The sequence below is a fragment of the Deinococcus apachensis DSM 19763 genome (genome assembly GCF_000381345.1).
Lineage (GTDB): Bacteria > Deinococcota > Deinococci > Deinococcales > Deinococcaceae > Deinococcus > Deinococcus apachensis.
Genome location: NZ_KB906404.1, coordinates 54047 through 110165 on the forward strand (window position 1 = coordinate 54047; position 56119 = coordinate 110165).

Sequence of the window (56119 nt, forward strand, 5' to 3'; positions counted from 1 at the left end):
GTGGCCCTGGGACGGACCTGCGCGTCGGGCTCGCCGAAGGGCACCAGTGGCTGGCGGTCGGTCAGACGGCCCCGAACGGGCGGCGACCGCTGGTGAACATGCCATCCGAGGAGGTGTTCACGGCACCTCACCGCGACCGGGTCGATGGAGTCGTGAGCGCCGCCCGGTCCCTGAACCTCCAGGGGACGTTGGTTGAGGGCTTGCAGGTGCGCTTTGAGGGTGGCCGCGCAGTGGAAGTGACGGCGAACAGTGGCGAGGACGCCGTGCGCCGCCTGATCCAAACTGACGAGGGGGCCGCGAGACTGGGGGAGGTGGCGCTGGTCCCGAACTCCTCCCCGCTGTCCAGAACGGGCGTGCTGTTCCACAACATTCTGTTCGACGAAAATGCCGCGTCCCACCTGGCGTTCGGGATGGCCTACCCTGTGAGTGCGAACCCGGACCCGGCTGCCCTCGACTCGTCTGGTGGGAACCGCAGTAGTATTCACGTGGACTGGATGGTCGGGTCAGGTGAGGTGGATGTCGACGGAGTGTACGCGGATGGTCAGGTCGAACCCGTCATGCGGGCGGGGGAGTGGGTGGACACCCCCACATCCTGACGCCCACGCAATCTTCCTCCCGTAACCCCATCCGTGATTAGACTGCCCGTCCGTTCAACCTCGCCATCACCCGCCGCGCACAGTCCTCAGGAGTGCTCATGGAGGGGTCCAGTTCCAGCTTGAACTCCGGGTGGGCGTAGATCGCCTCGTACCCGACACGAGCGAGACCGGTGGGGCGTCCAGCTTGCGTCGCTGCCCGCTCTGCCTCCCAGCGCTCGCAAACCTCCAGGGGCGGCTTTAAGGAGACCAGCACCGGTTGAAACGGGGCCCAGAGTCGCATCGCTTCCTCGAACCACGCGCGCTCCTCGAATATGACATCCACGATGACGTTGGTTCCTGAGGCGACCAGCGCTGCGGCCGTGTGGTGCAGGGCTGACATGGCCTGCCGCCCCACCGGACCAAACCCAATACCGCGGGCGATGTTGCCCTCCCCGGGGGCGAGGTCGTACCACACGCCCTCGTGCTGCTGGGCCTGAAAGGGGAAGTAGCGTTGCGGCATGGTCGACCACAGGAGGTCGTACCCCAGGAGCAGGTACGGCTCGGGCAACGCGTTCTGAAGGGCGGTGCAGAAGGTCGTCTTCCCCGCGCTGGAGGTGCCGTTCACGACGATTAGACGGCCCAGGGGCACGCGCAGGTCCTCTTTAGGTGGAGTCATGCCTGAGCGTACTGAATATGAACCGGCAGGTACGGCGTCATCGTTCTCCGGGCGTTACGAATGAAGCAGAAGGACGCCTCCGTTCAGCCGGGATGGTTCTCAGCATTCAAGGCTCAGTCGCGTTGAACGCATCAAATGGGCTGCTGCCCCTACTCCTGCTCACGCCTCATGACTCGGCCTGCGCGCAGCCACTGCACGCGCCCGTCCGTGCCGCGCAGCACCTCGAGGCGTGCCCCTTTCATGACACCCCCGGTCACCACCATCCGGTCTGGGGCATAGAAGCGGACCGGGGCAGGGGGCAGGAGGTCCTGCTCAGTCTCAGCGATGGCACTGGTGTCCTCTGGCATCTGTTCCAGTTCCAGTTCCTGCCCGCGTCGTGAGACCACCATCCCGCCGCCGAAGGTGCCAAAGGCCAGGTATCGGCCCACCACCTCGTCGAGCATGTCGCCCTCCACGTCCAGGTACGCGGGTTCCTCCGGGGGCAGGTTCAACAGGTGCTCCCACACCCAGCCCTCCAGTTGCTGATTCAGGAAGTGACCGTGGTCCGCGTTGGTCAGGGACGTGAACGCAAACCCCAGCTCCGGGGCGAGCACGAAGGCCGACATCTGCCCGTTCGTGGCGCCTCCATGCTGAACGAACCGGATGCCCCCCTGGTCCCGCACAAACCATGACACCCCCATCTCCCTTCCCCCAGAAGCAGATACGGTCGGGGTCTGCATCAACTGCATGGACTCCGGGGTCAGAAGGCGCTCGCCGGACGCGGTGGTGCCGTCTCCCAGATGGAAACGCGCGTACGTGAGCTGGTCACGCACGCTGCTGGCGAGCCCTCCGGCAGGGCTGGTGTTCCTCCCCAACCCCCAGGGCCGCGCCACCATCGGCTGGCCGTCCTTGACGATATGCCCCACGACGAAGGAGCGGGTCATCACGTCGTCCTGAAAGAAGAACGATTCTTGCATTCCCAAGGGGTCGAGCACCAGGCGCCGTGCGGCAGCCTCGTAGGTCTCCCCGGTCATGACCTCGATGACCCGGCCCGCGATGTAGAAGGCGGCGTTGTTGTACGACCACACTTCCCCCAGGGGCGTCACCTGCTCCTGGTGGACAAGGTTGGCGACGATGCGGGCCAGGGCGTCGTCCCCGTTGCCGGTGTTCTCGAAGTAATCGCCGACCCAGCCGCCGGTATGGTTGAGGAGCTGGCGCACGGTCACTCTCGCCGCCGCGTCCTCGTCCATCAGTCGCAGGTCGGGCAGGTACGTTCGGACGGGCGCGTCCAGGTCCACCCGGCCCTCCTCGACCAAGCGCATCAGGGCGGTGGCCGTGACCGTCTTGGTGGTGCTGCCGATCTGGAAGAGGGTGTCGGGCGTGACGGGAAGGGAGTTTTCCACGTTCGTCACTCCCAGACAGAGCTCATGCGGCCCTTCGGGGGTGAGGAGACCGACGGCGACGCCGGGCACGTGGTGCTCCGCCATGAGTTCCTGGAGCCGCTGGGTGAGGGCGTCGAGCAACGAGGGCGTGAGCGCCAGGGGCGCCCGGGTGGGTGTCGTCATGGGTGGGACCTCCAGAACCAGCATACCCAGCCTGGAGAGGGCTGTACTCGCTGTGGACGAAGCAGCCGCCTCTCGCACGGGGTACCCCAGCGTGCCCGGAGGAGCGGGAGCACACCCGGGCCACGTGAGGGTGGGCGGTGGCCGTCACTTCTGCGCCGTCAAGCGCTCATGCCGACGGTGGACGGAAGACTGTCCAGGCGTCAACGCCCCCCAGTTTTCGGGGATACCTGGGTCAAGCGTGGAGACTGCCCACTCCGACAGCTAATCCGTTACCCATAACAGGTGTTCCTCCGGTGTTTCTGCTGGTGTGGACGCTTTTCGCCGCGCCCTCAAGGCAACCGAGCAAGTATACCGGAGGAACTCTGATGCAGGAGCTGTTCGGTTTCGCCCCCAGCGCCGGGCCACCCGGCGGGCCCAGGCACGGGGATCAGCGGCTGCTCTCCAGAAGTGCCCAGACCAGGTGCGCATACTCTTCCCGGGAGCGGCCGGGGGCGTACGTGAAGCTGCCCCCCGTGAGTTGCGCGAGCACGGCGTAGAGGCGCAGGTCGAGCGGTGGGTCGCCGAACCAAGGACGGGCGGGCAGGCAACCCGGCCCGGTGGCGATCACGTCCACCCGGGCGCCGGTCGCGGCCAGCCCGCGCAGCAGGTCGGGCAGGGCGCCCAGCCCCTGCGGCAGGGGGGCCACCCCTGTAACCAGCAGCAGGCGTGGCGTTCCCTCCCCGGGCTCGGCCGTTCGCAGGGCCTGGAGCAGCGCGCCGACGCTGTCCTGCGGGCAGGCGCTGAGGTCGTCGGCGTGGACCCCCGCGAGCAGTCCGCGCACCTCGTCGTGCGCGTAGGCGGAAGCGATCTCCCGGGGCGTGTCGGCGTAGGCCGTGACGCCCCAGGTCGTCACCTCGTCGTCGGGCGCGGCGGTCAGGAGGGCCCCCACAGCGTCGGCCACCCCTACGACGGCCGCGGCGTTCGTCCGGGCCGTGTCGAGCACCAGGGCCACACGCCGGGGCGGGACGCACTCGAGGCTGAGCGGCACGTCCACCGTGCGGAACAGGAGGTCGCCCGGTTGGGCTTCCGGCCCGGCGCTGGGCACCGTCCCGTCGTACGTTTCCCCGATGGCGTGGACGAACGGGAAGGAGCGGTCCCCGGTCCCCGCCTCCGCGCCGCAGGTGGCGCCGACGGGCACCCGGGCCGACTCGCCGATGGGCACAGCCCCCCGGGCGGGCGACGCCTCTCCGGGCGGCGTGAAGTTGTAGCGCACGAGGCTGCCCTCCTGGCCGGTGTTGCCGACCGCCAGGGAGCGGTGGATGGGTCGGTTCAGTGCGGTCCGCAGCGTGAAACGGTCCGGGCTGAGCTGCAATCGGGCGGGTCGCCGCAGCCGGATGCTCGCGGCGAACTCCGGCAGGGCTTCCACCGGAGTGGTGCTCACCACGTCGGCGGGCGCGAGGCAGGCGCCGCCGTAGAGCAGGTCGGCGGTGAGGGGTGGCCCAGAAGTGACGCCTGCCTCGTCCAGCATCCCCACGCGCAGGTCACTCCATCGCGAACCGCTGAACACGTAGTCGCCACTGAGCAGGGCGAAGTTCCCCTTGCCGGGAAAGGCGACGGTCGTCATGACCTTGATCACCTGATCGGCGCCGTCCCGGGTCCAACCAGTCGCCCCCGGGTGCTCAATGGTGCGGGTTTCCTCGCCCACGTCCGCCACGAAGGTGAGCTTGCCCCCATGAGCTGATACTTCAGCCAACGCGCGGTCACGTCCAGCGAGAGCACGCCGTCGGCCGGAACACGCATCCGCAGGCCTACGGGCTGGCCCCCCGCCACCCGGTAGACGAAGACGTTCCCCGCCGCGTCGGTCTCGCGCGGCAGGTTGCGCTGCACGCCCTCCACGTTCACGACGGGAATCCACACGCCGCTCCCATCGGCGTACATGCCCGCGTCGGCGGCCCGGCCCGCCCGCGGCTGTCCACCGAAGTACAGGTAGGGAAACGCGAGGTTGGTCGCGGCCTGTCCCGGAGGCAACTGCGCGGTCCCCGCCACGAAATTCACGTGGCCCGTCCGCAGCGGGTCGGTCTGCAAGCGCTCGTACGGGCCGGAGCGCTCGTTGCGGCACACCAGGTAGGTGGTCTGGGTGCGCAGGCCGAACACGCCGGGGTCGATGGGGATCAGGGGCAGGGGGGCCTGTCCCTCCGAGAGGTCGAGCATGGGGGATGCGGGAACCGCTGGGGGCGGGCCGGACACGGACGGGGAACCGCAGGCGCCCAGCAGCAGCGCGGGCACGAGCAGGAGGGGGGCGGGATGACGCATGGGACTCCTCTCGGAGGGAGGCGACTAGAGAGGCGCGAAGAGGCAAGCCCAGACCGGGAGGAACTCGCTACACCCTGGAAGGAGGGGATGGTGAGACTGGACGGACACCGCCTGCTTCCGGAACCGCTGTGAGCTTCAGCCGCCGCCACTCACCTCCAGCCGCCCGATCTTGCCCGCGTCCATCAGGGTGAACCACAGCGCCCGGTCCGGCCCGAGGACGAGGTGGTACGGCCGGCCCTGCGGAGTCAGGATGGGGTAGCGGGTGAGCCTGCCGTCCGGCGTCATGCGCCCGATCTCGTGGGAGTTGTACCCCGTGAACCACACCGCGCCGTCGGGACCGACCGCCACGCTGATGGGGTTCATGCCGGGGGCTGGGAAGAAGCTGATCTGGCCGTCCGCCGTCACCCGCCCGATCACCGAGGCGTTCGAGCCCGCGAACCACATCGTCCCGTCCGCGGCGGCCGTCATCCGCAGCGGGACGATGGGCTTGTCCTCCGGGCCCAGGCCCACCGGGAACAGGGTGTACTTCCCGTCGGCCGTCATCCGCAGCAGGGCCCACGCCCCCGCCTTCAGGTCTCGCACCCGGAACCACAGCGCACCGTCTGTCGCCACGGCGGGTCCCACCGGACGTGCCAGGTACTCGGGGAGCGCGATCTCGCTGACCGCCCCGTCGGGCGCCACCCGGCCGACCTTGCCGCTGGCCCACTGGGAGAACCACATCGCCCCGTCCGGCCCGGCGGCGACCCCCAGCGGAGAGCTGTTGTACGTGGGGACGCGAACCTCGCTCACCCGGCCGTCCATGCTGATGCGGCCCAGGCGGTCGGCGGCGGACTCGGTAAACCAGACCGCACCGTCGGGGGCCACGCCCACGAAGCCCTGCCGGGGCTCGGTGCTCTCGGGGGTGGGGATGGGGTACTCGGTGACCTGCCCCCCGGCCGTGATCCGCCCGATCCGGTTCGCCCCCGTCTCGTGAAACCAGATCGCTCCGTCGCCCCCGACCACGAGGCCGCCGGGCAGGGCGTTCGGGGTGGGTAGGTCGTACTCGGTCATGACAACCTGCGGGCCGGGCTGGCTGCCCCGCGCGGCGTAGACGGGTGAGGCGCGCGAGGAGACGGCGACCGGGGGGCTCGACAGGGTGGGCGCGCAAGCGGCGAGGGCCAATGTCAGGGCGAGGGCGTGCAGGAAGAAGGGGGTGCGCATGGGCGTTCCTCCATGACTTCGGGGATGGCGGGTGTGTTTTCCAGGGGTCAACCGGCGGAGCGCAGGCGTGTGAGTAGCCACCCCCACACCCGCGACAGGGCCAGCGTCTCGGGATGACGTGGGGGCCGGGGTTCGGCGGTGCGCGAGGCGAGCAGGCGTGCCGTCCGCGCCTCTTCCATCAGGTGCTGGTGATGCTCCAGGGCGCGCTCGTGGCGCTGCTGGTCGGCCCAACTGACCCCCTGGTAGTTCATGACGTCTCCTTCTGGGCACCGGGCACTTCGGCGGCGGTGAGAGGGCCAACGTCGAGCTTGATCTTCATGGGCAGGCGGCGGAGAGTGCGCAGGCTGTTCATGATGTTCCCCTCCTTGGGGTGCCGGAAGGGTAAGCGGGAAGGCGCGTGGAAACGCACCTCCCAGGTCGTGGAAGGTGGGAGGTGCGCGACCTCCCAGGGGCCCGGCCACCTTCAACACGCCGTGCAAAAGTGCTTACACTGGGGACCACCCACCCCTTCCCCCCTCCCGGGGAGATCAGGATGACGGCGCCCCCCCGGTACGTCCGCCAATACGAGTTGCTCGAACGCGTCGGCGCGGGCGCGTACGGCGAGGTGTACCGCGCCTACCAGGCCGAGGTGGGCCGCGAGGTCGCCGTCAAGGTCATTCGCCCGGAACTCGCCGCCCAGCCCGAGTTCGTGCGCCGCTTCGAGGTGGAGGCCCAGCTCGTCGCGCGGCTGGAACACCCCCACATCGTTCCGCTGTACGACTACTGGCGCGAGCCGGGCGGGGCCTACCTCGTCATGCGCTGGCTGCCGACCACGCTCGCGCGGCGGCTGGACGCGGGCCCGCTGACGCTTCCCGAGGGCCTGCGGCTGGTCCGGCAGGTCGGGGCGGCCCTGGCGGCGGCGCACCGTCAGGGGGTGGTGCATCACGACGTGAAGCCGGACAACCTCCTGCTTGACGAGGACGGCAACGCGTACCTGGCTGATTTCGGGATCGCGCGCCCGGTGGGGCGGGGTGGGGGGGCGGGCTCCCCCTACCTCCCGCCCGAGCAGGGGCGGGGGGAGCCGCCGGGCCCCCTGGGGGACCTGTACAGCCTGGGCCAGGTGCTGCGCGCTGCGCTGGGGGCGGACGGCCGGGGCGCCGGGATGCCTGGGGACGTGCTCGCCGTGCTGGCGACCGCGACTGCCCCTGAGCCCAGCCACCGCTACGCGGACGTGGCCCGCTTCGTCGCCGCTTTCGAGGCTGCCGCCGGGCCCCGGCCGAGTCGTGACCCCCAGCCCCTCCCCGATCCCCTGACCGAGCGGGAGCGGGACGTGCTGCGGCTGATGGTGGCGGGGCTGAGCAACAGGCAGATTACGCAGCACCTCCCCCTCACCCTGGAGACGGCCCGCTGGTACGTGAAGCAGGTGTACGCCAAGCTCGACGTGCACAGCCGGGAGGAGGCGGTGCGGCGGGCGGGGGAGTTGGGCCTCTTCGCCCAGGGGGGCACGGCCCCGCCCACCCCCGCGCCCCTCAGCCCGCGGGAGGAGGTCGGCGCTCCCCCCAACCCCTACAAGGGCCTGCGCCCCTTCGGGGAGGCGGACGCGCCGGACTTCTTCGGGCGAGAGCGGGAGGTCGCGGCGCTGCTGGAGCACCTGAAGGGGTCGCGCTTCGTCGCGCTCGTCGGGCCCAGCGGGAGCGGCAAGTCCTCGGTGGTCCGCGCGGGGCTGCTGCCCGCCCTATGGTCCGGGGCGCTGCCGGGCTCGGGCAAGTGGTTCGTGGCGACCCTGCTGCCCGGCCCGCACCCGCTCGCGGCGCTGGGAGCGGCCCTCACCGGAGTCGCTCTGCGCTCCCCGCCCCCGGACCTGCTGGGTGCTGGGGACCTAACGGCCCTCGCACCAGCCATCCTGCCCTCGGACCCGGAAACCGAACTCCTCGTGGTGATCGACCAGTTCGAGGAAGTCTTCACCCTGACCAGGGACGTGCGCGAGCGGGACGCGCTGCTGGCGGGAATCGCCGAAGCTGTGGGCGCGGAGGACAGCCGGGTGCGGGTGGTCGTCACCCTGCGCGCCGACTTCTACGACCGGCCGCTGCTGCACCCGGCGACCGCCGGGCTGATGCGCGAGCACACCCTGGCCCTCACCCCGCTGAGCCCGGAGGACCTCGCCCGGGCGGTGACCGGACCTGCCCGCCGCGCGGGGCTGAACCCGGAGCCCGCGCTCACTGTCGCCCTCGTCCGCGACGCAGGGGGCAGCCCGGCCCGCTGCCGCTGCTGCAATACGCGCTGACCGAACTCTACGAGCGCCGCGAGGGCCGCACCCTGACCCTCGCCGCCTACGAGGCGCTGGGCGGCCTGCGCGGCACGCTGGCCCGGCGGGCGGAAGGACTGCTCGCGTCGCTGGGCAAGGCCGAGCGGCCCCTGGTGCGCGAGGTCTTCCTGCGCCTGGTGACCCTGGGCGAGGCGGGCGAGGAGACCCGGCGCCGCGCCCCCCTGGCCGAACTGCACGCCCTGGACGAGGAGCGGGTGCCCGAGGTGCTGGACCTCTACACCGGGCGCCGCCTGCTCACCGCCGACCACGACCCCCTGACCCGTGAGCCCACCGTCGAGGTCGCCCACGAGGCGCTGCTGACCGGGTGGCCCACCCTGCGCGCCTGGCTGGACTCGGCCCGGGAGGACCTGCGGCGCCAGAGGTTGCTCGCCCGGCGAGCCCACGAGTGGCGGGGGGCGGACCGGGACCCCGGCGCCCTGCTGCGCGGCGCCCCGCTCGCCGAGGCGGAGGCCTGGGCCCGGGGGGCGTCCCTGCGCCTCACCCCGGAGGAGACCGAGTACCTGGCGGCCAGCGCGGCGCAGCGGGACCGGGAGACGGCGGAGGAGGGCGCGCGGCAGGCCCGCGAGCGGCATCTCGAAGGCCGGGCGCGGCGCTTTCTTACAGCGCTGTCGGCGGTGCTGCTGGTCTCCACCGTGCTGGCGGGCGGGCTGAGCTTGTGGGCGCTGCGCAGCCGCCAGGAGGCCCACGCCAGCCTCGCCCGCAGCGAGAGCCAGCGGCTGGCCGCCGAGGCGACGGCCCTGCTGAACGGTCGGGGTGACCCGGAACTCGCTGCGCTGCTCGCCGTCCACGCGACCCGCCTCTCGCCCACCCGCGAGGCCGACCTTGCCCTGCAACGCGCCGCGCAGCACGACTTCGGGCGCAAGCTCTTCCAGATTGGGGGCTATCCCGAGACACTGGCGGCCTCCCCGGACGGGCGCTCTGTCGCGGTGGGTACCTACGCGGGCAGTTCGGGGACGGCGGCGGTGCGGTTGTGGGACGCTCGCTCAGGAACCGCCAGCGTCCTGTGGCAGGACGTGGCAGGTAATCCGGGGCCGCTTTCCTTTTCCCCCGATGGCCGCCTCCTGAGCTTCACCACCTTCGACCGGGACTACACGCGCTCCACCGTGCGGCTGTACGACGTGGACAGCCGCACCGTGCGGTGGACGCGCAAGCTGACGGGAAACGGGAGACTCTTCCTCTCGGCCTCCGGGGTAGGTCTGCTGGGGCTGGACGGCGCCCCCTCCGAGGTCGTTTCCCTCGCGGACGGTCGGAGGCGGCGGGTGCTGCCCCCAGACCTCGACGGGTGGATAGGAGCGGTGTCCCCCGACGGGCGGCGGCTGGCCCTGGCGGCCGGGAACGACCTGCGGGTGCTGGACGCCCGCACGGGCGAGGGGGAGTTCACCCTGCGCGGCCACACTCGCCCGGTGCTCGACGTGACCTTCGCCCCGGACAGCCGGACGCTCCTCAGCGGCAGCGCCGACACGACCGCGCGGGTCTGGGACGCAGCGCGGGGCCTGCTGCGGCACACTCTGGGCGCGCACACCGAGTCGGTGGGGCGGGTAGCGTTTTCCCCTGATGGGCGCTTCCTCCTCACCGGGGGTCGCGACCGGGTGGTGCGGGTCTGGGAGGTGGGGGCGCTCTCAGGGGGGCGTGAGGCGTGGCTGCTCCCCACCCCCGCCCTGGGCACGGATAACGCCGGGTTCCTGGGGGGGCAGGTGGTCACGGCCAACTTCGACGGGAATGTGCGGGCCTGGCCCCAGGGTGGCCCCAACCCGCCCGACGCCTACTCGTTCGGTGGGGACTCCGTGCGCGGCCTGTCGTTCTCACCGGACGGCACGACCCTCTGGGCGGGCAACGTGACCCGGGGGCTGCGCGGCTGGAATGTGGTCAGCGGCCGCCTGGTCGGCAACCAGCCTCAATTCTCGGCCCTGCGCGTCATCGTGGCGCCGGACGGCCAGCTCTACGCCTCCTCGGAGCGCTTCGTTCAGGAGTGGGATTCGCGGGGGGCGCAGCGCTTGCGAATGTACAAGAGCCCGGGAGGAAGGGCCCTCGCCGTGAGCCCCGGGGGTGAGCGCCTCGCGTTGGGGGGTGACGGCCTGTGGGTGTTCGACCGAGCAGCCGGGCGCGCCGGACAGCCTGTCTTTCACCTGAAAAGTGCCGACCAGGCGGCCCGCCAGGACCTGAACGGGGTCGCCTACGGCCGCCGCTTCCTCGTCACGGCCTCTGACACGACCTCCGGCGCGCACGTCTGGGACGCAAACACCGGCGAACACCTGCGCGCCCTGAAACCCACCCTCGCCCTAGAGGGGCCAAGCAGCCCCTTCGCGGGGGACGTGGCCCTCTCGCCCGACGAGTCGCTGGTGGCCGTGGGCGCCCGGAACGGCGAGGTGCACCTGTTCAACCCGGCGAGCGGCCGACAGATACGCTTCCTGGGACCGCTGACCGGACGTGGCGCCGTGCAGGCCGTGCGCTTCTCGCCGGACGGCCGCCTGCTGCTCACTGCCACCTTGAACGGTACGGTCCTGCTGTGGGACACGACGACGTGGATGCAGGTGCGCGCCCTGGCCTCCTACGGTGGGGCGCGGGTGATGAGCGCCACCTTCAGCCCGGATGGGGGGTGGGTTGCGCTGAGCACCTCGGGCGGCTGGGTCCACCGCACGCCCACCACCCTGCCGGACCTGCGGCGCCGCGTCTGCGCGCGGGTGGTCCGCGATTTCCTCGATGAGGAGCCGCAGGTGTACGGCCTCGCCCCGGGTACGCTGGCCTGCCCCGACGATCGGGAACGGACCCGGCTGGAGTGAGGGGTGGTGGCAGCAGGATGCCATCTGCCGCCGTGAAATCGCCGTGTCAGCCCCGAGCGGGAACCGTTCCCAGCGTCATCTCGTGGTTCGGGGAGACTCCGGCCGGGTGTGGGGGCTGCCCATTCCGATTGAAAGTCCCATGTCTGTGTCCTCCGGCGTTCCTGTGGGTGTGAACGCTTCCTCGCCGCCTTCGGCGGGCAACCGGGCAAGTATACCGGAGGCGCCCTCCTGCCCGGTTGCCTCGCTCAGAGGCCGGACGAGACACCCTCCCGAATCCGTCCCCTCATGAAGTCACCGGATAGACAATTCATCCTTCATGGCCCGTTAACATGGCCGCGATGCCCGAGTTGCTCTCCGTGGGTGCCTTCGACCTGCTCGACGACCTGCCCCTCCCGGCCTATGTCAGCACCCTAGATGCCGCCGTCGTCTTCACCAACCGTGCCCTCGCCGATCTGAGCGGGCTTCCCGTCCAGGCGCTGCTGGGAGACGGCCTGGCGGCCCTCATTCACCCCGGGGACCGGTTGGCGGCCCTGAAGGCCTGGACGCGTGCCTGGGCCAGGGGGGAAGCCACCGAACACGAGGTTCGGCTGCGGACGGCGGGCGGGGAGGACCGCTGGTACTGCGTTCAGAGCCGCCCCCGAAACCGGGAAGGACAGCGCACGGTCATCAGCACCTGCCAGGATATCCACGCCCTGAAGTGCGTCGAGGACCGCGCGGGGAAGCTTCAGCGCATCACCGCCGCCCTCGCGGGGGCGCGGGACGTGGCGGACGTCCTCGCGGTGCTCCCGGAGGTCGCCCGCGCCCTCGCGGCTCCCCGGGCAAGCGTGTCCGTCCTGCGCGCCGGGGGAACTGAGCTGCACCTGATCGGCTCGGTCGGCTACCCGGGGGGGAGCCTGGAGGGCTTCCGGGTGCTTCCCAGCGACCTCTCTCTCCCCGCGACGGACGTGATTCGCACCGGGGCGCCCCTCTCCCTACCCTTCGAGGTCCTCGCGGCGCGTTACCCGCATCTGGCGGGCAGGCTCGGTGAGCACACCCGCGACCTGATCCTGCTTCCGCTGATCGCAAAGGGCCACCCGGTGGGCGTCCTCACGCTGGGCTTTCTGGAACCGCACGATTCCGGGGACGCCGAGCGCACCTTCATGCTCACGCTCGCCGGGCTGCTCGCGCAGGCCCTGGAACGCGCCCGCCTGCACGAGGAGGAACGCGCCGCGCAGGCGAGGGAGCGCGCCCTGCTGGACGCCGCGCCCGTCCTGATGTGGACCTCGCGCCCCGGGGAGGACACCACGCGCTTCAACCGCACCTGGGCCGAGTACACCGGGCTGGACGTGGCCCTGACGGGGGAGGCCTGGCAGGGGACCATCCACCCGGACGATCTCGCGGCCGTGCAGGAGGCGCGCGAACGGGGCTTGGCCGCCGGGGAAACCTACGCCTGCGACGTGCGGCTGCGCCGCCGGGACGGCGCGTACCGCTGGCACCACGTCACCGTCCGGCCCTTCCAGGGGGACGAGTGGCTGGGGCTCGCCACCGAGGTCCACGAGTGGTACGAGGCGGAGAAGCGGCTGCACCTGACCCTGGAGGCGAGCGGGCTGGGCGTGTGGACCCTGGACGTGGCAACCGGGATCGTCACCCGCACCCCCGAGACCCAGCGCCTCCTGGGCCTCGGGGAGGCGGTCGCGCCCATCTCGACCTTCTTCGCCCGGGTGCATGAGGAGGACCTCCCGGCCGTCGAGGCGGCGTTCGCGCGGGCCGTGGAGCTGGGTGGGCCGGAGAGCTTCCGCATAGAGCACCGCTTCTTCCGGGGGGACGGCATCAAGATCTGGGTGGAGCAGCTCACCCGGGTCGAGCGGGGTGAGGATGGCGAGGCCCGTCGTCTGCTGGGGGTCACGGCGGACATCACCGCGCGCAAGCAGGCCGAAACCCGGCTCACCCTGCTCGCTGGCGCGGGCGAGACGCTCGCACAGGACCTCGACATGCGCGAGACCCTGACGCGCCTCACCACGCTCGCCGTGCCCCGCCTCGCCGACTGGTGCGCCGTGTACCTCCCGCAGCCGGACGGCAGCCTGCGTCCCCAGGCCTACGCGCACCGCTCCCCGGACAAGGCGCGGCTGGCCGAGAAGTACCTCGCCGCCTTCCCGCAGCGGGTGGACGACCCCGGCGCAGTGTCCAAGGTGTTCCGCGAGAACGTGCCCGTGCTGCTGCCCCAGGTCACCGACGAGATGCTGGGTGCCCTGCCCATCCCGGACGAGCAGCGCGCGCTCCTGAGGGCCTTCGGCTTTGGCTCGTCGCTGCTGGTGCCGCTGGCGGTTCGCGGGCGGGTGCTGGGCACCCTGAGCCTCGCCCTCCACGGCTCGGGCCGCACCTTTACCGCGGACGACGTGCCCTTCGCGCAGGAACTCGCCCGCCGCGCGGCCCTCGCGCTGGAAAACGCCCGGCTCTACGCCCAGGCCCGCGACCTGAACGCCGACCTGGAGGGCCGGGTGGCCGAGCGCACCGCCGAGCTGGAGGCGCGCAACCGGGCGCTGGAGGCCTTTGCGGAGCTGTCGCGCGACCTCGCCGCCGAGCCCGATCCCGCCACGCTGGTGGGCCGCGCGCAGGAAATCCTGGTGTCCCTGCTCCCCAGCGGGGCGAGCACCTACTACGAGCCGGGGAGGGACCGTTGGGGGCTGCGCTCCTACCGGGGCGAATTCCGCAACCCGGCGCTGCTCCCCGCCCTGCGGCGCGGCCTGCCCCGCGGCACGACGCCCAACATCGACCGGCCCTTCGACACTGGGGCGCCCTACTACCAGGGCCGCTACGACCCCGCGACGGTGCCTGCGGCGACCGAGATGGTGCGCGAGATCGGCGCGACGGCCAGCCTGCCCGTCTTGGTGGGGGGAAGGCCGCGCGGGGTGCTCGTCGTGGGCACGTACGAGGCGCGGCCCTGGACCCCCGAGGAGCGCGCGCTGCTGGAGACGGTGGCCCGGTCCCTGGGGCTCGCGCTGGAGCGGGCGGACGCTCTGCGGGAGTTGCAGCGCGAGCGGACCTTTCTCTCGGCGCTCCTCGACAGCCTCTCCGAGGGGATCGTCGCGTGCGACGCCTCGGGGCACCTCACCCTGTTCAACCGCGCGACGCGCGAGCTCCACGGCCTGCCCGAGACCCCGCTGCCGCCAGAGGGGTGGGCGGAGCATTACGACCTGTACCGCGCGGACGGCGAGACACGGCTGCCGACCGCTGAGACCCCGCTGTACCGGGCCTTTCAGGGCGAGCATATCCGGGACGCGGAGATGGTGATCAGGCCCCGGCAGGGCGAGGCCCGCACCGTGCTGAGTGTCGGCTCCCCCATCATCGCAGCCGGGGGCGAGAGGCTGGGGGCGGTGGCCGCCATGCGTGACGTGACAGAGCGTTACCGGGCCGAGGCGGCGCTGCGCGAGGCGAACGAGAACCTGCGCCGCTCCAACCGGGAGCTGGAGCAGTTCGCCTACATCGCCAGCCACGACCTCCAGACCCCCGCCCGCGCGGTGACGAGCTTCGCCGAACTCTTGGAGCTGCGCTACGGGGATCGGCTCGACGAGCGCGGGCACGCCTATCTGCGCCAGATCGTGCGCGGCGGGCAGCGCATGAAGCGCCTGGTGGACGATCTGCTCGCCTTTTCCCGCCTGAACACCCAGCAGCGGCCCCTGGAGCCGGTGGACGGCGCTGCCGTGCTGGCCGAGGTGCTGGACCTGCTCGCCCCCGACCTGGAGGCGACGGGTGGGGAGGTGGCCTCCGGGCCGCTGCCCACCGTGCGGGCCGATGAGGGTCAGCTCTCGCGGCTGCTCGTCAACCTGATTGGGAACGCGCTGAAGTACCACCGCCAGGGGGTGGCACCCCGAGTCCACGTCAGCGCCGAGCGGGACGGGCGGATGTGGCGCTTCGCCGTCGCCGACAACGGCGTCGGGATCGAGCGCCGCTACCTGGAGCAGGTCTTCGAGCCGTTCAAGCGCCTGCACGCGCAGGATCAGGTCGAGGGCAGCGGTCTGGGGCTGGCCGTGAGCCGCAAGATCGTCGAGCGTCACGGCGGACGGCTGTGGCTGGAAAGCACCCCGGGTGAGGGCTCGACGTTCTTCTTCACCCTGCCGGACGTGGGGTCTTCGGGAGCCGGGGAAGCGTCAGGACCAGGTATCTGACGCTTGCTGGGGAGGTTGGGGTGCGGCTGCCGAGCTCTCCCCCGGCGGGTCGGCTGAATCATTTCTCTCTAAAGGAGAAGAACGTCCGAGAACGTAGTTGTTCTCCCTCTCCCTCGTGAAGACAGGTAAAGCTGCGAAGCAGAGGGCCGGGGTGAGGGGGCGACGGAGCAGCGCCGACACTGGCAAGATGCTCGGCCCTTCTTTCCCGCCGCGCCGCAGGTCGTGCCCGTTCACCCCCTCTGCAAGCAGCTCTGCGAGTCCCAGCCTCCCCCCGCAAGGGGAAGGGGCAAAAAGCACGTTCTGGAATAGCTTTCTGGCTAGTGGAAGTCGCGAATGAACCGCGCTATTGGCCTGGGGAGGCTCGGGGAAACCGGCCACCCCTCCCCAGCAGGCTGTCCGCTCCTGCACGCCGCCGGGGAGAGTGCTACCCTCGCCCGTGTGCCTCGCCCGGCCCCCCTCGCGCCCCTGACCCGTCTGCCCCTGCTGGGGCGGTACGCGCTGCTCGTCTTCGGCCTCTTCCTGTACGGCCTGAGCCTGCGCCTGATGCTCGACGCGCGGGTGGGCCTGGCCCCCTGGGAGGCCTTTCACCTCGGCGTGACCCATCACCTGCCCCTGAGCATCGGGATGGTCAGCGTGCTGACGGGCGTGCTCATCGTGACCTTCACGGCGCTGCGGCTGCGCGAGCGCATCGGCCCGGGGACGGTGATCAACGTCGTGCTGATCGGCGTGTTCCTCGACCTGCTGGGACCGCTGGTGCCCGACCCGGCGACCGTCCTGGGCCGCTGGGTGCAGTTTGTCCTCGGCGTGGCGCTGCTGGGCTTCGCCACCGGAACCTACGTGGCGGCGGGTCTGGGGGCCGGACCGCGGGACGGCCTGATCCTGGGACTGAGCCGCCGGACCGGCTGGGACGTGGCGCGCGTCCGCACCGGGATCGAACTCGTCGTGCTGGCGCTGGGCTGGCTTCTGGGCGGCCTGGTCGGGTGGGGCACGCTGGTGTTCGCGCTGGGGAGTGGCCCGGCGATGGGTCTGGGCATGGCGCTGTACGGCCTGCGGCGCGGCGCCAAACGGGAAACGGCCCCGGTCCCCGCCCCCGCCGCGCGCTAGCCTGCCCCCATGACCGCTCCCCTGACGCTCACCGAGGGCGGCAACCTCTACGACCGCATCGGCCCGGAGGCGCTCGCCGCCCTGGTGACCCGCTTCTACACCCGCGTGGGCGCCCACCCCGACCTGGCGCCCATCTTCCCTGCTGACCTGACCCGCACCGCCGAGAAGCAGCTCGCGTTCCTGACGGGCTTCACGGGCGGGCCTCCCCTGTACCACCAGCGCTTCGGGCATCCCCGGCTGCGTGCCCGGCACCTGCCCTTTCCCATCACGCCCACCCGGGCGCGGGCCTGGCTCGCCTGCATGAACGCCGCCCTGCGCGAGACGCCCGAGATCGGGGAGGCCGAAGCGCGCGAGCTGTACGCCGCCCTCTCCCGGGTGGCCGCCTACATGGTGAACACGCCGGAGGAAGGGGAGCCGAACCTGGACAACTCTTGACAATTGACTAGCAGGGTCACGGTGCGGCGGCGCCCGCTCTGCCTACACTGACCCAATGACCTCTTCCCAACGCAGCATTGACGAGCTTCGCGCGGAAGTCGATGCGATCAACCGCGACCTGCTCACCCTGCTCTCCCGCCGCGGCGAGGTTGTCGCCCAGATCGGGCGCGCCAAGTCGCTCGAGGGCCGTCCCCAGCACTACGACCCCGCCCGCGAGGAGCAGCAGCTCCGCGACCTGGAGGGCCTGAACAAGGGACCCTTCACGAACGCCGCCGTCAAGGCGATCTTCAAGGAAATCTTCCGGGCCAGCCTGGACCTGGAGGAGAGCAACGACAAGAAGCAACTCCTCGTCTCGCGCAAGGTGCAGCCCACCGACACCATGCTCGATATCGACGGCGTGCGGATCGGCGGCGACGCGCCCCCCGTGATCGTGGCGGGGCCGTGCTCCATCGAGTCGGCGGAGCAGATGGAGGAGACGGCCCGTTTCCTGGCCGGGCGCGGCGTCAAAATTCTGCGGGGCGGCGCCTACAAGCCCCGCACCAGCCCCTACGGCTTTCAGGGGATGGGCGTGGACGGCCTGATCATCGGCGGCCGGGCGGCCCGCGAGAACGGGATGCTCTTTGTCACGGAAGTGATGGACACCCGCGACGTGGAGGTCGTGGCCGAACACGCCGACATCCTGCAGGTGGGTGCGCGCAACATGCACAACTTCGCCCTGCTGCGCGAGGTGGGCCGCGCCCGCCGCCCGGTGCTCCTCAAGCGCGGGCTCTCGGCCACCATCGAGGAGTGGCTCTACGCCGCCGAGTACATCCTCTCGGAGGGCAACCCCGAGGTCATCCTGTGTGAGCGCGGCATCCGCACCTTCGAGAAGTGGACGCGCAACACGCTCGACCTCTCGGCGGTGGCCCTCGCCAAGCAGGAGACGCACCTCCCCGTCATCGTGGACGTGACGCACGCCGCCGGGCGCCGCGACCTGCTCATCCCCCTCGCCAAGGCCGCCCTCGCGGTCGGCGCCGACGGCATCCATGTCGAGGTCCACCCCAACCCCGCCACGGCGCTTTCCGACAACGAGCAGCAACTCGACTTCGCCGGGTACGACCGCTTCCTGAATGCTCTGGCGCCCCTGCTGAAGGTGCCCGCGACGGTGTAAACGATCAAAGAAGGAGGGGCCGGGGAGGAGGATTTTCCCGGCCCCTTGTCTGTGCCTGGAGGAAAAAGCGGGGCTGTTCTCCCTTTCCCCCCGCCGGAGAGGGTCGAGGTGAGGGGCCGTGCGAGCATCCTGGGCGCCACCAAGAGGGCCAGCCTCAGCTCCTGACCCGCCCACCCGGCCTCCGCTCTGCAAGCCGCTCCGAGGGTCAAGGGGTGCGAGGGACTGGCGGATACCATCCAGCACCTGAAGGGCTTTTGGGGCCGCAGCTCAGATCGCCATGCCCACCAGCTCCCCCACTCTAGACGACGGCGCCCCCCGTCCCCACGGCGGCCCGTTCCTCCGGCTGCCCCCCGTCCAGCGGGAAGGTATGCAGCTCCTGCACCTCGCCGCGTTCTTCTCGGGTAAGGCTCAGGACGTTCACGGTGAAGGCCTGCACGGGCGGCACGAGCCCCCGCACCTGCTCCCACACCTCGTCCTCCGCCCAGGGCAGCAGGCCCAGCGCGAGGGTCAGGTGTGGAATGTACTGCTCGCCGTCGTGGGGAGCGCGGCTCGATGGGCCCACACGCAGGGCTCGTGCGTGCAGGTCCGCCAACTGGGCGTCCAGCTCGCATTCCAGGAAGATGACGTGGGGCACGCGCTTCCAGCCCCTCACCCGAACCTCGAAGGGTCCCTCGCCGCGCAGCACCTCGCGGAAGGCGGCGACGAGTTCAGTGGTTCTGAGGTCTGTCTGGAAGGGGGCGCGCAGGTTCAGGTGCGGCACCCCAAAGGCGCGCACGTTCAGGCGCTCCTGGGTCCGCCGCAGCCAGGTGTCGAGGGCTTCGGGGGGCCAGGCGACCAAGCTGTACAGGGGGGGCGAGGGCGGGAAGGGGGCGCTCAAGGTCCGATCCGGTAGCGGCAACTGCCCTGCCCGCACGCGATGCGCGTCTCCCGCGTGACGTGCGCGCCCAGCGCCTCGACGAACATGCCCAGCTCGCTGCGGCACAGTTGCGGATACTGCCGGGCGACCGTCAGATTCGGGCAGTTGCGTTCCACGATGTACCACGTGCCGTCCTCACCCGGCTCCACCACGGCGTCGAACCCCGCCCCGGTCTGCCACTCGGCCAGCCGCCGCACGCGCTCCTCCAGCGGGAGGGAGGCGGGCAACTCGGCCTGCAACCGCTGCGCCAGCTCCGCGCTGCGGGCGTCGAGGACCTGAAGCACCGCCCCCTCGCCGAACAGTTCCTCCACGTGGCGCAGCACGTCCACGCACAGGCTGGAGTACGTCTTGGGAAAGGCTGCCTCGCCCCGGTCGGTGAGCCCGAAGACGTGCTGGGGCCGCCCGCGCCCGCCCGGCCGCTCGGTGCGCGCCTCAATCAGCCCCTGTTCCTGCAGGTCGATCAGGTGCCGCCGCGCACCCGGCACGCTGACGCCCAGCCCCACGGCCAGGTCCTGCACAGTCTGGGGGCCGTGCCGTTTGAGCAGTTCCAGCAACCGGTTCTTGGTCCGCTCGGGAGCGGGCGGGGGCGACGCCGCGGGCGCCCCGGGGGCGGAGGAGGGGAGCGCCGTCATTCAGACCACCGGGAGCTGTTCAGGAAGGGAGGCGAGTGATTGCACGCTCACGCGGCCCGCCAGGTTGCGCGCGATCTGCGTCAGGGCCTGCGCGGCGGGCGACTCCGGGTGCGCGAGGACGGCGGGGGTGCCCGCGTCCGCGTCCTGGCGGGTCACCACATCCAGCGGCACCTCGCCCAGCAGCGGCAGCCCCCCCAGCTTGCGCGAGCCGCCCCGCCCGAAGAGGTCGTAGGTGAGGCCGGTGTCGGGTGCCACGAAGTAACTCATGTTCTCCACCACCCCCAGCACCGGCACGCTGGCCTTGCGGAACATGTCGAGCGCGCGGGCCGCGTCGATCAGCGCCACGTCCTGCGGCGTCGTGACCAGCACCGCGCCCGTCACGTGGATCGTCTGCGTCAGCGAGAGCTGCACGTCGCCGGTGCCCGGCGGCAGGTCCACAATCAGGTAGTCGAGGTCGCCCCACGCCGCGTCCTTGAGGAACTGCTGAATCGCCGAGTGCAGCATCGGCCCGCGCCACACCAGAGCCTGCCCGGCGGGCGAGAGGTTCGCCATGCTCAGGAAGCGGATGCCGTGCGCCTGAAGGGGCTGCATCTTGCGCTCGGCATTCGCCGTCACCCGCGAGGCCGACTCACCCAGCATGTGCGCCACGCTGGGGCCATACACGTCGGCGTCCAGCAGCCCCACCCGCGCCCCGTCCCGCGCGAGCGACGCCGCGATGTTCACCGCCACGCTGCTCTTGCCCACGCCGCCCTTGCCGCTGCCCACCAGCAGGACGTGCTTCACGCCCGGCAGGGCGGGCTGGGCGGGCTGCCGCACCATCGCCCCGAAGGTCACGGCCACGTCCCGGATGCCGGGCACGGCGAGGACCGCCTCCCGCACGTCCCCCTCGATCTTGCCCTTGAGCGGGCAGGCGGGCGTGGTGAGGTTCACCTTCACGTGGGCCACGTCCCCCTCGACCTCCGCGCGCTCGATCATGCCCAGCGACACCAGATCGCGGTGCAGCTCGGGGTCATTCACGGTTTTCAGGGCGGTCCACAGGGCGTCACGCATCTCCCGCCATTAGTAGCGCGGCCGGGGGGGAGGCGGCAAGCTACGGGGTCACAGTGGGCGGGGGAGGAGGGGGCAGTTCTCCCTCTCCCCCATGGGGGGCTCGCACAATCGCACAGCGGAGGGCTGGGGTGAGGGGGCGTGTAATCAGCCCGGGCGTCTGCAAGCTGGCGTGCCTCCTCTTCTGGCCGCGCCGGAGGTCGTGCCCGCTCACCCCCACCCGGCGAGGGACTTGAAGTGCCGCCCGGGATGCGATTTACCCAACGTAAGAAGGTTACATGCATGACCCGGCTTTCTCCTCCCGCCACCTTTCCCCCCGCCCCCTTCCAGTACACTGGCGGGCTGATGACCGCCTCCGCCCACCCGCCTCACACCCTCTCGGTCGCGCCCATGATGGACTGGACCGACCGGCACTGCCGGGCATTTCACCGCACTCTGACGCGGCGGACGCTGCTGTACACCGAGATGGTCACCACGGGGGCGATCCTGCATGGTGACCGCGAGCGGCACCTGGGGTTCGGAACGGCCGAGCATCCCGTCGCCCTGCAACTGGGCGGCAGTGATCCGGTGGCGCTTGCCGAATGCGCCCGCATAGCTCAGGATTGGGGCTACGACGAGGTGAACCTCAACTGCGGCTGCCCCAGTGACCGGGTGCAAAGCGGTTCGTTCGGCGCCTGCCTCATGGGCACGCCCGACGTGGTGGCCCGAGCGGTGGAGGCGATGCGGGGGGCCACTTCTCTCCCCATCACCGTCAAGCACCGCATCGGCATCGACGACTTGGACAGCTACGAGCACCTGACGCGTTTTGTGGGCATAGTGGCGGGGGCCGGGTGTGAGACCTTCATCGTTCACGCGCGCAAGGCGTGGCTCTCGGGCCTCTCGCCCAAGGAAAACCGCGAGATTCCCCCGCTGCGCTACGAGGTCGTGCGGCAACTGGGAGCCGACTTTCCGCACCTGACGATCGTGCTGAACGGCGGCGTGCTGACGCCGGAGGCGGCGCGGGAGCATCTGGCCTGGGCCGACGGCGTGATGATCGGCCGCGCGGCGTACCAGGACCCCTACATCCTCGCCACCGCCGACCGCGACGTGTTCGGGGAGGACGTGACGCCGCCTACCCGCCGCGAGGCCATTGAGGCGTTCCTGCCCTACGTCGCCGAGCAGCTGGAACAGGGCCAGCCCCTGAACCGCCTGATGAAGCACACCCTCGGCCTCTTCGCGGGACAGCCGGGTGCCCGGCACTGGAAGCGGACCCTCAGCGAGCAGGGCCACCGCTCCGGCGCGGGGTTGGAGGTGGTGCGCGGGGCGCTGGCGGGAGTGCCGGAGAGTGTGCTGGACGCGCGACCCAGGATAGGGGAGGCTCAGCCCGCGTAGCTCAAGATCAGTACTGCCGCCCCGCCCGCCGCAGGACCACGCCCGCCACCACGGTCCCCAGCAGGCTGAAGAGGGCCGCCATGTAAAAGGCTGCGCCCGGCTCGTGGAAGGTGTTTCCGGGGCGGGTGAAGTAGGCGAAGACGGAGGTGGCGAGCAGCGGGCCGACGATCCCCACCAGGCTGTTGACGCTGGTGAGCGCCCCCTGCACCCGCCCCTGCTCGGTGGGGTCCACCGTGCGGCTGATCAGGCCCTGGATCGCCGGACCCGCGATGCCCGCCATTGACCCCAGCACGATGGAGGCGTACAGCAGCTCGCCGGAGCGCGCCGCCCCCAGCAGGACGTACTGCACGACGCCGAGGAGCAGGCCGGTGAAGATCGCCCCCCGCTCGCCCAGCACCCGCATCGCCACGCCGACCAGTCCCGCCTGCACGACCACCGAGAGCAGCCCGACGACGGCCAGCGCGACCCCATTTTGCGCGGGTGTCCACCCCAGCACCCGCTCGGTGAAAAGGACCCAGGTGCTGAAGATGACCTGCTGCGCCATGCCAATCAACACGAAGGCGGCGGCGAGGTTTCGCACCAGTGGGTAGCGCCCCAGCGCCTTCAGGGGCAGCAGCGGGTTGAGCACCCCCCGGCCCGGACGCCCCCCCCGGTTCTCCGGCGCCAGCGATTCGGGCAGCACAAAAAAGCCGTACAGCGCGTTCAGCAGCGCCAACCCCGCCGCGACCAGGAACGGCAGGCGCAGGTCGATGTCCCCCAGCACCCCGCCCAGCGCCGGACCCAGGATAAAGCCCACCCCGAAGGTCGCCCCCAGCAACCCGAAGGAGCGGGCGCGGCCCTCGGGGGGCGTCACGTCCGCCAGGTAGGCGTTTGCCACGGTGATGCTCGCCCCGGTCATCCCCGCGATCACCCGGCCCACGAAGAGCCACGCGAGGTTGGGCGCCACCGTCAGCAGCAGGTAGTCCAGCCCCATCCCCGTCAGGCTGGCAAGGAGGACCGGGCGGCGGCCGTAGCGGTCGGAGAGCGCCCCCAGGATCGGTGCGCAGACGAACTGCATGACCGCATACACGGCGGTGAACACGCCGACCATCTGCGCCCCGGCGGTGGGCGAGTGCGCCAGCTCGGTCACCAGCAGCGGAAACACCGGGATGATCAGCCCGATGCCCATCACGTCGAGCAGGACTGTCAGCAGGATGAACGCCAGCGCGGCGGGGCGGCGGGCAGAGGTGGCTACCATCAGGGCACTCTAAACTGTGCCGGGGACGGGATAAATAGGGTCTATGGCCTAAGGTTCCCGACAGAGGATGGCGCCTTTTGATCGGGTCTCCACGGAGTGGTTCAGGACGGTGCGGTCTGGAGTTCGGGGGGGTGGGCGGGCGACGAAAGACCCCTCTCCCCGGGCAGAGGGCTTTGAAGCCAGGGGGGAGGGGTCGTCTGCCCTCAGCGGGTGAAGTCCGGCTCCGCCCCCAGCTCCCTGATCCACGCCGCGATGATGTCGATGCAGGCCTTCACGTCCCGCTCGTCCACCATCTCGCTGGGCGAGTGCATGTAGCGGTTGGGGATGCTGACGACGGCGGTGGGCACACCCGCGCGCACGAGGGTCAGGGCGTCCGCGTCCGTGCCCGTGTAGCGCCCGCTCGCGCTGAGGGTGTAGGGGATGCCCCCCGCCTGCGCCGCCGCCGTCATCTGCCGCAGGATGACCGGGCTGTTCATGGGCCCCACGCTGAGGTTCGCGCCCGAGCCGAAAGGCACCACTCCGTACTTCTTCTCGCTGACGCCGGGCTGCTTCGTCTCGTGCGTCACGTCCACAGCGACCCCGGCGATGGGGTTCAGGCGATAGCCGCTGAGTTGCGCCCCGAAGACGCCGATCTCCTCCTGGCTGGTGCCCACGGCGACGACGCGGTGCTTCAGGTCCGTCCCGGCCAGCGCCCGCAGCGCCTCCAGCACGATAAAGGCGCCCACCCGGTTGTCGAGCGCGCGGCTGACGATGCGCCCGCCCATCCGCAGCGGCTCCTGCTCGATCACGCCGGGGGTGCCGACCGGGATTCGCGCCTGCGCCTCCTCCTTGCCCAGGCCCACGTCAATCCACAGGTCCTCAATCTTGCTGGCGTTCTTGCGCTCCTCGGGTTCCATCACGTGAATCGCCTTCTTGCCGACCACGCCCACCAGGTCCCCCCCCGGCGCGAGGAGGCGGATGCGCTGCCCCACGAGCACCTGTGGGTCCCAGCCCCCGATGGCGAGCACGCTCAGAAAGCCCTCGTCGCCGACGTGGCTCACGATCAGGCCGATCTCGTCGAGGTGGCCCTGCAGGGCGATGGCCGGGGCATCTTCGGGGCCAATTTCGGCGTACACGTTGCCGTAGTGGTCCTCCGAGACGCGGGCGAAGGTCGCCGCCTCCTGCTTCCACACGTCGGCGGCACGGCGTTCGAAGCCGCTGGGGGCCGCCTGGCGCAGCAGGGCGAACAGGAAGTCGAGGTTGATCCGGGATTCGGTTGGGGCGCTCACGCGGGCGAGTCTACGCCGCGCGGCTATCCTGCCCGCATGAGCCAGCCCCCCCGTCCCCCAGCCCCGGACGTGCGCGTTCAGGTGGACGTGTCCTACCTGCGGGCGCACTCCACCCCCGGGCGCCACGTCTTCACCTACGTCATCCGCATTGAGAACCACAGTGACCAGACCTGGAAACTCCTCGCCCGCCACTGGGACATCGTGGACGCCGGGGGCCGTGAGACCGTTGTGGACGGCGAGGGTGTGGTCGGAGAGCAGCCCGTGATTCCGCCCGGCGGCACCTTCGTGTACGACTCCTTCGTGACTGTGCAGGACACGCCGGGTCGAATGGGCGGCCATTACGTGATACAGGATGCCTGGGGCGAGCGGGCGCAGGTGCCCATCCCCCCCTTCGTGCTGGAGGTGCCGGGCGAGCGGACGCTGAACTAGAAGCCCAGTTCCACAGTGCCGGGCTGGGGAGGCTAGGGGTGGGCGTCCCCAGTGGGGCCGCGCCGTGGGTTGTCCTGTCATCGTGCGCTGCCTTTGGGGCGGGGCGCAGAGCCTTTGTCGTGCTGAGCGGATGCGAAGCATCCCCATGCAAGACCTCGCGCGCTACTCAGCGTGACAAGTCTTTTGAGGCGTGCCGGAGAAGACCCCCTGACATCCCCCGGCACAACACAAGGCTTCCCCACCGAGCCCGGATGCGGTAAACCGCACAGCCCCAAACCACCTAGACGCATTACGGTGGTTCGGGTCAAGGGGCGATGAAGACGCCCTTACCTGATCTGAAGCTGGCCTTAAATCTTTAGGGGTCCCCGGCGCTGTGGTCGCCCGGGGTGAGGGAATGTTATGCGTCGAGTTCTGACAAAAAGCCGTTACGTCATCTCTGTCGGAGCCCTGCTCGGCCTGGTGCCGGGTACATTCCTGGAGGCGGTGGCGGCCGCCCCATCCGCATCGATGGGTCGGGTGCCCACGCACACGGCGCTGAGCCGCGGTGACCTGACCGCGCAGCCCTTCCTGCGGGCCACGAACGCCCGGGGACCGGCCGAGCGTGGCCGCAGCAACGGGGAGGCGGCTTCCGGCGACGGTCGGGCGCTCACCCTCAACGGCCGCGTCTATGCCCGCGGCCTGGGCGTTCACGCGGGGTCCAGCCTGTCGTTCGCCCTGGGGGGCCGTTGCCGCATCTTCATGACCCGCGTCGGCGTGGACGACGAGGTGGGCGACCGGGGCAGTGTGGTCTTTCAAGTTTACGCCGACGGGGTCAAGGCCTACGACAGCGGCCGGATGACGGGCCGGAGTGCCACGAAAACGGTGATCGTCCCGGTGAAGGGTGCGGGGGAGTTGCGTCTGGTCGTGACGGACGCGGGCGACGGCAACAGTGGGGATCACGCCGACTGGGTGAGTCCCCAACTGCTGGGCTGCGCGCTGGCCCCGGCCCCCCGCGCCGCTGCCAGGACCCCGGCTTCCGGTCTGGAGTCCCGTCGTTCGGGAATCCCCCGACCCCCCGCGCGCCCGGCCGCTCCCCAGGCTCCCATCTCCGGCCCGGTGGTGTATCGCGGGCCCATCACGATCACCCGGGGCGGAGTCTATTCGGGCAACTGGGCGAGCAGCGACACCACGCCCGCCGTGACGGTCAAGACCTCCGAGCCCGTCGTGATCGAGAACGCCCGGCTGAGAGGGCGCGGCGACCTCGTGAGGGGCTTCGGCGTCAACCTCACGTTGCGGGGCGTCCAGGGGGAGAATCTGCCGCCCAGCGCTGCGGGCCGCGCCCCCGGTCACGCGGTGCTCGTCGAGGAGATTCAGAACCTCACGGTCGAGAACTCCTCGTTCGTGCGCGGCGGCATCTATGTTCGCAAGTTCTTGGGCCGGGGCACGCAGGGCATTCGCATCCGGCGCAACACCTTTGCCAACATCGACGGCCGCCAGAGCGACGGCGCCCGGGGCTTCAGCGGGAAGGTGGACCGGCGCCAGATGGTGCAGTTCAACGACGTGCAGGGCATTCCGAACGCGGAGATCGCCTGGAATCAGGTCGTGAACCGGCCCGGCGAGAGCGCCGTCGAGGACAACATCAACCTTTTTGCCAGCAGCGGCACGCCCGGGAACCCCATCCTGATTCATGACAATTACATCCAGGGCGCCTACCCCATGAATCCCGGCACCCAGAAGGGCTACTCGGGGGGCGGGATCATGCTGGGCGACGGGAAGGTGACGAGTCCGCTGGGCAACGGGTACGTGCGGGCGTACGGCAACCAGATCGTGAGCACCACGAACTACGGCATCGCCATCGCGGGCGGTTCGGGCATTGAGGCCTACGGGAACCGGGTGGTGTCCAGCGGTCGCCTTCCCGACGGCCGCCCCATCGCCGCCGCCAACGTGGGGATGTACGTGTGGGACATCAACGGGGCCTCGAACCTCAGGCCCGCGACCTTCGCCCGGAACGTCCTGCGCGACAACGTCTCGGGCTGGACGCGGGTGGGCGCGGATGGACGGGAGAACAACAACCCGATGTGGCTTCCCCACTGCACCCTGAACGGCAGCCGCTGCGCGAACAACCGTGACTTAGGCAAGGTCACCCTCGCCACCGAGCGGGCCGAGTGGGACCTGTGGCAGCAGAAGCTCCGGGCGGCCGGAGTGGTGGTCGGGGCGCGCTGAGGACGGCCTTCGGAGAGGGATGGGCAGGGGTGGGTGCCTATTCCCCTTGGTGCCGGGGGAGCAGACACTGAACGAGGGAACGTGCTCCGCGACGACACGGTAGGCTCAGGCATGAGGGCGTGGCGGGCAGGACCGACCTTCCGGCGGCTGTGGCTGGCGAGCACGAGCGCGAATATCGGGGATGGCATCGGCAAAACGGCGCTGCCGCTGCTCGTCGCGTCGATCTCCCGCGACCCCATCGTCGTCGCCAGCCTCTCGGCCTTCGCCGCGCTGCCCGGCCTGGTGTTCACGCTCCCGTTCGGCACCCTGATCGACCGTCTCGACCGCCGCACCCTGCTGATAGTCGCGCACACGGCGCGCGGCTTACTGCTCGGCCTGCTCGCCCTCTGTGTCTTCACGGGGCACCTCCACATCGCCCTGTTGTACGGGATCGCCTTCATCCTCGGCACGGCGGAGACGCTCGCGGATGGGACCGCTGAGACCTTTGTGCCGTCTCTCGTCGAGAAAGAGCATCTGGAGGACGCCAACGGCGCGCTGTATGCCACGAGCGTGACGAGCAACGAGTTCGTCGGCCCACCGCTCGGGGGGCTGCTGTTCGCCGCTTTTCCCGGCCTGCCGTTTCTCGTGAATGCCGCGAGCTTTCTCGGGAGTACGGCCCTGATCTCGACCCTGCCCAGCCGCCCCGCACGGCGAGGAGTGGAGCGTGAATGGTGGTGGCGCGAGGTGACGGGCGGCCTGAAGTGGCTGTGGTCGCACGCGCTGCTGCGCTCCGTGGCGTGGCTGATGGCCCTCACGACGCTGCTCGACGCGGCGGTGTTCGCACTGTTCGTGCTCTTTGCGACGGCTCTTCCCGGCGTCGGTCCGGTGGGGTACGGGTTACTCCTCACGGCTGGGGCCGTGGGGCACATCCTCGGCAGCCTGCTGTCGCCGTATTTCTCGCGGCGCTTCGGGGCGGGGCGCACCGTGCTCGGCTCCGTGTTTGTTCTGGGGCTCGTGTACCTCGGCTTGAGCGTCCTCCACGCGCCGCCGCTGCTGGCCGCACTGTTGGTGCTCGACGGCCTCAACCTGGGCTTGTCCGGCGTCGTGAAGGTGTCGCTGCGTCAGCGGCTCGTGCCGCCGGAACTGCTCGGGCGGGTGGGCGGGGCGTACCGCTTCGTGATCTCCTGGGCTGCACCACTCGGCGCGTTCCTGGGAGGGGTGCTCGGACAGACTCTGGGCTTGCGCCCGACCTTTGCGATGGCGGGTGGGCTGGCCCTCGTGGTGGCCGTGCTGTTCTTGGGCCGCGTGAACAACCGGGTGGTGGCCCGCGCTCAGGAGCGGGTGGACGGACGGACACATCCTTCCGCGTGAATGACGGCAGTGGGTGCAGGTCCCCATTCCCTCTTGGTGCTGGAGGCGATGGGGAGCGGACCCTGAATGAGGACCTGCCGCGAACAGGGGTTGGTCAGGGGATGGGTAAGGAAATGACGTTCCGACCCTTGGGATTGTGGGCTGGGACGACAGCGCCGTCGAATTGAAGGCCGTTCCCAACGCTTCATACCTTCCAGGAATAGCTGACCTTTCACCGGGCTGTCAGCCGGGGCCACCACCGCCTCAACAGAGCGACCTCTCGGTTAAACAGGGCGTCGTTCACGGCGTCTGAGCCCCAGGCGGTACTGTCACGGTGTTCAAGGAAGAAGCCCAGCGACCATAGGCGGATTGCCGCCTCGAAGTAAGGCACGGCTGCGAGATCGGCTTGGCTCAACGTCCGCTTCCGCGTGTACCCGCGCAGAAATCCTGACCAGATGGCCGCGTCACCACTCAGCGGGCGGAACACCGCGAGATCATGCGCCCGCCAGCCGAAGCCCGCACCATCCAGATCGAACACGGTGACTGTTCCTGCATCGTCTACGTGCGCGTTCTTCCACTGGAAATCCCCGTGGCACGCTCCCCAGTCCAGGAATGCCGCGTTCGCCTCGACATACGACCGCACCAGATCAGCCATCTCAGCCAGGAACGCAAGGTCAGCTGGTCGGTGGGTAAGCACAGAGGTGAGCTGCTCAAGTGGACAGTCGAGGAGCGCACGCAGGTCCAGCATCGGGGCAGCCGGAGTGGGCTCAAGCCCGTCGAGGGCCGTGTGTAGGGCGGCGAGCGCGCCGCCATACCGCTCTGCGGCAGTCTCATCGCGGAGAGGTGGTCCGCCTGGGGCAAACTCGAACAGCACCAGTTCTCGCCCGCCCTCGGGCGCGGCCAACGTAGTCGAGTATCGGCCATCGCTCCGGTGAATGGGCCGCGCGACCGGGACACCGGTGGTCACGAGGCGTTCGATGAGGTCGAGTTCGAAGGCGACCCGTGGAGGCGGGCGGGACTGCGCCCGGTAGGCGCGCAGGATCAGCGGCGTGCCAGCCGCCGCAAGAAAGTACGTGTCATTCACACCCAGATACAGGCGCCGGTACTCCAACGGTTCCGGAAGGGGGTAGGAGCGCCGCACCTCCTCAAGGAGGGCCGCAGGGTCGAGAATCGAGTAAGTCACGGGGAACATCGGATCGTACGTCATGTCGTAACCTGGCGCCCCACCAGGGGGGCTGGTGCAAGAATAAGCAGCTTATGTCACGTCCAGACCACGTTCTCCTTCTCATCCCCCGTCTGGCTTGGACACTTGTCCTGCTCACCCTCACGCCTGCGGCATCTCTGCCTCCACCACCGTGCCGTGCCCGGGGCTGCTGAGCACCCGGTAATTCCCGCCCCGGCTCTCCACGCGCTCGCGCATCTGCATCAGGCCCAGGCCCCCGGCGCTGCTGACCCGGCCCGAAATCTGCTCGGGGTCGAAGCCCGCGCCGTCGTCCTGCACGCGCAGGGTGACGTGGGCGCCGCCGTGCAGGGTGACGGTGACCTCGCGGGCGCGGGCGTGCTTGGCGACGTTGTTCAGGCTCTCCTGCAGGATGCGGAAGACGACCGCCTCGTCCCCCGGCGCGAGGTGGATGTCGCCCGTGACGTTCAGGGTGGTGCGGAGGTTGTTCTGCTGCCCGAAGTCCTCGACGTAGCGCCGCACGGTCTCCAGCAGGCCGTACCGCTCCAGGTCGATGGGCCGCAGCGCGAAGATCGAGCGCCGCACCTCGCGGATCTGCTCGCGCAGCAGGGCGGTGGCGGCGCGGACCTCCTCCTCGGATTTTTCGGGGTCGGTGTGCAGTTGCCGCGCCACCACGTCGAGCTTCAGGGCGCAGAACGCGAGGGACTGGGCCACCCCGTCGTGAATCTCGCGGGCGATGCGGGCGCGCTCGTCGCTGATCGCCAGCTCCTCGGAGTACAGGTAGGCGCGGGCGTTGCGGACCCCCAGCGCGGCCTGCGAGGCGAGGAGCGCGAGCAGGGGCAGCCGGGCCTCCTCGAAGGCGCCGGGGCGGGCGTCCCCCAGCACGAGGACGCCGACCAGCCCCTCCTCGTCGCGCATGGGAAAGCCCAGGGCGGAGGCGGCCCCCGGAAACACTTCGCTGGCTTCGGCGGCACTTGCCACGAGGGGCGTGCCCGCCTGCGCCACCCGCGCCACGAAGGGCGGGGCGAGGGCGCCGCCGCTGCTGCTCTCGCCCCCCATCTGTTCGGCGTACTCCAGCCGCAGCACGCCGTCCTGGTCGCTGAGGTAGGCGGCCCGTGCTCCCGCCCGCACCCGCTCGGCCATGTTGCGCGTGACCCGGGCGAGCAGACGGCGCATGTTGCGCTCGGCCCGGATGGACTGGTCCACCGAGTAGAGCGTCATCAGGTCCAGGGTGCGCTGCCGGGCGGCCTCCACCCCGGTCGCCACCTCGGCGGCCAGGGCCTGGGCGAGCGCCTCAGTCTCCGGGCTCGGCGGCGTCGGGAAGTGCAGGGCGAGGGCGCCCCCGCCCGGAATCCCCACCCGCAGGGGGTACAGCTCCGGGGTCGGGGCTGCCGGAACCTCGCCTGTTGCCGAACTGCTCAGGCCGCCGGGCACGGTGAGGGTGGCGTGGGCCGCGCCCGTCGCCTGCACCGCCCCCCGCGCGGCCACCTCCACGACCGCGCCCATGTCGGGGGCGTCCGTCAGGTCGCGCATGAGTTCCTGCACCGCCCGCAGCCGCTCGTGGGAGGCGCTGAGCCGGGCGTAGGTGTCGCGCAGTTCGCGCTCGGCACGCTCACGGGCGCGGGTGCCCTCCGCGATCCACTCCACGCTGAAAAAGGTCACCGCGGGACCCACCAGGCCGTAGAACAGCAGGTGTGCCCAGATTTCGGCGCGGGGATTGGGAAGCTGCGCGATGGTGAACTCCACGACCGCCACCACGAGCACGATCAGCGGCGGCAGCACGTTCCGCACAAGCTGTACCCGGTCCGACAGCGGCACCCCGCGCGGGGCAGGGGGCGGCGGCGAGGGCAGGGCGGCGGGCGTGTCCATCATGGAAACAGTCTAGGGAGGGGGCGCCGGAGAACCGTGGGGTGGGTTTGAAAGCCTTCGGTGTGCCCGGGTGGGCCGTAAGCTGGGGTATGGACGCCCCCCTCCGCCTATGGAGCCGGGCGCTGCGGGTATGGCGCTGATCGTGCTGCTGGCCTTCGGCGGGCCGATGCTCCTGGTCTCCCTCGGGTGGTTCGTCGTGAGTTGGGAGGACCAGGGCGGCCAGCCGTGGGGACCCGTCCTGGTCACCGTCGGGCTTTCGGTCCTGCTCTGGCTATCGGCCCGGTGGCTGGAGGGGAAGGCCCGGGGGCGGAACTAGCCGCTCACTCTCCCGGAGCGTCCTGCTCGGTCGCTTGCCGTCCTGAGACCGTTCCCCTCTTCGCCGCGTCCTCCACCTTCCATGTCACTTGCCGCAGGAAGCCCCGGAACAGTCGGCTCTCGGCGCTGCTCATCAGCGCCCGGTCGAGCATCGCGCGCCACAGCCGCAACGTATGGCGGGCCCGCACGGCGTCCGTGTAGCCGATGAGCTGCATCGTCTCGTGGAGGTGGCCGTACATCGCCTCCATCTCCTCGCGGGTGGCGGTCTTGCGGTCATAGGCGGGCGCCTCGTCCTGGGCTTGCAGGAACTCGTAGCACACCAGCAGCACCGCCTGCGCGAGGTTGAGGCTGGCATAGTCGCCCGTGGGCACCCGCACCGTCACCTGGCACTGCTCCAGGTCGGAGTTGATCAGGCCCGTCTCCTCCGGCCCGAATACGAGGGCCGGGGCCGAGGCGGCGCGCACGAGGGGGCGCACCTGCGAGGGGTGGCGGGGTGCCGGAAGGTCCGCGCGAATTCGGGCGGAGGTCCCCACGCTCACGTCCCGGTCGGCCAGCGCCTCGCGCAGGGTGGGATAGACCCGGGCCGAGCGCAGCAGGTCCGCCGCGTGGACAGCCATCGCCAGGGCTTGAGGGTCGAGCACGTAGCAACGCGGGGCGACGATCCGCAGGTCACGCGCGCCCATGTTCAGCATGGCGCGGGCCGCCGCCCCGATGTTGCCGGGCGTTTTGGGGGAGACGAGGACGACCGCGAGGTTCACGCCTGGGATGCTAGCGCGGGGAGCAGGGGCCCCGTGGACCGGCCTGAACGCGGCCGGACCCTCAGCCCGCCAGAATCGGGTTCTCGATCTCCACGCCCAGCCCCAGCCTCAGGTCGGCGGCGAGTTCCTCCGGGGTGTCGCCCCAGCTTTCCACGCTGACATGCCCCAGGCCGCGCGCCCGCGCAAGGGCGCAGACGCCCAGCAGCAGGGCGGCGCGCAGGCCGGTGGGCCGCAGGTCAGGGCGAACACCGGGGGCGTCGATGCGGGCGTACCCCTCCTCGGGAGAGGCACGGCAGAGTCCGGCGGCCCGTCCCTCTGCGTCCAGCGCGATCAGGCTGAGCTGCGGGTCGAAGCCCCCCGCCCCGTCTGCCGCCGCCTCGGGCGTCACAGCGTGGTGGCCGATGCGGTCCTCGTAGGTGGCGAGGGCGTCCAGGCGGGTGGCGGGGTCGGGCACGTCCGCGAGGGGGAGGAGGCGCAGACCCTCCGGCACCTCGGCCTGACCTTCGGGGGTCGGCCCGGCAAGCAGGCGGTAGGCGGCGACCTCGCGGTAACCGGCCGCCTCCAGCGCCCCCGCCGGGAACAGCGCCCCGTCCGCGAAGGCGTACGCGCGCCCCGCCTCCTGCCGGGAGATCAGGGCGAGGGCCGTCGCCGCCTCCCCATGCTCCGGTCCGGGCAGCGCCCCGCCCACGAGTTCCGCCCCGTGCGCCGGGCTGGGCCGCAGGCCGACCGCCCCCACGACCTCGCCCGCCGCGTTCCGCGCGACCCAGGCTCCGGTCAGCACCTCCGTCATCCAGGCCACCGCCTCCTCGGGGGCGCCGTACAGGGCGGCGAACACGGGGGGCAGGCCAGCAGGCGGGGTGGGGGAGACGGTCACCGGCATGGGGCGAGCCTATCAAGCGAACCTGAAGGCCAGCGCCGCTCCTTCCCGCCTAGCCTGAACCCATGACCACCGAAGACCCTCCCCACACCGTGCTCCTGCTGCACGCTTACCCCCTCTCCGCCACGATGTGGCAGGACCAGAAGGCCGCGCTGGAGGAGGCGGGCCTCACCGTCCTCGCCCCCAACCTGCCGGGCTTCGGGGGCCAGGAGGGGGCCATCACCTCCCTCGCGGACGCGGCACGGGAGTTGCGGACGACCCTGCCCGGGGAACCTCTGGCGCTCGTCGGCCTGAGCATGGGCGGCTACCTCGCGCTGGAACTGCTCCGACAGTTCCCCGGGCGCTTCGCCCGCGTCGTCCTGGCCGACACCACCCTGCGCGCCGACCCCCCCGAAAAGGCCAGGGACCGCCGCGAACAGGCCGACCGGGTGCTGGAGGAGGGAAAGGACTTCATCATCGAGGCCGCCGAGAAGGAGCATTCACCCTCGACCTTCGAACGGGTGCGGCCCATGATCGAGGCGGCCACACCAGAAGGCATCGCCGGGGCTTTGCGAGCAATGGCCAACCGGTCCGAGGGGCAGGACGTGCTGCGGGGGCTGGATGTGCCCCTCCTCGTCCTCGTGGGCGAGCGGGACGAGATCACGCCGCCCGAATTCGCGCAGGAGATCGCCGACGAGGGGCGCGGCACCCTGCGCCTTCTTCCCGGCGCCGCCCACCTCTCGAACCTGGACGCGCCGGGGGCCTTTAACGCCGCGCTGCTGGACTTTCTGCGCTGACTCCCGTCAGGCGCTCGTACAGCGCGAGGTAATGCATTGCCGGACTCTCCCAGCTGAAGTCGAGGGCCATCCCGCGCTCCATGCGGCCCCGCCATTCGGCCCGGTCCTCGAAGGTCAGCCGCGCCTCGCGGCAGGCGGCTGCCAGGTCCCCCGGCGTCTCCCCGGAGAAACGGAAGCCCACGTCGTGCGGCACGGTGTCCACCAGCCCGCCCGTCTCGCGCACGACGGGCAGGGTGCCGTAGCGCATGGCGATCATCTGCGACAGGCCGCAGGGTTCGAAACGGCTGGGCATGGCAAAGACGTTCGCCCCCGCGTAAATGCGGTGCGCGAGCGGCTCGTTCAGCCCACCCACAAAGGCCACGCGCGGGTTCTGCGCCCACCCCGTCAGCGCCGCCGTCAGCAGCGGGTCGCCGCCCCCCAGCACGACCACGTTCCAGTCGGCCACGAGGTCCGGCAGCGCCTCGATCAGCAGGTCCATCCCCTTCTGTTCGGCGAGGCGGCTCACGACCCCCAGGATGGGCGCCTCGTCCAGCTCGAACTCGTCCCGCAGCGCCGCCCCGTTGGCGGCCTTGCCTCCCGCGTCCACGTAGGGCTGAATGTCCGGGTCCGTGCGTGGGTCCCAGCGCTCCTGATCCAGCCCGTTCAGGATGCCGCTGAGCCTCCCCTCCACAGTCAGCCGGACGAGCAGGCCGTCCAGCCCCTCGCCGTACTGCGGGGTCGTGATCTCGCGGGCATAGGTGGGGCTCACGGTCGTCACGTGGTCGGCGAACACCAGCCCCGCCTTCATCAGGTTCAGGTCGCCGTAAAACTCCACCCCCTCCGCACTGAACGCCCAGTCGGGGAGGCCGGTCCACGCCCGCCCCTCGGCCAGATTCCAGCGGCCCTGGTACTGGAGGTTATGGATGGTAAAGGCCGTGCGCCAGCCGCTGAGGTGCGCGTGCGCGACAACCAGCCCGGCCTGCCAGTCGTGGCCATGCAGCAGGTCGGGGCGCAGACCCAGCGCCTGCAAGACCGGCAGCACGGCACACCCGAAGGCGCAGAACCGCTCCACGTCGTCGGGATGGTAGAGCCCCGGGCAGTCGAACTCGGCCAGGCCCACGAACAGGAAACGCACGCCGCCCTCCTGCACTTCGCCGACGCGCACCCCGCCCACGCCGAACACGTCGCCGCGCCAGACCTCGCGCGGTGTGCCCGCGAGCGAGGCGTACCAGGGCGAGACCACCGCCACCTCCACACCCAGCCTCGCCTGCATCGCGGGCAACGCGGCCAGCACGTCGCCCAGCCCCCCCGAACGCGAGAAGGGAAACACTTCCGAACCGACATGCACGACCCGCATGGCCCGTACTCTACGCCCGTTTGACAACCCCCACCCCCGCTGCTACACTTCCCCTCGCTCACGGCCCGGGCTCTTAGCTCAACGGTCAGAGCAGTCGGCTCATAACCGATTGGTTGCCGGTTCAAATCCGGCAGGGCCCACCAAAATGCCCATACGGGCCGCGACACGGGCGGTTAGCTCAGCGGTAGAGCATTCGCTTCACACGCGAAGGGTCGTAGGTTCAAATCCTATACCGCCCACCAGAAAAGATCCCGGCTCAGCCGGGGTTTTTGCTTTGGTCTCCTGGTTGGCGCGGGCTGTAAGAAGAATGTAGGGTTGATTAACTACGCTCTTCACAATGCCCACCAAGCTCTCCCTGTTGTCTCCCCGAAACCCTGGCTCAGCCACAGGGACGCTGCCGGGGGGCGAGGTCCGCCTTCCTCTCACGCCCACGCCCGGGGGCAACGCGAGCATGGCCCTGCAGGGCGGCACCCTTTACGTGCGCCCGTCGGGTGCCGGGGCTCCGCTCACCGCCTGTGATCACGACCGCGCGGCGGCTCTGGGCTACCTGTTCGAGGGTGAGCCCGCCGTGTGGCCCTTCACCGAGGAGCAGCCTCCGGTGCGGGGGACCGGCCGCACGGGCACCCCTACCCGGGAGGCCGCGCTGCTGCTCGACCTTCCGGCGCTGCTGCCCGCCTATAGCTGGGCCGCGCAGGCAGGCCCTCCCGGAACGCCCCTGATCGTGAGCGCGTCGGGGGCCGGGGGAACCGTGACGGTGAGCATCACGAGCGCCACGTACGAGCGTCACCGCAGCGCGGCCACCCTGAGCTATGAGATTGCGAGCACCGTCCGGCGCGCTGTGGCGGGCCTCCCGGCGCTGAGCTGCACGATCTGAAGTGGGCGGGGAGAGAGCGGGTCGAGGAAAAGCCCCGGCATTCCGCTGGGCTTTCGTCTGTCGTCCTCCTGTATTGGGCTACCCCCGCCGCGCCAGCCGCCCCTCCAGCCTGCGCTGCACGAGTTCCAGCAGGCTGCTGATGAGCCAGTAGATCAGCGCGGCGGCCAGGTACGGCCCGAACGGTTCGAAGGTCCGCGCGATCACGAGTTGGGCGCTCCGCAGCAACTCGACCACCGTAATCACCGAGACCAGCGAGGTGTCCTTCACCAGCCCGATCAGCGTGTTGCCCAGGCTGGGCAGGGCTACCCGCGCCGCCTGGGGCAGCACGATCAGCCGCAGGGTCTGCCTTGGCGTCAGGCCCAGGCTGAGGGCCGCCTCCCGTTGCCCGCGCGGCACGCTGAGGATCGCGGCACGGATCGTCTCCGAGAGGTAGGCGGCGGCATTCAGGGTGAGGGCCAGCACCCCGCCCACCAGCGGGCTCACGCTGATCCCGAAGGCGGGCAGGCCGTAGTACAGCATGAAAATCTGCACGAGCAGCGGCGTCCCGCGCATGAAAGAGACGTACACGCTGCTGACCGCCCGCAGGGGGGCAACTCCCGAGAGCCGCGCCAGCGCGACGAGCAGGGCCAGCGGCAACCCCAGCAGCATCGCCGCCAGCGCGTACCCGATGGTGATGGGCGCGGCGGCCAGCAGGGTGGGCAGGGCCCCCCAGGCGCTCTGAAGGATGAGTTGAAGCTGCTCGGCGGTCATGGCGCCTTCTCCGGGTGGGGATGAGGTGGGCGGGAGCGGTCAGGACGAGGGGCCAGAAGAATGGGGAAGAGGAGGGCTCCCCGCCTGCTTCCCCATTCTTCTGGCCTGGCGTCAGGGCTTGCTGACGTCCACCCCGAACCACTTGCGGCTGATCTTGGCATAGGTGCCATCGGCCTTGATCTGCGCCAGGGCACGGTTGATGGCGCCCCCCAGCGCGGTGTTCGTCTTCTTGAAGGCGATGCCGACGGGCTCGGGCTTCCCGACCACCCCGGCGCCCCGGATCGGCAAGTTGTTCTTGGTGATCAGGTAGCCGACCAGCAGACGGTCGTTATACGCGGCGTCGAGGCGCCCCGCCGCCAGGTCCGCCAGATATTCGGGGGCGCCGGGGTAGGTGACGACATTGATGCCGCCCGCTGCCCGGAGCTGCTGCTCGAAGTTGCTCCCCAGCCCCACGCCGACGCGCTTGCCCTTCAGGTCTGTGAGCGTCTTGGGGCTGAAGCTGCCGCTCTTCCGCACAATGATCTGCGGGCTGCTGTAGGCGTACGCCTGGCTCAGCCCGATGGTCTTCTGCCGCTCCGGCGTGATGCCCACCTGATTGACGATCACGTCGTACTTGTTCGCCTGGAGGCCCCCCAGGATGCCGCTCCACTCGGTGAGCACGAACTGGGGTTTCAGGTCGAGCTTGGCGGCCACAGCTCTGGCAATGTCCACGTCAAAGCCAGTGAGCTGTCCCTGCTCGTCCTTGAAGGTAAAGGGTGGGTAGGTGCCCTCCATGGCGATCTTGAGCACCCCCTTGGTCAGGGTCGCGGGTGTGGTCTGGGCTGCCTGGGCACTCAGTCCGGCGGTCAGGGCAAGGGTGGTCAGCAGGGTCAGGTGACGCATGGAAACCTCGTTTTCCTGTGGCAGGAGGGTGTGGGGAAAGGGACGATCCCCCTCTTTTCCACATGGAATTTTAAAGCACTTTAGAAAGAAGAATGTGGTGCCCTTCGCACGAACAGGCCGTGAGGCAGGCGGGGCCGCGTGGCCCCACACTAGGCCGGGGAAGGTTGCGGCTCAACGCCCCTGCGTTCATGCAAGGGTCATGGGTCGCAGACCGTAGGCGTGCTGCCGCGGCTTTTCCCGTATGCTGGGACGACATGAGTGCCGTGATTCACCTGCAAGCGCTGGGCCTGACCGAGTACGAGGCGCGCGCTTACACCGCCCTGCTGGCCCTCGGGCGCGCCGTTCCCGCCCGGGTGGCGCGGCAGGCAGGCATTCCCCGACCCAAGATCTACGAGACGCTGGAACGGCTGGAGGGCCGGGGGCTGGCCGCGCGGGTGGGGCAAAACCCTCTGGAGTACGCGCCGCTGAGCGCCCGGGAGTATCTTGCCCGCGCCCGCCGCTCCTTTGATGATCGGCTGGGCGCGCTGGACCGCGACCTCTCGCGCTTGGCGCCCGACCCCGCGCCCGAGGCCGTCTACCACCTGTACGGCGAGGCGGCCATCCGCAGCCTGTGCGAGGACCTGACCCTGAACGCTCGGCGCAGCGTCTACATGGCGGGCGACCTCCCCCTCGGCGAGCGGCTGGAGCGGCTAACACCCCGGGGGGTGGACCTGCACCGCGCCTCGCTGGTCGGCCTGCCCGCCATCGCCGCCGAGGGCCAGCGCGCCTTCCTGCTCGCCCGCGATGGGGAAGCGGCCGTAATCGCCCACTTCATCGAGGAGGGCGCCAGCGGGGAGGCGCACGGGGTCCACACCCACAACCCGGTCGTCATTCACCTCATCGAGGGGTACGTGCAGCTCGCCGCGCAGCATCCCGCGGGGAGCCGTTGACAACTCCCGCGGCCCGCTGTAACCTAACCGGGCCTTCGGGGCTGTGGCGCAGTTGGGAGCGCGTCTGAATGGCATTCAGAAGGTCAGGGGTTCGAATCCCCTCAGCTCCACCAAAGAGAGGCCCCGCCACTGTGCGGGGCATTGCTCTCAAAAGGACTATCAAGGCGATGTAGCTCAGCTGGTTAGAGCGAACGACTCATAATCGTTAGGTCCCCGGTTCAAGTCCGGGCATCGCCACCAAAGAAAACCCCGTCACCCCTGGCGGGGTTCTTTCATTTCTGCGGACCCGATTTGGGTGACGTACGTTCTCTTGCAGCGAGTGACAGCAGCCTGTAACACCGATGTGACGTGGAATGGGTAGGGTCGAACTGATCGAAAACTCCTCCCCTGGTGCCTCGCTGCCCCAGTGGGGTGTGGCCTCTCCTCCCGCGAGGTTCGTCATGAAGCGTCCTACTGCCCTGTTTTCCGCCGCCCTGCTGCTCGCCGCCTGTAGCCAGGTCCCCTCTGCCGGAACCCGGCCGGGGACGGATCTGCGCGTCCAGGCGACCGGGTCCTGGGTGTCGGGCACGTACACGAATGCCTACGGGTCCCGCTTCTACCGCCTGCGGGTGCCCGCCGGGTACGACGGCACAGCTTCCCGTCCCCTGATGGTGATGCTGCACGGTTGCACGCAGGACGGGTACGACTTCGCGGCGGGCACGCGCATGAACGCGCAGGCGGACGCGCGGAACTTCTTGGTGCTGTACCCTGAGCAGGGCACGGCCTACAACAGCTACGACTGCTGGAACTGGTTTTACGACGTCAACCAGCATCGCGGAAGCGGTGAGCCCTCCCTGATCGCGGGCATGATCGTCTGGGTGAAGAACAACTACCGCGTGGACAGCGCCCGTGTGGGCGTGGCCGGGCTCTCGGCGGGCGGGGCGATGGCCTCGGTCATGGCCTGCACCTACCCCGATCAAGTCCGCAAGGTCGCTGTGTTCGCCGGATTGCAGTACCGGGCCGCAACCACCGCGACGGGTGCGGTCGACGCCCAGAACAACGGCAGTCTGTACGACCCGAACGAGCGGGGCACCTCGTGCGCGAGCGAGATGGGCAGCCTCCGGCGCGTCATGCCGACCCTGGTGTTCCAGGGCACGGCGGACGGCACGGTGAACCCCATGAACGGAAACCAGACGCTGGCGCAGTTCGCCCAGACGAACGACATCGCCACCGACGCCTCGGACAACGGGAACGTGGATAGCACGGCGGACGGCGCGGTGACGGGGACGGCCTGCCGGTCCTACACCCGTTACGACTACAAGAACAGCACGAATGGCAGCGTCCTGTTGCAGAAGTACATCATCAGCGGTCTGGGGCACGCCTGGTCGGGCGGCAGCCCGAGCGGGTCGTACAGCGACCCCTGTGGGCCGGACGCGACGGCCATCATCGTCTCCTTCTTCGGGTTCTGAATAGGCGCGAGAGCCAGCCGCTTGTTGTCCCTAAAGAAGGAACAACACTGCCGCTTGGAAGGGTTTTAAGCTCCTGCCATGTCGCCGCTGATTTCGGGACTCGATCATGTGCAGGTGGAGGCGCCCGCCGGATGCGAGGAGGCCGCGCGGGCCTTTTTCGGGACCTTCCTGGGCCTGCCCGAACTGCTCAAGCCGGAAGCGCTGCGGGGACGCGGCGGGGTCTGGTTCACCCTGCCTGACGGGCGGCAACTGCATGTGGGCGTGACCCCGGACTTCGTGCCGCGCGAGAAGGGGCACCCGGCGTTGCGCTGCCCGGACCTCTCCGCCTTCCGCGCCCACTGTGACGCTCATGGCGTGTCCTATCGGGCCGACGTGGAGGCGGGTGTGCCCCGCGTCTTCCTGCGAGATCCCTTCGGCAACCGGCTGGAGGTCGTGGAGGGGGCGCATGAGAGCGTGCCCCTGACCGGTGCGCCCTGAGCCGCCCGCCTACAATGCACCCCATGACCGAACCCACTTCCCCCCAGACCCAGCGCGGCGAGGTCGACCGCGACACGCTGGTGCGCTGGCTGAACGACTACCTTAAGATCGGCGCCTACCCCGATCCCAGCCTCAACGGCCTCCAGATCGAGGGCACGCCCGTGATCCGGCGGGTGGCGGCGAGCGTGGACACCAGCGTCAGGACGCTTCAGGACGCCGCCGACAACGGGGCGGACCTGCTGCTGGTGCATCACGGGCTGTTCTGGGGCCAGCCCCTGGCCGTGACCGGGCCGCACGGGAGGCGCATCCGCACGGCGCTGATGGCCGACCTCAACCTCTACGCGGCGCACATCCCCCTCGACGCGCACCCGGAGGTCGGGAACAACGCGATGATCGCCCGGGCGCTCAGCCTGCAAAACGCGCGGCCCTTCGGCGACTGGCAGGGCCACAAGATTGGCCTGGCGGGCGAGCTTCCCTTTCCGCAGAGTCTCCAGGACTTCGCGGACCGGGTGCAGAAGCTGACCGGGGAAATCTGCCTGGTTCACGGGGGCGGGATTCCGCAGGTGCAGCGCCTGGGCATCGTGAGCGGCGGCGGCGCGGGAGCGGTGGCGGAAGCGGCGGCGGCGGGTCTGGACACCCTGCTGACCGGCGAGCCCGAACACAAGCACTTCCACGACGCCTTCGAGTACGGGGTGAACGTGGTGTACGCCGGTCACTACGAGACGGAGGTGTTCGGCGTGCGTGCGCTGGCCGCCCGGCTGGAGGACGAGTTCGGTCTGCCGTGGCAGTTCCTGCACCACCCGACGGGATTGTGAGGGTGGGACTGTCCGGGAGGCTCGCCCTGTGACGCCCGGCCTCTTCATCACCTTCGAGGGTCCCGAGGGCGCGGGCAAGAGCACGCAACTCGCGCGGCTGGCCGAACAACTGGAGGCGGAGGGCGTGCCGTACATCGTCACCCGTGAGCCGGGAGGGACGCCACTGGGCACCCGGGTGCGGGACGTGCTGCTCGACCCGGCGCTGACCATCGACCCGCTGCCCGAGTTCCTGCTGTACTCGGCCAGCCGCGCCCAGCTTGTCCGGGATGTTATCCGGCCTGCCCTGGAGCGGGGGGAAGTCGTCTTGTGCGACCGATACGCCGATTCCAGCCTGGCCTATCAGGGAGCCGGGCGGGGACTGGACGCGGCCTTCCTGAACGCCCTGACGCAGGAGGTAACGGGCGGCCTGACTCCCGACCTGACCGTGCTGCTCGACCTCGACCCGGGAGTGGGCCTGGCCCGGGCGGCGAGCCGTGGACAACCCGACCGCCTCGAACGCGCCGACCTCGATTTTCACCGCCGGGTCCGGCAGGGGTTTCTGGACCTGGCGGCCCGTGAGCCGGGGAGGTTCGTGGTACTCGACGCCACCCAGGACGTGGAGACCCTGGCCGCGTCGGTCTGGCGGACGATGGGGGAGAGGCTGAGGGGTGCGGGCGTGCGTTCCCCCGTTCGTTAGCCCCCCTCAGCGCCCGGGCTGGCCCCGCCCAGTCGTACCCGGCTCGGGCTTCACGCCGGGCACCTTCACCTCGAAGATCGTGGGCCAGCGCTTGCCGGTCAGGAGCAGGGTGCCCCGCTCAGGGACGTAGGCGATGCCGTTGGGCACGTCGTCGAAGGTGAGGGGCTTCCCGGCGCGGCTGGCGGTCGCGCTCGCCTCCTGCGTCAGGGCCCCCACGTCGAGCCAGGCGGTCACGTTCCCGCTGCGGGGGTCGATGCGGGCGATGCGGTCCGTGAGCCAGATGTTGGCGTAGACGCTGCCCTGCACGTATTCCAGCTCGTTGAGGTTCCGCACGGGCTGTCCCCGGTCCGTCACGCGAACGGTGCGGGTCACGGAGAAGGTCTTGGGATCGCGCCAGAAGAGGGTGCTCGACCCGTCACTCATGATCAGGCTGCGGCCGTCCTGGGTGAGCCCCCAGCCCTCGCCCGTGTAGCGGTAGCGCCCGATCTCCCGCAGGGTCGCCGTGTCGAAGGCGAAGGCCGCACCCGTCTGCCAGGTGATGTGGTAAGCGACCCCGTTCAGCACGCTCACGCCCTCCCCGAAGGCGCTGGCGATGGGCGTGGGCACCCGGGCCAGCACCCGCCCGCCCTTCAGGTCCACCCGCCGCACGCCCGACTCGCCGACCTGTCCGGTGCTCTCGATCAGGAGGCCGCCCCCCAGGTACTGGAGGCCCTGGGTGAAGGCGGCGCGGTCGTGAGGGTAACGGGCCGTAACGGTGGGACGCAGGATGGGGGTCACGGCGCCCGGGTTGCCCGATTGGGCATCGGTGGTCTGAAGGCTGGCGCCGCCCCCACTCAGGATCAGGAGGGCGCAGGCGGCGGGCAGGACAGCGAAAAGGGGAAGCCGGGGGGGCATACCGTCATGGTAGCCGTCCCCGGCGTTGGGAAAGGGTTCACGTCGGCAGAGTCGGGAGACTTACTCCTGCACGGTGGGTTTCACGAAGGCGGCGGAGTCGTAGTAGGTGCGGAAGGCCGTGACCTTTTGCCCGTCGTGCTCGATCACGCTGCTGCCCCGGTAGGCGATGTCGGCCCCGTCCTTGAGTTTGCCAGTCGCTTCCCACTCCATCAGGCCGGTGTGGCCGTCGTCGGTGTGGTGGAAAAACTCGCTGCGGATGCTCTGGAAGTTCTCCAGGTAACGGGTCCAGAAGTCGCGGGCGCCCTCCTTGCCGCTCCACTCCTGGGTGGTCATGTTCCGCAGACTCGTCTCGTCCGCGAAGAGGTCCACCAGGGGGGTGGGGTCACCGCTTTCCTCGATGGTCTGGAGGGCCTGCATGAAGCTCTCGGTCATGTTCGCCATGCCCCAAGACAACACGGCGAGGGGGGCAAAAGGGTGGGAGATCACCCCGGCAATTCCCTCATGAAGCGTGGCTCAACGCCAGCGCCGCTGTCTCCCGCACCGCCCCATGTCCGTCCTCCAGCAGGGGGCGGAGGTGGCGGGCCTCGCCCCAGCGACCCAGTGCCCAGGCAGCGGCCTCCCGGACCTCCCAGGCGGGGTCCTGCACTCCAGTGAGGAGCAGCGGCCAGCCGCGCGGGTCGTGGGTGTTCCCGAGGACCGTCAGCGCGTTGCGGGCCATGCCCTTGCGTCGGGGGCGCAGGAAGGCCGTGCCCACGAACTGCCGCTCGAACTGCCGTTCGCTGACGCCGAAAAAAGCCGACAGGTCGGGGTGGGCGAGTTCGGGATCGGGCCTGAGAAGCCGGGCGAGCGGTCCCGCCTTCGCCGTCCAGGGGCAGACCTCGGAGCACACGTCGCAGCCGAAGAGCCAGTCGCCCATGCCGGTCCGGAGTTCATGTGGCACAGGTCCCCGGTGTTCGATGGTGAGGTAGGAGACGCAGCGCCGCGCGTCGATAGCCCGGTCGTTCCCAATCGCGCCCGTCGGGCAGGCCGCCACGCAGCGGAAGCAGCGCCCGCAGCGGTCGGGGTGGGCCTCCTCCACCCCTTCAAAGGGGAGGTCGGTGAGGAGCACCGCCAGCGTCACGAAGGCGCCCAGCCGGGTGCTGACCGTCATGCCCGACTTGCCCCGCCACCCCAGGAAGGCGCCCGCCGCGAAGAGGCGCTCCATCACCGGGCCGTGGTCCACGTAGCCGCGTGCCCGGACGCCCAGCCGCGCCGCCTCCGCCTCCAGGCGCGAGAGGATGGGCTGGAGCTGGTCGTGGTAGTCGGGCGTCCAGGCGTAACGGGCGACCCGGCCCACCCGCACACCTCCCGTCGGCACTTCCGGGTCCGCGAAGGCGTGCGACACCCCCAGCACGAGGACGCTGCCCACCCCCTCCAGGCGGCTCGCCGGGTCCGAGCGGGTGGGGAGCTGACGCTCCAGGTAACTCATCCCAGCGTGCCGCCCCGCCGAGAGCCACCCCGCGTACTCCTCCACTGAGGCTGCCGGAACCCGTGCAGGCGCCCAACCCACCGCGTCCGCACCCAGGGACACGGCGAGGTCGGAGAGGAGGTCGGCGGTCTTCACGGGGGAGAGTATGGGGCCTGCGACGCGCAGCCTATGGCTGGTAGTGAACAAAAAGGTGGGGGTCGAAGCTCCCCACCTGCGACGACAGGGGACGGACTACTGACCCAGTTTCCCCGCCGCCGCCTCGTCCAGATACCACACCGGGTCCTGCACGCGGGCCACCGGGGAGTCGCCCTCGCCCGCTGCCACCTCCCGCAGCACGTTCGCCTTGCCCGCCCCAGCCACCAGGAGCCAGCGTTCGCGGGCCGCATTGATCTCGTCGTAAGTGAAGGTCAGCCGCTCAGTATCGAGTTTCGGGACCCAGTTCGCCGCGACCCGGCCCCCCGCCGTCAGCGCCGCCGTGCCGGGAAAGAGGCTCGCCGTGTGCCCGTCGTCCCCCATGCCGAGCAGCACCACGTCCAGCCGCTCGGGCAGGAGGGCCACGTAGTCGCGCGCCGCGTCCTCCAGGGGACGGCGTTCGCCCTCCATGCGGTGAATCTGGGCTTCGGGCACCGGGACGTGGGCGAGCAGTTCGTCGTGCGCGAGCTTGTAGTTGCTCTCCGGGCTGTCCGGCCCCACGCTGCGCTCGTCGCTGAAGTAGATGTGGACGTTCTCCCAGGGAACGCCGGGCAGGACGCGCAGCTCCCGGTACATCAGTTTCGGGGTGCTGCCGCCCGACAGGGCGACGTGAAAGGCGCCCCGAGCCGCCACTGCCACCCCGGCCGTCCGCTCGAAGGCTTGTGCCGCCGCCCGCGCCGTGTCCTCCGGGGTGGGAAAGACGCAGAGGTTCATGCGTTCCTCTTATTCCGCGAGGGCTGACCGCTCATTTCTCCCCCGCCAGGCTCGCCTTCGCCAGCGTCCACGCCCGCTCGAACACCTCGCGCCGCTCGGGACGCTCCATCACCCGGGCCAGGCCCTCGGCGAGCGTCAGGCGGGGCACGTTCAGCTCGGTGGTCCGCTCCATGCCCGGCCAGTGGCAGTGGGTGCGGACGATCTCCTGCTCGGTGGCGGAGAGGTTGAACTGAACCCCGTCCCCCGCCAGTTCCACCCCGCACAGGTCACCGTTCTCGCGCCCACAGCGGGCGGCTTTGAAGGTCACGTGACTCAGATCGGGCCAGCCCAGGGTGTCGGCCACCCAGCCCGCGAAGAGGCGGGCGGGCAGGTCGTTGTGGCCCGCGTAGCGCACGGTCATCCCGGTGACCCCGGGCAGCCGCCGCGCCGCGTCGGGGCTGTCGAACACCTGGGCCACAGCCTCGCGCCACCCCGCTGATCGACTCCAGCCCAGGTCGGCCAGGGCGTAGTGCCGCGCCGGGGGGATGTCGAGCGTGAGGCTGTCGGCGATTACCTGGTCGGCGATCTCGGTGAGTTCCGAGAGCAGCACGCCGCTGGGCCGGGTGTCGGCGCCCCACCACACGTGGTTGACGGTCGCGGGGCGCAGCAGCGGCAGGATGGCGCCCTGAAGCTGCTCGGGGTCGGCCGCCAGCCGCAACCGCTCGATGTACAGCCCCCCCCGCTGCGGCACCAGGCTGACCTGCACCCGCACCTCCCTCGTGCCGTCCATCACCCCGATGATCTGCCGTCCCGCGTAGCGGCCCTCCAGCCCGGCCAGGGCCTCCTCGACCCGGGCGAGGTGCTTTTTCACGGTCAGCGCCACGATGTTGCCCGTGTACGCCCGCGTCTCCACGTCCGTCTGCGCCCAGAGCTCGTCCAGTGTGGCCTGCGCCCGACGGACGCTGGTCTCGACGGGCCCGAGGGGTTGGAGGTCGGTGGCGGTCGTCATGGGGCACCTCGGTGGTGGGGTTCTACAACCCCGGTTCGGCGGTCAGCCCGCTTCTTTTCCCTGACCGCCCCCCTCACAGCCGCCTCCAGCGCCGGTCCGGCCCGATCAGCGCGTCGGCCGCGTCCGGTCCCCAGGTGCCGGAGGGGTAGTTGGGATAATCCGGCGCGTTCTTGCCCGTGGCGGGAGCGTCCGCCACCTGGAGCAGCCCGCTCACGAGCTGCCAGGCGCGGTCCACCTCGTCCTCGCGCGGGAAGAGGGTGGCGTCGCCCAGCATCGCGTCGAGCAGCAGCCGGGAGTAGGGACTTTCGAGTTGCGCCCCGAAGGCGTCATAGCGGAAGTCCATCACCACCTCGCGCAGCACCATCTCCTGCCCGGGTGACTTCGACGAGAACTTCAGGCTGACCCCCTCGTCGGGCTGGATGCGGAAGGCAAGGACATTGCGCTCCAGGCCGCCGGGGAACATGCCCAGCGGCGGGCGCTTGAAGACCACGGCGATCTCGGTGACCTTTTTCGGCAGCCGCTTGCCGGTCCGCAGGAAGAAGGGCACGCCCTGCCAGCGCCAGTTGTCGACCTCCAGCTTGATCGCCACGTAGGTGGGTGTGGTGCTGCCCTCCTTCACGCCGGGTTCCTCGCGGTAGCCGGGCACCCGCTCGCCGTAGAGGGTGCCGGGGCCGTACTGGCCCAGGACGGCGACCTCGGGCACCCGCCCCGGCGGAATGGGTTTCACTGCCCGCAGCACCTTGACCTTCTCGTCGCGGATGGCGTCGGCGTCAAAGGCGGCGGGGGCCTCCATCGCGGTGAGGGTGAAGAGCTGCATGAGGTGGTTTTGCAGCATGTCGCGCACCACCCCGGCCTCCTCGTAGTATCCGGCGCGGCCCTCCAGGCCCAGGTCCTCGGAGGCCGTGATCTGAACGTGGTCCACGTACTCGCGGTTCCACAGCGGCTCGAAGATGGCGTTGCCGAAGCGGATCGCCATCAGGTTCTGCACCGTCTCCTTGCCCAGGTAGTGGTCGATGCGGTACACCTGCGACTCGTCCCACACCCGGTGGATCGCCGCGTTCAGCTCCCGCGCCGAGGCGAGGTCCCGCCCGAAGGGCTTCTCGATCACGATGCGCCGCCAGCCCTCGGACTCGTCGGCCAGCCCCAGCCGCCCCAGCCCCGCCGAGATCGGCTCGAACAGGCTGGGCGGGGTGGAGAGATAGAAGAGGGCATTCTTGCGCCCGCCGTGAGCGTCCTGCGCGCGGTCGAGTTCCTTGCCCACCAGGTCGTACACCTCGTCGGCGCCGAAGTCCCCGAACTCGTAGTACAGCAGGTCGCGGAACTTCTCCAGGCTGCCGGGCTGGATGGCGTCGGTCTCCTTGCTGCTCTTCAGGGCCTCGATGGCAAAATCCTTGAACTGGTCGTCGGTCATGTCCTGGCGGCCCACCCCGACGATGTTGAAGGCGCTCCCCAGCAACCCGTCCTGCCACAGGCCGAAGACGGCGGGCAGCAGCTTGCGCTTGGCAAGGTCGCCGGTCACGCCGAAGATCACCAGCGTCGCGGGCTCCGGCGCGCGGTTGCGGCGCATCAGAGTGCGGAAGGGATTCTGCCCGTCGGCGCCCGGCCCGGAGGAGGGGGGCTCGGTTTCGGGGGACTCAGGCTCGGGCACGCGGGCGCGGGTCTTGCGGGGGCGGCGGGCGGGCGGAGCGGGCAGCGACTGCTCCAGGTCGTCGTTGCGCACCGCCTCCAGCTTCTCCACGCCCTCACGAACGTCGGCTGTGGTGGGCTGAGCCGTGTCTCCCGCCCTGGTCTTGCGGCCCTTCGTCATGCGTCACCCGTCACGCGCTGCTGTCCGGTTTCGCCGAGTTCCTCGGCCTGCTGCCCGGTCGGGACGGGCTGAGCGGCCTCCACGGGGATGTTCTGCGGGGCGGCGGCGGCGGGGTGTTCGCCGGGCTGCACCTCCGGCACAACGGCCTCCTGCCGGGTGGATTCGAGGACCTTGACCGCGTGGCCGCCGAAGGCGCGGCGCATCGCACTGAGCATCTGCCCGGCGTAGCTAACCTCCTGCTGCGAGCGGAAGCGCATCTGCGTCGCCAGCGTGATGACGGGCGCGGGCACCCCCAGCTCGATGGAGTCGATGACCGTCCAGCGCCCCTCGCCCGAGTCGGCCACGTAGTCCGAGAGCTGCGAGAAATCGGCCTGGTTTTTCAGCGCCTCGGCGGTGAGGTCAAGCAGCCAGGAGCGGATTACCGAGCCGTGCCGCCACAGCTCGGCAATCTGCGCCATGTCGAGGTTGAAGACCTTGTGGGCGTGCATCAGCTCGAAGCCCTCGGCGTAGGACTGCATCATCCCGTACTCGATGCCGTTGTGGACCATCTTGACGTAGTGGCCCGAGCCCGAGGGTCCCATGCGGCCCCAGCCCTGGTGGGGCGCGGGCGCCAGCACCTCGAGGATGGGACGCAACCGCTCGACCGCCTCCTCCGGCCCGCCCACCATCATCGCGTAGCCCTCGGTCAGGCCCCAGACGCCGCCCGAGGTGCCCACATCCACCAAGTGAATGCCCTGCTGCGCCAGGGCCTCGGCCCGCCGCATGGTGTCCTTGAAGTTGGAGTTGCCCCCGTCGATGATGATGTCGCCCGGCGCGAGCCGCCCGGCGAGGTCGTCGATCACGGCCTGGGTGATTGCCCCGGCGGGCACCATCACCCACACGGCCCGCTGGCCCGGCTCGCCGAGCATGGAGATCAGCTCGTCCATCGTGCGGGCGCCCTGGGCTCCCTGCGCCTCAACGAGGTCCACGCTGGCCGGATCGCGGTCGTAGCCCACGATCTGCTGCCCGCCCTGCGTCAGCCGCAGCACCATGTTGCCGCCCATCTTGCCCAGCCCGATCATGCCCATCTTCATGTCTGACCTCCCGGCGCCGAGGGGGAGCTGGGAAGCGGTTCCAGCTCCAGGCGCCTGATGAGGCGCATCATACGCGCGCCCCCGTGGGCCTTTCCCTTCCTGAAGGGGAGGTTTAGATGGTGCTCAGCGTCCCCGCGCTCAGCACTCGCCGCCCGCCTCCCGCACCTGTTCGCGGGTCAGGCCCTGGTACGGGCCAGTCAGGCGGGCGGCCAGATGCAGGTCCTGCCGGTACTGCCGGAATTCCTCCTCGCTGATCCGCAGTCGGGCGGATACTCCCCGAAGCCGCGCTGCACCATGAACAGCAGGCGGGGTTCCCCGGTCTCCGGGTGTCGCCCCAGCGCGAGGCGCAGGTCCCGGAAGGTGATCCCGTCCCGCAGGTTCCAGAGGTCCACGGTTATCTCCGGCGCCGCGCCGCCTTCGCCGCTTCCCTGGCCGCCTTCTGCTCCTCTTTCTGCTTGCGCTGCATCTCGCGGCCCATGTCCTCCATCAGCTGCGCGCCCTGGGCGTCGACCTGCCGCTGAAGCTCCACCAGCGTGGTCACGACGAGATTGTGCAGCATCCGCTCGACCGGGGTCTTGATCCAGCGGTAGCGCACCCGGCCATTCAGGGTCAGCGTGACCTCCGTGCCGCCCGGCATCGCCTTGAAGGTCCAGCCCTGGGTGAGCTTTTCCAGCGGGCCGACGTTCCGCACGCTTTCCCAGCCGCCGCGCATGGGTGCCTGGAGCTGCCCGTACTTCGCCGTAAAGCTCAGGCCCAGCAGCCGCCGCGCGAACTTGAAGCGCACGAGCACGTTGTTGGCGAGCCGCCCCTCGCCGCCCTCGTACTCGGCGCGGACCAGGTTGGGGTCCCAGCGGACCCGTCGTTTGGGCTCCAGCGCGAGCCGGTACAGCACGTCCGGGCGCGACCGCACCACGATGCTCTGCCTGATCTGGATGTCTTCGGACATGTCGGGGTCACTGTAGCGCGGGGGGAGAGTGGGGCGCGGGAAAGGATCAACCACGTTCCGCCCCCCCAACTCCCCCTCAATCCAGGTACGCCCGGGCCCGCAGGTGGCTTGCCCGCAGGTTGAAGCGTTCGGCGTACCCCACGCCCGCGAGTCTTCCCATCCCCGCCCGGCCCTCGCGGAACTGCTCGGCGGTCCAGTTCCACTTGTAGAACTCGCGGTAATAGCGGGCCACGTCCTCCGAGGCCTCGAAGGTGTCGGTCGTGTCCACAAACACCTCAGGGTAGGGGCTGGCGGGCGCATAGTACTGGTAGAAGCGCACCGGCTCGCGCCACGCCTCCAGCCGGGTCACGTCCTCGCCGCTCTCGACCGCCTCGTCGCCGCTGAGGTTCGGCGCCGGGGGCATCGCCGCGCCGCCGCCCGACTCGTTGATGATCTTGGGGATGCGCGCCAGCGTGATCGCGTCAAAGGCGATCTTGGCCGTCATGCGGTGGTCGGGGTGGGGGTGGTCGTCACTCCAGGTGATCACCGCGTTGGGGCGAAAGTGCGCGTACAGCCGGGCGAGTTGCAGGGCCTCCATCCGCCCGCCCGTCATGCGGCTGTCCCCCATGTCGAAGAAGTGGTGCCGCGCCCCGATGCGGTTTGCTACCCAGGCCCCATGTTCCTGCCGCACCCGCGTGACCTCCTCGTGCGAGGCGTCCCCGAACTGCGAGGCGAGTTCCCCCAGCGTGGTCCACACCAGCAGAACCTCGTCGCCGCGCGCCGCGTGCTTGCTCAACGTCCCGATGCACCCGATCTCGTCGTCGGGGTGTGCAAAGACAGCCATGATTCGCATGGGGGAAAGATACGGTGAGTGGGCCGCGGTTCGTTGAGGGTGGGCGAAGATCAAAGACAAAACAAAGACCGAAGGGGGAGGGGAGACGCGAACGGCCCAGCCCCTTCACCCACTTAGGGCTGCTCACTCCCCACTTCCCCACACCCGCTACCGAATCCAGCGAATGCTCAGCGGATACCGGTACGCCTGCCCCTGGTTCACCCGGATCACCGCAAGCAGCATCACCACTAGGGGAAAGGCCCACAGCACCAAGCTGACGGGGATGAAAAAGGCGAAAAAGGCCGCCAGGCTCCCGAAGATGGCGAGGGCGCCCAGTTCCGAACTCCCCGACGCCGCCCCGAACAGCCCTCCCAGCAACCCCAGGCTGAACAGCGCGAAGAACAGCAGTCCCACCAGGAAGGAGTACAGCCATACGCTGAGCTGAAAATTCAGCGCCTCCTTGCCCTGGCCGTCCAGCACCCGGCTGCGGTCGCGGTACGCCAGCCACGCCGCCAGCGGACCCAGCACGTTGCCCAGGGCGGGCAGCACCAGTCCCAGCAGCGGCGAGAGGTGGATCAGCAGGGCGGGCGTCCGCTCGGGCTCGGGGATGAGGCCCGGGTCGAGGCTCCAGCCCGGGGGAGATTCGGCGCGGGGCGGCTCGGGGAGGCTCATACGCTTGACAGTACGTGCGGCGTCTCCCTACAGTTCCGGGGTTATGACGAGGCCCGGCGGGAAACCGCAGTTCAGGAAATCCCCCGCGGGGAAGGCCCAGGACGCCGCCCGCGACCTGCTGCCCATCAAGGCGGGCATCCAGCCGGATCAACCGGTCGCCGGGGAACAGGTGGCGCTTTACAGCGACGGCGCCTGCGACACGGCGGCCGGGCACGGCGGCTGGGCGACGATCCTGAACTACCGCGGCAAGGAACTCGTCCTCAGCGGCAACGAGCGGGACACCACGAACAACCGGATGGAGCTGCGCGGGCTGCTCGAAGGGCTCAGGGTACTCAAGCGCCCCTGCCAGGTGCGGGTGGTGACCGACAGCCAGTACCTCCGCAAGGCCTTCACCGACGGCTGGATTCTCAAGTGGCAGCGCAACGGCTGGAAGACGGCGGGCGGCGAGCCGGTGAAGAATCAGGACCTCTGGGAGGAGCTGATCGCGCAGGCCAAAATCCACGCCCTGACCTTTGTCTGGGTGCGCGGGCACAACGGCCACGGCGAGAACGAGCGGGTGGACAAGCTCGCCGTGGAGGAGCGAAAGAAACTCAGGGCCGGGTGAGGACGGCGCGGTAGCGGGACGAGCCGCCCTTCGGTGGGGCGGGCGTGACCTGGAATCCGGCCCGTCGGTAGAAGCCCACCGCCTCGTCATCCGTCTCGGCGAGCAGTCGGGTGATCTTCAGATGAGCCTCGATGGCATGGAGGAGCGCCCGCGCGTGCCCCCGCCGTTCCTCCCCGGGCGCGGTGCCGAGGTGAAGGATTTCCACCTCCTCCCCGTGTTGCAGGATGCCTGCTGCGCTTACGGGCCGCCCATCGGCCATCCAGACGAAGATGCGGCGCTCAGGCTCGGCGCGGTACCTCTCCAGCTTGCGGCGAAGGCGCTCCGGGTCGGGGAACATCGCCCGGGTGAGCAGCGCCTCCACCTCGGGGGTGAGAGTGTTCGGCTCAGTCAGCATGGGGGGCAGGGTATCTCTCCCTCCCCCCATCCCTGCCATCCGGCGTATGGCTCCCGCGGCTGCCTCCTCCCGCGAAGCCTCCGCGCAGATGTGACCGCTGGTCAGGCTGGGTTGGCGCGGGGGCGAAGCCTGGGGTGGCCCACGTACTTCCGGTGGGGAGTTCTGTCGTTCTGCACAGCTTTTCTGGGCCACAGCAGGCCGGGACGGGACGCTGGTGAAATGTGGACACGTCATCACACCCATGCCTTTACACTGCCTTGTCATGCTCTCATCCACTTCCTCGGAGGTCCCGGCGGCGGGGTGGCGAACGTTCCTGGCCCTGTGGGGGTCGCAGTCGATCAGCCAGATCGGCAGCTACGTCGCCTGGTTCGCGCTGAACGTGTACGTCGCGCAGACCCTCTACCCGGCTCCGGAGCAAAAAGCCCCGCTGGCGCTGGCGCTGGGGGCCTTTGCCATCGCCGCGACGCTGCTGGCGGTGCTGCTCGCCCCGGTGGCCGGGTCGGTCGCCGACCGCACGTCGCGCAAGCGGGTGATGCTGACCTGCGACGTGCTGGGCGGCGGGCTAACCCTGGGCCTGGTGGCGCTGATGTTCGGCGCGGTGGTGCCCTTCTGGCTGCTGCTCGCCTTCGTGATAGTCACCCAGTCGCTCAGCATCTTCCACGAGGCGGCGCTGGAGAGCAGCTACGCGATGGTCGTGCCCGAGGAGCAATTGACCCGGGCCAACGGCCTGATGCAGACCACCCGCACCTTCAGCTCGCTGCTGGCCCCCACGCTCGCCACGCTGCTGATCGGCGTGCCCACGCTGCTGCACGGCAGCGGCTGGCTGGCCGCCCTGCGGGACGGCGTGCCCTTCGCGCTCCTGGTGGACGGCGTGAGCTTCCTGATCGCCGCCGCCATCCTCGCCCGGCTTGCCGTGCCCAGCCCGCCCCCCGCCGAGGACCACGGGGGCGCCGCCGCGAACCTGCGGGCCGACACCCGCCTGGGCTGGACCTACCTGCTGCGCCGCCCGCCGCTGCTGCACCTGCTCATCCTGGCCGCCGCCCTGAACTTCGCCACCGCCGCAATTCCGGTGTACCAGACGCTCCTGACCACCTTCACCCTGGAACCCGACCGCACCGCGCGGGGCCTGAGCTTCGCCGCCACCCTCGCCATCATCCAGACAGCCACGAGCGCGGGCATGTTCCTGGGTGGCCTCGCCATCAGCACCTGGGGCGGCCTGAAGCGGCGCCGAATCCTGGGCATCCTGGTTCCCGCCCTGCTCTCGGGCGCGGGCCTGATCCTGATGGGCCTGTCCGGCAACCTGTACCTCACCGCCGCCGCCTTCGCCCTGACCGTGTTCGTCATGCCCATCACAATGGCGCACAGCAACGGCATCTGGCAGTCCCAGGTCCCGCGAGAGCTGCAGGGCCGGGTGTTTGCTGTGCGGCGCATTGTGGGACGCTTCAGCGTGCCTCTCGGCATGGCCTTTGTCAGCGGCCTGTCCACCAGCCTGCCCCCCGGCCCGATCATTGCTGTGCTCGGCCTGCTGGTCATCGTGATCTGCGCCGCGCAACTCCTGAGCCCCACCGTGCAGCGGGTGGAGGATAAGGCGTACCTGGAGGGGCTGGCGGCGGCGCGGGGCGGGTAGAAGAGGAACGGGAGGGACGAGAATCAGCGTGCCGGTCGGGTTTGACGGCACGCTTCTTTTGCTGGAAGGGATATGCTGGCCGAAATCCCCCGTGCCGGTCTACAGGGGAGAGGTTGGACTGCTGGGAGTTCGTCCTGGAATGTCCTGGCGTGACTTCCAAGTCAAACAGTTCAACAGGGGGAGTCGCGTGAAGTTTCAGAACCAGGTTTTTGAAAACACGAGAGTCGATCTGGACGGCAATGAGTACAGAAACTGCACGTTTAGACGCTGCACCGTCGTCTACAGCGGCGGCCAGATACCCCTGATCTCCGGCTGTGATTTCAACGGGTGCGAGTTCGGGTTCTCGGACGCAGCGGAGAGAACCATGATTTTTATGAACCGCATGTATCACGATGGGTTCCAGAACATCATTGAAGAGACGCTGACAAGTATTCGGACTGGGCCTTCCGGCGGAGGGGTCAAGAGTTAAGGATGGCAGCGCAACCCACTCCGTTCGCCCCGATCGTTCGGGGGTCTCTTGAAGATGGACTGTAAAGATGGGTGGGAGAGGAACGACCTCTCTCACCCCATCACTTGACCCCTTACCCCTGTTTTTCCAACCACCCCGCCAGCCACGGCAACTTCTCCCGGACCTTCTCCCGCATCCCGCCCCAGTAGCGGCGTGACCAGCCCTCCAGGGTACGCTGCTTGCCCCGGGCGACGGCCATCGCGCCCTCGGGCACGTCCTCGTGGACGGCGCTGCCTGCGGCGATAAAGGCGGCGTCGCCGACCACGCGCGGGGCGATCAGGGTGGAGTTCGAGCCGATGAAGACGCCCGCGCCGACGCGGCTCTGGTGCTTGTTCACCCCGTCGAAGTTGGCGACGATGGTGCCCGCCCCGACGTTCGTCTCGGCGCCCATCGTCACGTCACCCAGGTAGGCGAGGTGCCCGGCCTTCACACCCGCGTCCAGCCGCGCGTTTTTCGTCTCCACGAAGTTGCCGATGTGGACGCCCTCGCCCAGCACAGTGCCGGGGCGCAACCGGGCGAACGGCCCCACGTCACTGCCCGCGCCGACCCGCGCCCCTTCCAGCACGCTGTGGGGTTTGACGACCACGCTGGCCTCCAGCACCGAATCGGTCACCACGCTGTAGGCGCCGACCGTCACGCCCCCCGCCACATGCGTCTGCCCCCGCAGGATCACGCCCGGCTCGACCGTCACGTCCTGGCCCAGGGTGACCGTGTCCTCGATCTGGACCGTGTCGGGGGCCTGGAGGGTGACCCCCGCCCGCATGTGCGCCGCGTTGATGCGCCGCCGCAGGATCGCCTCGGCCTGCGCGAGCCCCAGGCGGT

At 70.1% G+C, this 56119-nt stretch carries 51 protein-coding genes, 4 tRNA genes and 2 pseudogenes (2 of these 57 cut by a window edge); 26 read left to right on the plus strand and 31 right to left on the minus strand.

The annotated features are described in order from the left end of the window. Nucleotides 1-596, plus strand: a pseudogene (locus F784_RS26215) (aminopeptidase); it begins 638 nt to the left of the window's first position. A 37-nt stretch (nt 597-633) separates the two neighbouring features. Here F784_RS26215 and F784_RS0111955 read toward each other — a convergent pair. The 6 genes from F784_RS0111955 to F784_RS0111980 form a co-directional block, all read right to left on the minus strand. Then, on the minus strand, nt 634-1251 hold the full coding sequence (locus tag F784_RS0111955) for a phosphotransferase-like protein (RefSeq protein ID WP_157465220.1): 618 nt from the start codon (nt 1249-1251) through the stop codon (nt 634-636). Nucleotides 1252-1400: 149 nt separating this feature from the next. After that, on the minus strand, nt 1401-2795 hold the full coding sequence (locus F784_RS0111960; protein ID WP_019586973.1) for a serine hydrolase domain-containing protein: 1395 nt from the start codon (nt 2793-2795) through the stop codon (nt 1401-1403). A 427-nt stretch (nt 2796-3222) separates the two neighbouring features. Then, complete coding sequence (locus tag F784_RS0111965; RefSeq protein WP_019586974.1) at nt 3223-4488, minus strand: vWA domain-containing protein; 1266 nt, start codon at nt 4486-4488, stop codon at nt 3223-3225. Next, nucleotides 4407-5087, minus strand: a complete 681-nt coding sequence (locus F784_RS0111970; RefSeq protein ID WP_019586975.1) for a hypothetical protein — start codon at nt 5085-5087, stop codon at nt 4407-4409. The genes F784_RS0111965 and F784_RS0111970 overlap by 82 nt, the downstream gene beginning before the upstream one ends. 135 nt (nt 5088-5222) lie before the next feature. Further along, nucleotides 5223-6287: a Vgb family protein gene (locus tag F784_RS0111975; protein WP_019586976.1), complete on the minus strand. Its 1065-nt coding sequence runs from the start codon at nt 6285-6287 to the stop codon at nt 5223-5225. Between the two features lie 47 nt (nt 6288-6334). Continuing rightward, nucleotides 6335-6538, minus strand: coding sequence for a hypothetical protein (locus tag F784_RS0111980; protein WP_019586977.1), 204 nt, complete (start codon nt 6536-6538; stop codon nt 6335-6337). Nucleotides 6539-6819: 281 nt separating this feature from the next. Between F784_RS0111980 and F784_RS27695 the strand changes: the two are divergent. The 6 genes and pseudogenes from F784_RS27695 to F784_RS0112015 all read left to right on the plus strand — a co-directional run. Beyond that, nucleotides 6820-10184, plus strand: a pseudogene (locus tag F784_RS27695) (nSTAND1 domain-containing NTPase); the annotation flags it as partial. Between the two features lie 408 nt (nt 10185-10592). After that, nucleotides 10593-11372, plus strand: coding sequence for a WD40 repeat domain-containing protein (locus tag F784_RS27700; RefSeq protein ID WP_342662487.1), 780 nt, complete (start codon nt 10593-10595; stop codon nt 11370-11372). Nucleotides 11373-11710: 338 nt separating this feature from the next. Further along, nucleotides 11711-15517 (plus strand): PAS domain S-box protein, encoded by a 3807-nt coding sequence (locus tag F784_RS24620; RefSeq protein WP_169405687.1) that lies wholly within the window; start codon nt 11711-11713, stop codon nt 15515-15517. 438 nt (nt 15518-15955) lie between these two features. Next, complete coding sequence (locus tag F784_RS0112005; RefSeq protein ID WP_019586981.1) at nt 15956-16621, plus strand: YczE/YyaS/YitT family protein; 666 nt, start codon at nt 15956-15958, stop codon at nt 16619-16621. 9 nt (nt 16622-16630) lie between these two features. After that, on the plus strand, nt 16631-17056 hold the full coding sequence (locus tag F784_RS0112010; protein ID WP_019586982.1) for a globin domain-containing protein: 426 nt from the start codon (nt 16631-16633) through the stop codon (nt 17054-17056). 55 nt (nt 17057-17111) lie between these two features. After that, a complete protein-coding gene (locus tag F784_RS0112015) occupies nt 17112-18206 on the plus strand; it encodes a bifunctional 3-deoxy-7-phosphoheptulonate synthase/chorismate mutase (RefSeq protein WP_019586983.1) in 1095 nt (364 codons plus the stop codon). A 298-nt stretch (nt 18207-18504) separates the two neighbouring features. Here the strand turns inward: F784_RS0112015 and F784_RS0112020 are convergent, their stop codons facing one another. From F784_RS0112020 to F784_RS0112030, 3 genes are read right to left on the minus strand one after another with little or no spacing between them, the layout of a single operon-like run. Next, complete coding sequence (locus tag F784_RS0112020; RefSeq protein WP_019586984.1) at nt 18505-19083, minus strand: 2'-5' RNA ligase family protein; 579 nt, start codon at nt 19081-19083, stop codon at nt 18505-18507. Beyond that, the gene (locus tag F784_RS0112025) at nt 19080-19754 is read right to left on the minus strand and encodes a helix-turn-helix transcriptional regulator (protein ID WP_019586985.1); all 675 of its coding nucleotides are present in this window, start codon (nt 19752-19754) and stop codon (nt 19080-19082) included. The genes F784_RS0112020 and F784_RS0112025 overlap by 4 nt, the downstream gene beginning before the upstream one ends. Next, complete coding sequence (locus F784_RS0112030) at nt 19755-20804, minus strand: Mrp/NBP35 family ATP-binding protein (RefSeq protein ID WP_019586986.1); 1050 nt, start codon at nt 20802-20804, stop codon at nt 19755-19757. It lies immediately after the preceding gene. Between the two features lie 342 nt (nt 20805-21146). Between F784_RS0112030 and dusA the strand changes: the two genes are divergently transcribed. After that, nucleotides 21147-22172, plus strand: coding sequence for a tRNA dihydrouridine(20/20a) synthase DusA (gene dusA, locus F784_RS0112035; protein ID WP_040383123.1), 1026 nt, complete (start codon nt 21147-21149; stop codon nt 22170-22172). A gap of 7 nt (nt 22173-22179) precedes the next feature. Here dusA and F784_RS0112040 read toward each other — a convergent pair whose 3' ends face one another. Further along, a complete protein-coding gene (locus F784_RS0112040; protein WP_019586988.1) occupies nt 22180-23409 on the minus strand; it encodes a TCR/Tet family MFS transporter in 1230 nt (409 codons plus the stop codon). Nucleotides 23410-23612: 203 nt separating this feature from the next. After that, nucleotides 23613-24677 (minus strand): M42 family metallopeptidase, encoded by a 1065-nt coding sequence (locus F784_RS0112045; protein WP_019586989.1) that lies wholly within the window; start codon nt 24675-24677, stop codon nt 23613-23615. Between the two features lie 36 nt (nt 24678-24713). Between F784_RS0112045 and apaG the strand changes: the two genes are divergently transcribed. The 3 genes from apaG (at nt 24714) to F784_RS23080 (ending at nt 28658) form a co-directional block, all read left to right on the plus strand. Continuing rightward, on the plus strand, nt 24714-25106 hold the full coding sequence (gene apaG / locus F784_RS0112050; RefSeq protein WP_026332436.1) for a Co2+/Mg2+ efflux protein ApaG: 393 nt from the start codon (nt 24714-24716) through the stop codon (nt 25104-25106). Nucleotides 25107-25505: 399 nt separating this feature from the next. After that, complete coding sequence (locus tag F784_RS0112055; protein WP_026332437.1) at nt 25506-27308, plus strand: NPCBM/NEW2 domain-containing protein; 1803 nt, start codon at nt 25506-25508, stop codon at nt 27306-27308. Nucleotides 27309-27389: 81 nt separating this feature from the next. Then, nucleotides 27390-28658: an MFS transporter gene (locus tag F784_RS23080; protein ID WP_157465223.1), complete on the plus strand. Its 1269-nt coding sequence runs from the start codon at nt 27390-27392 to the stop codon at nt 28656-28658. Nucleotides 28659-28869: 211 nt separating this feature from the next. Here the strand turns inward: F784_RS23080 and F784_RS0112065 are convergent, their stop codons facing one another. Together F784_RS0112065 and F784_RS0112070 are read right to left on the minus strand one after the other, a co-directional pair. After that, entirely contained in the window at nt 28870-29844 is a 975-nt protein-coding gene (locus F784_RS0112065; protein WP_083939210.1) for a phosphotransferase enzyme family protein, read from the minus strand. A 117-nt stretch (nt 29845-29961) separates the two neighbouring features. Continuing rightward, complete coding sequence (locus tag F784_RS0112070; RefSeq protein WP_019586994.1) at nt 29962-31689, minus strand: sensor histidine kinase; 1728 nt, start codon at nt 31687-31689, stop codon at nt 29962-29964. Nucleotides 31690-31795: 106 nt separating this feature from the next. On the opposite strand from F784_RS0112070, the gene F784_RS0112075 reads away from it, so the two are divergent. Further along, nucleotides 31796-32002, plus strand: a complete 207-nt coding sequence (locus F784_RS0112075; RefSeq protein ID WP_169405688.1) for a hypothetical protein — start codon at nt 31796-31798, stop codon at nt 32000-32002. A 4-nt stretch (nt 32003-32006) separates the two neighbouring features. On the opposite strand, the gene F784_RS0112080 is transcribed toward F784_RS0112075, so the two are convergent. Together F784_RS0112080 and F784_RS0112085 are read right to left on the minus strand one after the other, a co-directional pair. After that, nucleotides 32007-32759 carry an RNA methyltransferase gene (locus F784_RS0112080; protein ID WP_019586996.1) on the minus strand — a complete coding sequence of 251 codons (753 nt, stop codon included), beginning with the start codon at nt 32757-32759 and terminating at the stop codon, nt 32007-32009. A 61-nt stretch (nt 32760-32820) separates the two neighbouring features. Next, nucleotides 32821-33639 carry a hypothetical protein gene (locus F784_RS0112085; RefSeq protein ID WP_019586997.1) on the minus strand — a complete coding sequence of 273 codons (819 nt, stop codon included), beginning with the start codon at nt 33637-33639 and terminating at the stop codon, nt 32821-32823. A 62-nt stretch (nt 33640-33701) separates the two neighbouring features. On the opposite strand from F784_RS0112085, the gene F784_RS0112090 reads away from it, so the two are divergent. Then, nucleotides 33702-34412: an alpha/beta fold hydrolase gene (locus tag F784_RS0112090; RefSeq protein ID WP_019586998.1), complete on the plus strand. Its 711-nt coding sequence runs from the start codon at nt 33702-33704 to the stop codon at nt 34410-34412. Here F784_RS0112090 and F784_RS0112095 read toward each other — a convergent pair. Then, the gene (locus F784_RS0112095; RefSeq protein WP_019586999.1) at nt 34381-35748 is read right to left on the minus strand and encodes a glycogen synthase; all 1368 of its coding nucleotides are present in this window, start codon (nt 35746-35748) and stop codon (nt 34381-34383) included. The two genes, F784_RS0112090 and F784_RS0112095, sit on opposite strands and share 32 nt — an antisense overlap. A 67-nt stretch (nt 35749-35815) precedes the next feature. On the opposite strand from F784_RS0112095, the gene F784_RS0112100 reads away from it, so the two are divergent. The 3 genes from F784_RS0112100 to F784_RS0112110 all read left to right on the plus strand — a co-directional run bounded on the left by F784_RS0112100 (nt 35816) and on the right by F784_RS0112110 (nt 36622). Next, nucleotides 35816-35891: transfer RNA gene (locus F784_RS0112100), tRNA-Ile, on the plus strand. Nucleotides 35892-35915: 24 nt separating this feature from the next. After that, a tRNA-Val gene (locus F784_RS0112105) sits at nt 35916-35990 on the plus strand. A 95-nt stretch (nt 35991-36085) separates the two neighbouring features. Continuing rightward, complete coding sequence (locus F784_RS0112110; RefSeq protein WP_019587000.1) at nt 36086-36622, plus strand: hypothetical protein; 537 nt, start codon at nt 36086-36088, stop codon at nt 36620-36622. 78 nt (nt 36623-36700) lie between these two features. Here the strand turns inward: F784_RS0112110 and F784_RS0112115 are convergent, their stop codons facing one another. Both F784_RS0112115 and F784_RS0112120 read right to left on the minus strand, forming a co-directional pair. Beyond that, nucleotides 36701-37372, minus strand: coding sequence for an amino acid ABC transporter permease (locus F784_RS0112115; protein WP_019587001.1), 672 nt, complete (start codon nt 37370-37372; stop codon nt 36701-36703). 111 nt (nt 37373-37483) lie between these two features. After that, entirely contained in the window at nt 37484-38254 is a 771-nt protein-coding gene (locus F784_RS0112120) for a transporter substrate-binding domain-containing protein (protein WP_019587002.1), read from the minus strand. A gap of 254 nt (nt 38255-38508) precedes the next feature. Between F784_RS0112120 and F784_RS0112125 the strand changes: the two genes are divergently transcribed. From F784_RS0112125 to tmk, 7 genes are all read left to right on the plus strand, one after another. Next, nucleotides 38509-39183 (plus strand): TrmB family transcriptional regulator, encoded by a 675-nt coding sequence (locus F784_RS0112125; protein ID WP_019587003.1) that lies wholly within the window; start codon nt 38509-38511, stop codon nt 39181-39183. Nucleotides 39184-39220: 37 nt separating this feature from the next. Then, nucleotides 39221-39296: transfer RNA gene (locus F784_RS0112130), tRNA-Ala, on the plus strand. A 50-nt stretch (nt 39297-39346) separates the two neighbouring features. After that, nucleotides 39347-39423, plus strand: a tRNA-Met gene (locus F784_RS0112135). A gap of 200 nt (nt 39424-39623) precedes the next feature. After that, nucleotides 39624-40631 carry an extracellular catalytic domain type 1 short-chain-length polyhydroxyalkanoate depolymerase gene (locus F784_RS0112140; RefSeq protein WP_040383127.1) on the plus strand — a complete coding sequence of 336 codons (1008 nt, stop codon included), beginning with the start codon at nt 39624-39626 and terminating at the stop codon, nt 40629-40631. Nucleotides 40632-40709: 78 nt separating this feature from the next. Continuing rightward, entirely contained in the window at nt 40710-41108 is a 399-nt protein-coding gene (locus tag F784_RS0112145) for a VOC family protein (protein WP_019587005.1), read from the plus strand. Between the two features lie 23 nt (nt 41109-41131). Then, a complete protein-coding gene (locus tag F784_RS0112150; protein ID WP_019587006.1) occupies nt 41132-41923 on the plus strand; it encodes a Nif3-like dinuclear metal center hexameric protein in 792 nt (263 codons plus the stop codon). A gap of 28 nt (nt 41924-41951) precedes the next feature. After that, nucleotides 41952-42599: a dTMP kinase gene (gene tmk / locus F784_RS0112155; protein WP_019587007.1), complete on the plus strand. Its 648-nt coding sequence runs from the start codon at nt 41952-41954 to the stop codon at nt 42597-42599. 6 nt (nt 42600-42605) lie between these two features. Here tmk and F784_RS0112160 read toward each other — a convergent pair whose 3' ends face one another. The 11 genes from F784_RS0112160 to F784_RS0112210 all read right to left on the minus strand — a co-directional run bounded on the left by F784_RS0112160 (nt 42606) and on the right by F784_RS0112210 (nt 52164). Beyond that, the gene (locus F784_RS0112160; RefSeq protein WP_019587008.1) at nt 42606-43493 is read right to left on the minus strand and encodes a glutaminyl-peptide cyclotransferase; all 888 of its coding nucleotides are present in this window, start codon (nt 43491-43493) and stop codon (nt 42606-42608) included. A gap of 60 nt (nt 43494-43553) precedes the next feature. Then, a complete protein-coding gene (locus F784_RS0112165) occupies nt 43554-43934 on the minus strand; it encodes a nuclear transport factor 2 family protein (RefSeq protein WP_040383129.1) in 381 nt (126 codons plus the stop codon). 58 nt (nt 43935-43992) lie between these two features. Next, nucleotides 43993-45096, minus strand: coding sequence for a tRNA epoxyqueuosine(34) reductase QueG (queG, locus tag F784_RS0112170; RefSeq protein ID WP_019587010.1), 1104 nt, complete (start codon nt 45094-45096; stop codon nt 43993-43995). Nucleotides 45097-45192: 96 nt separating this feature from the next. Next, nucleotides 45193-45867: a 6-phosphogluconolactonase gene (gene pgl / locus F784_RS0112175; protein ID WP_019587011.1), complete on the minus strand. Its 675-nt coding sequence runs from the start codon at nt 45865-45867 to the stop codon at nt 45193-45195. A 31-nt stretch (nt 45868-45898) separates the two neighbouring features. Then, nucleotides 45899-46855: a glucose-6-phosphate dehydrogenase assembly protein OpcA gene (locus F784_RS0112180; RefSeq protein WP_019587012.1), complete on the minus strand. Its 957-nt coding sequence runs from the start codon at nt 46853-46855 to the stop codon at nt 45899-45901. A gap of 73 nt (nt 46856-46928) precedes the next feature. After that, nucleotides 46929-48662, minus strand: coding sequence for a glucose-6-phosphate dehydrogenase (gene zwf / locus F784_RS0112185; RefSeq protein WP_019587013.1), 1734 nt, complete (start codon nt 48660-48662; stop codon nt 46929-46931). Next, entirely contained in the window at nt 48659-49735 is a 1077-nt protein-coding gene (gnd, locus tag F784_RS0112190; protein WP_019587014.1) for a phosphogluconate dehydrogenase (NAD(+)-dependent, decarboxylating), read from the minus strand. Before gnd ends, zwf begins: the two co-directional genes overlap by 4 nt. A 197-nt stretch (nt 49736-49932) precedes the next feature. After that, nucleotides 49933-50127 carry a hypothetical protein gene (locus tag F784_RS0112195; protein WP_019587015.1) on the minus strand — a complete coding sequence of 65 codons (195 nt, stop codon included), beginning with the start codon at nt 50125-50127 and terminating at the stop codon, nt 49933-49935. Nucleotides 50128-50129: 2 nt separating this feature from the next. After that, on the minus strand, nt 50130-50681 hold the full coding sequence (locus F784_RS0112200; RefSeq protein ID WP_026332439.1) for an SRPBCC family protein: 552 nt from the start codon (nt 50679-50681) through the stop codon (nt 50130-50132). A gap of 76 nt (nt 50682-50757) precedes the next feature. Beyond that, the gene (locus tag F784_RS0112205) at nt 50758-51513 is read right to left on the minus strand and encodes a PIG-L deacetylase family protein (RefSeq protein WP_026332440.1); all 756 of its coding nucleotides are present in this window, start codon (nt 51511-51513) and stop codon (nt 50758-50760) included. A gap of 147 nt (nt 51514-51660) precedes the next feature. Next, complete coding sequence (locus F784_RS0112210) at nt 51661-52164, minus strand: DUF4870 domain-containing protein (protein WP_019587018.1); 504 nt, start codon at nt 52162-52164, stop codon at nt 51661-51663. Between the two features lie 43 nt (nt 52165-52207). On the opposite strand from F784_RS0112210, the gene rnhA reads away from it, so the two are divergent. After that, nucleotides 52208-52768 carry a ribonuclease HI gene (rnhA, locus tag F784_RS0112215; RefSeq protein WP_019587019.1) on the plus strand — a complete coding sequence of 187 codons (561 nt, stop codon included), beginning with the start codon at nt 52208-52210 and terminating at the stop codon, nt 52766-52768. Here the strand turns inward: rnhA and F784_RS26625 are convergent. Further along, nucleotides 52755-53162, minus strand: a complete 408-nt coding sequence (locus tag F784_RS26625) for a GNAT family N-acetyltransferase (RefSeq protein WP_019587020.1) — start codon at nt 53160-53162, stop codon at nt 52755-52757. The genes rnhA and F784_RS26625 overlap by 14 nt on opposite strands. A gap of 262 nt (nt 53163-53424) precedes the next feature. On the opposite strand from F784_RS26625, the gene F784_RS0112225 reads away from it, so the two are divergent. Both F784_RS0112225 and F784_RS23085 read left to right on the plus strand, forming a co-directional pair. Further along, complete coding sequence (locus F784_RS0112225; protein WP_019587021.1) at nt 53425-54789, plus strand: MFS transporter; 1365 nt, start codon at nt 53425-53427, stop codon at nt 54787-54789. Between the two features lie 28 nt (nt 54790-54817). After that, nucleotides 54818-55258 carry a hypothetical protein gene (locus tag F784_RS23085; RefSeq protein ID WP_157465225.1) on the plus strand — a complete coding sequence of 147 codons (441 nt, stop codon included), beginning with the start codon at nt 54818-54820 and terminating at the stop codon, nt 55256-55258. 112 nt (nt 55259-55370) lie between these two features. Here F784_RS23085 and glmU read toward each other — a convergent pair whose 3' ends face one another. Next, nucleotides 55371-56119 carry the 3' portion of a bifunctional UDP-N-acetylglucosamine diphosphorylase/glucosamine-1-phosphate N-acetyltransferase GlmU gene (gene glmU / locus F784_RS0112235; RefSeq protein WP_019587023.1) on the minus strand. The gene runs 700 nt beyond the window's last position, so only the last 749 of its 1449 coding nucleotides appear in the window; the start codon falls outside the window, past its right edge — the gene reads right to left on this strand; it ends in the stop codon at nt 55371-55373.

Bases quoted from the DNA above. Each gene is read 5' to 3' on its own strand.
- F784_RS0111955 (WP_157465220.1), bottom strand. From the start codon at position 1,251: ATGACTCCACCTAAAGAGGACCTGCGCGTGCCCCTGGGCCGTCTAATC.
- F784_RS0111960 (WP_019586973.1), bottom strand. From the start codon at position 2,795: ATGACGACACCCACCCGGGCGCCCCTGGCGCTCACGCCCTCGTTGCTC.
- F784_RS0111970 (WP_019586975.1), bottom strand. From the start codon at position 5,087: ATGCGTCATCCCGCCCCCCTCCTGCTCGTGCCCGCGCTGCTGCTGGGC.
- F784_RS0111975 (WP_019586976.1), bottom strand. From the start codon at position 6,287: ATGCGCACCCCCTTCTTCCTGCACGCCCTCGCCCTGACATTGGCCCTC.
- F784_RS0111980 (WP_019586977.1), bottom strand. From the start codon at position 6,538: ATGAACTACCAGGGGGTCAGTTGGGCCGACCAGCAGCGCCACGAGCGC.
- F784_RS27700 (WP_342662487.1), top strand. From the start codon at position 10,593: ATGTACAAGAGCCCGGGAGGAAGGGCCCTCGCCGTGAGCCCCGGGGGT.
- F784_RS24620 (WP_169405687.1), top strand. From the start codon at position 11,711: ATGCCCGAGTTGCTCTCCGTGGGTGCCTTCGACCTGCTCGACGACCTG.
- F784_RS0112010 (WP_019586982.1), top strand. From the start codon at position 16,631: ATGACCGCTCCCCTGACGCTCACCGAGGGCGGCAACCTCTACGACCGC.
- F784_RS0112015 (WP_019586983.1), top strand. From the start codon at position 17,112: ATGACCTCTTCCCAACGCAGCATTGACGAGCTTCGCGCGGAAGTCGAT.
- F784_RS0112025 (WP_019586985.1), bottom strand. From the start codon at position 19,754: ATGACGGCGCTCCCCTCCTCCGCCCCCGGGGCGCCCGCGGCGTCGCCC.
- F784_RS0112030 (WP_019586986.1), bottom strand. From the start codon at position 20,804: ATGCGTGACGCCCTGTGGACCGCCCTGAAAACCGTGAATGACCCCGAG.
- dusA (WP_040383123.1), top strand. From the start codon at position 21,147: ATGACCGCCTCCGCCCACCCGCCTCACACCCTCTCGGTCGCGCCCATG.
- F784_RS0112040 (WP_019586988.1), bottom strand. From the start codon at position 23,409: ATGGTAGCCACCTCTGCCCGCCGCCCCGCCGCGCTGGCGTTCATCCTG.
- apaG (WP_026332436.1), top strand. From the start codon at position 24,714: ATGAGCCAGCCCCCCCGTCCCCCAGCCCCGGACGTGCGCGTTCAGGTG.
- F784_RS0112055 (WP_026332437.1), top strand. From the start codon at position 25,506: ATGCGTCGAGTTCTGACAAAAAGCCGTTACGTCATCTCTGTCGGAGCC.
- F784_RS0112065 (WP_083939210.1), bottom strand. From the start codon at position 29,844: ATGACGTACGATCCGATGTTCCCCGTGACTTACTCGATTCTCGACCCT.
- F784_RS0112070 (WP_019586994.1), bottom strand. From the start codon at position 31,689: ATGATGGACACGCCCGCCGCCCTGCCCTCGCCGCCGCCCCCTGCCCCG.
- F784_RS0112075 (WP_169405688.1), top strand. From the start codon at position 31,796: ATGGAGCCGGGCGCTGCGGGTATGGCGCTGATCGTGCTGCTGGCCTTC.
- F784_RS0112085 (WP_019586997.1), bottom strand. From the start codon at position 33,639: ATGCCGGTGACCGTCTCCCCCACCCCGCCTGCTGGCCTGCCCCCCGTG.
- F784_RS0112090 (WP_019586998.1), top strand. From the start codon at position 33,702: ATGACCACCGAAGACCCTCCCCACACCGTGCTCCTGCTGCACGCTTAC.
- F784_RS0112095 (WP_019586999.1), bottom strand. From the start codon at position 35,748: ATGCGGGTCGTGCATGTCGGTTCGGAAGTGTTTCCCTTCTCGCGTTCG.
- F784_RS0112110 (WP_019587000.1), top strand. From the start codon at position 36,086: ATGCCCACCAAGCTCTCCCTGTTGTCTCCCCGAAACCCTGGCTCAGCC.
- F784_RS0112115 (WP_019587001.1), bottom strand. From the start codon at position 37,372: ATGACCGCCGAGCAGCTTCAACTCATCCTTCAGAGCGCCTGGGGGGCC.
- F784_RS0112120 (WP_019587002.1), bottom strand. From the start codon at position 38,254: ATGCGTCACCTGACCCTGCTGACCACCCTTGCCCTGACCGCCGGACTG.
- F784_RS0112125 (WP_019587003.1), top strand. From the start codon at position 38,509: ATGAGTGCCGTGATTCACCTGCAAGCGCTGGGCCTGACCGAGTACGAG.
- F784_RS0112140 (WP_040383127.1), top strand. From the start codon at position 39,624: ATGAAGCGTCCTACTGCCCTGTTTTCCGCCGCCCTGCTGCTCGCCGCC.
- F784_RS0112145 (WP_019587005.1), top strand. From the start codon at position 40,710: ATGTCGCCGCTGATTTCGGGACTCGATCATGTGCAGGTGGAGGCGCCC.
- F784_RS0112150 (WP_019587006.1), top strand. From the start codon at position 41,132: ATGACCGAACCCACTTCCCCCCAGACCCAGCGCGGCGAGGTCGACCGC.
- F784_RS0112160 (WP_019587008.1), bottom strand. From the start codon at position 43,493: ATGCCCCCCCGGCTTCCCCTTTTCGCTGTCCTGCCCGCCGCCTGCGCC.
- F784_RS0112165 (WP_040383129.1), bottom strand. From the start codon at position 43,934: ATGGCGAACATGACCGAGAGCTTCATGCAGGCCCTCCAGACCATCGAG.
- pgl (WP_019587011.1), bottom strand. From the start codon at position 45,867: ATGAACCTCTGCGTCTTTCCCACCCCGGAGGACACGGCGCGGGCGGCG.
- F784_RS0112180 (WP_019587012.1), bottom strand. From the start codon at position 46,855: ATGACGACCGCCACCGACCTCCAACCCCTCGGGCCCGTCGAGACCAGC.
- zwf (WP_019587013.1), bottom strand. From the start codon at position 48,662: ATGACGAAGGGCCGCAAGACCAGGGCGGGAGACACGGCTCAGCCCACC.
- gnd (WP_019587014.1), bottom strand. From the start codon at position 49,735: ATGAAGATGGGCATGATCGGGCTGGGCAAGATGGGCGGCAACATGGTG.
- F784_RS0112200 (WP_026332439.1), bottom strand. From the start codon at position 50,681: ATGTCCGAAGACATCCAGATCAGGCAGAGCATCGTGGTGCGGTCGCGC.
- F784_RS0112205 (WP_026332440.1), bottom strand. From the start codon at position 51,513: ATGCGAATCATGGCTGTCTTTGCACACCCCGACGACGAGATCGGGTGC.
- F784_RS0112210 (WP_019587018.1), bottom strand. From the start codon at position 52,164: ATGAGCCTCCCCGAGCCGCCCCGCGCCGAATCTCCCCCGGGCTGGAGC.
- rnhA (WP_019587019.1), top strand. From the start codon at position 52,208: ATGACGAGGCCCGGCGGGAAACCGCAGTTCAGGAAATCCCCCGCGGGG.
- F784_RS26625 (WP_019587020.1), bottom strand. From the start codon at position 53,162: ATGCTGACTGAGCCGAACACTCTCACCCCCGAGGTGGAGGCGCTGCTC.
- F784_RS0112225 (WP_019587021.1), top strand. From the start codon at position 53,425: ATGCTCTCATCCACTTCCTCGGAGGTCCCGGCGGCGGGGTGGCGAACG.